Origin of the sequence: Pseudonocardia zijingensis (assembly GCF_042657305.1) — a bacterium.
GTDB classification, from domain to species: Bacteria; Actinomycetota; Actinomycetes; order Mycobacteriales; family Pseudonocardiaceae; genus Pseudonocardia; species Pseudonocardia zijingensis.
In genome coordinates, this window is sequence record NZ_JBHSKO010000021.1 from 1 (window position 1) to 55,722 (window position 55,722).

Annotated in this window: 56 protein-coding genes; 41 read left to right on the forward strand and 15 right to left on the reverse strand. The window is 73.0% G+C overall.

Annotation, left to right across the window (positions count from 1 at the left end; genetic code table 11):
- Positions 1-123 precede the first annotated feature (123 nt).
- From ACFPL3_RS30580 to ACFPL3_RS30590, 3 genes are read right to left on the reverse strand one after another with little or no spacing between them, the layout of a single operon-like run.
- The gene (locus tag ACFPL3_RS30580) at positions 124-897 is read right to left on the reverse strand and encodes an N-acyl homoserine lactonase family protein (protein WP_343944440.1); all 774 of its coding nucleotides are present in this window, start codon (positions 895-897) and stop codon (positions 124-126) included.
- A gap of 10 nt (positions 898-907) precedes the next feature.
- A complete protein-coding gene (locus ACFPL3_RS30585) occupies positions 908-1,591 on the reverse strand; it encodes a GntR family transcriptional regulator (RefSeq protein WP_343944439.1) in 684 nt (227 codons plus the stop codon).
- Between the two features lie 47 nt (positions 1,592-1,638).
- Positions 1,639-2,775 carry a serine hydrolase domain-containing protein gene (locus ACFPL3_RS30590; RefSeq protein WP_343944438.1) on the reverse strand — a complete coding sequence of 379 codons (1,137 nt, stop codon included), beginning with the start codon at positions 2,773-2,775 and terminating at the stop codon, positions 1,639-1,641.
- Positions 2,776-2,878: 103 nt separating this feature from the next.
- On the opposite strand from ACFPL3_RS30590, the gene ACFPL3_RS30595 reads away from it, so the two are divergent.
- The 11 genes from ACFPL3_RS30595 (at position 2,879) to ACFPL3_RS30645 (ending at position 14,280) form a co-directional block, all read left to right on the forward strand.
- Complete coding sequence (locus ACFPL3_RS30595; protein ID WP_343944437.1) at positions 2,879-3,313, forward strand: carboxymuconolactone decarboxylase family protein; 435 nt, start codon at positions 2,879-2,881, stop codon at positions 3,311-3,313.
- A gap of 5 nt (positions 3,314-3,318) precedes the next feature.
- Positions 3,319-4,215, forward strand: coding sequence for an NAD(P)-dependent oxidoreductase (locus ACFPL3_RS30600; RefSeq protein WP_343944436.1), 897 nt, complete (start codon positions 3,319-3,321; stop codon positions 4,213-4,215).
- A gap of 58 nt (positions 4,216-4,273) precedes the next feature.
- On the forward strand, positions 4,274-4,669 hold the full coding sequence (locus ACFPL3_RS30605) for an AraC family ligand binding domain-containing protein (protein WP_379589793.1): 396 nt from the start codon (positions 4,274-4,276) through the stop codon (positions 4,667-4,669).
- Positions 4,666-5,895, forward strand: coding sequence for an ABC transporter substrate-binding protein (locus ACFPL3_RS30610; RefSeq protein WP_343944434.1), 1,230 nt, complete (start codon positions 4,666-4,668; stop codon positions 5,893-5,895). The genes ACFPL3_RS30605 and ACFPL3_RS30610 overlap by 4 nt, the downstream gene beginning before the upstream one ends.
- Positions 5,896-5,919: 24 nt before the next feature.
- Entirely contained in the window at positions 5,920-7,245 is a 1,326-nt protein-coding gene (locus ACFPL3_RS30615; protein WP_343944433.1) for an MFS transporter, read from the forward strand.
- A 35-nt stretch (positions 7,246-7,280) separates the two neighbouring features.
- Positions 7,281-7,712 (forward strand): nuclear transport factor 2 family protein, encoded by a 432-nt coding sequence (locus tag ACFPL3_RS30620; protein WP_343944432.1) that lies wholly within the window; start codon positions 7,281-7,283, stop codon positions 7,710-7,712.
- On the forward strand, positions 7,709-9,208 hold the full coding sequence (locus ACFPL3_RS30625) for an aldehyde dehydrogenase (protein WP_343944431.1): 1,500 nt from the start codon (positions 7,709-7,711) through the stop codon (positions 9,206-9,208). Before ACFPL3_RS30620 ends, ACFPL3_RS30625 begins: the two co-directional genes overlap by 4 nt.
- A 5-nt stretch (positions 9,209-9,213) precedes the next feature.
- Complete coding sequence (locus ACFPL3_RS30630) at positions 9,214-10,056, forward strand: N-acyl homoserine lactonase family protein (protein ID WP_343944430.1); 843 nt, start codon at positions 9,214-9,216, stop codon at positions 10,054-10,056.
- The gene (locus tag ACFPL3_RS30635; RefSeq protein WP_343944429.1) at positions 10,053-12,110 is read left to right on the forward strand and encodes an FAD-dependent oxidoreductase; all 2,058 of its coding nucleotides are present in this window, start codon (positions 10,053-10,055) and stop codon (positions 12,108-12,110) included. The genes ACFPL3_RS30630 and ACFPL3_RS30635 overlap by 4 nt, the downstream gene beginning before the upstream one ends.
- Positions 12,111-12,259: 149 nt before the next feature.
- Positions 12,260-13,504 carry an MFS transporter gene (locus ACFPL3_RS30640; protein WP_343944428.1) on the forward strand — a complete coding sequence of 415 codons (1,245 nt, stop codon included), beginning with the start codon at positions 12,260-12,262 and terminating at the stop codon, positions 13,502-13,504.
- Entirely contained in the window at positions 13,504-14,280 is a 777-nt protein-coding gene (locus tag ACFPL3_RS30645; RefSeq protein ID WP_343944427.1) for an SDR family NAD(P)-dependent oxidoreductase, read from the forward strand. Before ACFPL3_RS30640 ends, ACFPL3_RS30645 begins: the two co-directional genes overlap by 1 nt.
- A gap of 11 nt (positions 14,281-14,291) precedes the next feature.
- Here ACFPL3_RS30645 and ACFPL3_RS30650 read toward each other — a convergent pair whose 3' ends face one another.
- The 3 genes from ACFPL3_RS30650 to ACFPL3_RS30660 are packed head-to-tail and all read right to left on the reverse strand — an operon-like array spanning position 14,292 to position 17,272.
- Positions 14,292-15,509 carry a cytochrome P450 gene (locus ACFPL3_RS30650; protein ID WP_343944426.1) on the reverse strand — a complete coding sequence of 406 codons (1,218 nt, stop codon included), beginning with the start codon at positions 15,507-15,509 and terminating at the stop codon, positions 14,292-14,294.
- 8 nt (positions 15,510-15,517) lie between these two features.
- Positions 15,518-16,477 carry a PDR/VanB family oxidoreductase gene (locus ACFPL3_RS30655; RefSeq protein WP_343944425.1) on the reverse strand — a complete coding sequence of 320 codons (960 nt, stop codon included), beginning with the start codon at positions 16,475-16,477 and terminating at the stop codon, positions 15,518-15,520.
- Between the two features lie 48 nt (positions 16,478-16,525).
- The gene (locus tag ACFPL3_RS30660; RefSeq protein WP_343944424.1) at positions 16,526-17,272 is read right to left on the reverse strand and encodes an IclR family transcriptional regulator; all 747 of its coding nucleotides are present in this window, start codon (positions 17,270-17,272) and stop codon (positions 16,526-16,528) included.
- Positions 17,273-17,301: 29 nt separating this feature from the next.
- Between ACFPL3_RS30660 and ACFPL3_RS30665 the strand changes: the two genes are divergently transcribed.
- The 17 genes from ACFPL3_RS30665 to hypF all read left to right on the forward strand — a co-directional run bounded on the left by ACFPL3_RS30665 (position 17,302) and on the right by hypF (position 32,234).
- Positions 17,302-18,012 carry a DUF3592 domain-containing protein gene (locus ACFPL3_RS30665; protein ID WP_343944423.1) on the forward strand — a complete coding sequence of 237 codons (711 nt, stop codon included), beginning with the start codon at positions 17,302-17,304 and terminating at the stop codon, positions 18,010-18,012.
- A gap of 227 nt (positions 18,013-18,239) precedes the next feature.
- On the forward strand, positions 18,240-18,569 hold the full coding sequence (locus ACFPL3_RS30670; protein WP_343944422.1) for a hydrogenase maturation nickel metallochaperone HypA/HybF: 330 nt from the start codon (positions 18,240-18,242) through the stop codon (positions 18,567-18,569).
- Between the two features lie 2 nt (positions 18,570-18,571).
- Entirely contained in the window at positions 18,572-19,360 is a 789-nt protein-coding gene (gene hypB, locus ACFPL3_RS30675; RefSeq protein ID WP_379589798.1) for a hydrogenase nickel incorporation protein HypB, read from the forward strand.
- A 133-nt stretch (positions 19,361-19,493) separates the two neighbouring features.
- Entirely contained in the window at positions 19,494-20,927 is a 1,434-nt protein-coding gene (locus ACFPL3_RS30680) for a hypothetical protein (protein WP_343944420.1), read from the forward strand.
- Complete coding sequence (locus tag ACFPL3_RS30685; protein ID WP_343944419.1) at positions 20,924-21,478, forward strand: hydrogenase maturation protease; 555 nt, start codon at positions 20,924-20,926, stop codon at positions 21,476-21,478. Before ACFPL3_RS30680 ends, ACFPL3_RS30685 begins: the two co-directional genes overlap by 4 nt.
- 103 nt (positions 21,479-21,581) lie before the next feature.
- Positions 21,582-22,571: an NADH-quinone oxidoreductase subunit B family protein gene (locus ACFPL3_RS30690; RefSeq protein ID WP_343944441.1), complete on the forward strand. Its 990-nt coding sequence runs from the start codon at positions 21,582-21,584 to the stop codon at positions 22,569-22,571.
- A gap of 105 nt (positions 22,572-22,676) precedes the next feature.
- Entirely contained in the window at positions 22,677-24,419 is a 1,743-nt protein-coding gene (locus ACFPL3_RS30695) for a nickel-dependent hydrogenase large subunit (protein WP_379589854.1), read from the forward strand.
- Positions 24,412-24,945, forward strand: a complete 534-nt coding sequence (locus ACFPL3_RS30700; protein ID WP_343944417.1) for a NifU family protein — start codon at positions 24,412-24,414, stop codon at positions 24,943-24,945. Before ACFPL3_RS30695 ends, ACFPL3_RS30700 begins: the two co-directional genes overlap by 8 nt.
- Positions 24,942-25,538 (forward strand): DUF5947 family protein, encoded by a 597-nt coding sequence (locus tag ACFPL3_RS30705; RefSeq protein WP_343944416.1) that lies wholly within the window; start codon positions 24,942-24,944, stop codon positions 25,536-25,538. The genes ACFPL3_RS30700 and ACFPL3_RS30705 overlap by 4 nt, the downstream gene beginning before the upstream one ends.
- Positions 25,539-25,548: 10 nt before the next feature.
- Complete coding sequence (locus ACFPL3_RS30710) at positions 25,549-25,749, forward strand: hypothetical protein (RefSeq protein ID WP_343944415.1); 201 nt, start codon at positions 25,549-25,551, stop codon at positions 25,747-25,749.
- 141 nt (positions 25,750-25,890) lie between these two features.
- On the forward strand, positions 25,891-26,157 hold the full coding sequence (locus ACFPL3_RS30715; protein ID WP_343944414.1) for a HypC/HybG/HupF family hydrogenase formation chaperone: 267 nt from the start codon (positions 25,891-25,893) through the stop codon (positions 26,155-26,157).
- Positions 26,158-26,174: 17 nt separating this feature from the next.
- Positions 26,175-27,302, forward strand: coding sequence for a hydrogenase formation protein HypD (gene hypD, locus ACFPL3_RS30720; protein WP_343944413.1), 1,128 nt, complete (start codon positions 26,175-26,177; stop codon positions 27,300-27,302).
- A complete protein-coding gene (gene hypE, locus ACFPL3_RS30725; protein WP_343944412.1) occupies positions 27,299-28,447 on the forward strand; it encodes a hydrogenase expression/formation protein HypE in 1,149 nt (382 codons plus the stop codon). Before hypD ends, hypE begins: the two co-directional genes overlap by 4 nt.
- Positions 28,448-28,463: 16 nt before the next feature.
- Positions 28,464-29,018, forward strand: coding sequence for a phosphoheptose isomerase (locus tag ACFPL3_RS30730; RefSeq protein WP_343944411.1), 555 nt, complete (start codon positions 28,464-28,466; stop codon positions 29,016-29,018).
- Positions 29,015-29,239, forward strand: a complete 225-nt coding sequence (locus ACFPL3_RS30735; RefSeq protein WP_343944410.1) for a HypC/HybG/HupF family hydrogenase formation chaperone — start codon at positions 29,015-29,017, stop codon at positions 29,237-29,239. Before ACFPL3_RS30730 ends, ACFPL3_RS30735 begins: the two co-directional genes overlap by 4 nt.
- Positions 29,239-29,892: a D-sedoheptulose-7-phosphate isomerase gene (locus tag ACFPL3_RS30740; RefSeq protein WP_343944409.1), complete on the forward strand. Its 654-nt coding sequence runs from the start codon at positions 29,239-29,241 to the stop codon at positions 29,890-29,892. Before ACFPL3_RS30735 ends, ACFPL3_RS30740 begins: the two co-directional genes overlap by 1 nt.
- Complete coding sequence (hypF, locus tag ACFPL3_RS30745; protein WP_343944408.1) at positions 29,889-32,234, forward strand: carbamoyltransferase HypF; 2,346 nt, start codon at positions 29,889-29,891, stop codon at positions 32,232-32,234. Before ACFPL3_RS30740 ends, hypF begins: the two co-directional genes overlap by 4 nt.
- On the opposite strand, the gene ACFPL3_RS30750 is transcribed toward hypF, so the two are convergent.
- A complete protein-coding gene (locus ACFPL3_RS30750) occupies positions 32,224-32,928 on the reverse strand; it encodes a sulfite exporter TauE/SafE family protein (RefSeq protein ID WP_343944407.1) in 705 nt (234 codons plus the stop codon). The two genes, hypF and ACFPL3_RS30750, sit on opposite strands and share 11 nt — an antisense overlap.
- Before the next feature lie 26 nt (positions 32,929-32,954).
- On the reverse strand, positions 32,955-33,827 hold the full coding sequence (locus tag ACFPL3_RS30755) for a hypothetical protein (protein WP_343944406.1): 873 nt from the start codon (positions 33,825-33,827) through the stop codon (positions 32,955-32,957).
- A 92-nt stretch (positions 33,828-33,919) separates the two neighbouring features.
- Here ACFPL3_RS30755 and ACFPL3_RS30760 point away from each other — a divergent pair, with 92 nt between their 5' ends.
- From ACFPL3_RS30760 to ACFPL3_RS30810, 11 genes are read left to right on the forward strand one after another with little or no spacing between them, the layout of a single operon-like run.
- Positions 33,920-34,714, forward strand: a complete 795-nt coding sequence (locus tag ACFPL3_RS30760) for a DeoR/GlpR family DNA-binding transcription regulator (RefSeq protein ID WP_343944405.1) — start codon at positions 33,920-33,922, stop codon at positions 34,712-34,714.
- Positions 34,715-34,770: 56 nt separating this feature from the next.
- A complete protein-coding gene (locus ACFPL3_RS30765) occupies positions 34,771-35,931 on the forward strand; it encodes a mandelate racemase/muconate lactonizing enzyme family protein (protein WP_343944404.1) in 1,161 nt (386 codons plus the stop codon).
- Complete coding sequence (locus ACFPL3_RS30770; protein WP_379589808.1) at positions 35,928-37,409, forward strand: aldehyde dehydrogenase family protein; 1,482 nt, start codon at positions 35,928-35,930, stop codon at positions 37,407-37,409. The genes ACFPL3_RS30765 and ACFPL3_RS30770 overlap by 4 nt, the downstream gene beginning before the upstream one ends.
- Positions 37,409-38,569, forward strand: a complete 1,161-nt coding sequence (locus tag ACFPL3_RS30775) for a 6-phosphofructokinase (protein ID WP_343942674.1) — start codon at positions 37,409-37,411, stop codon at positions 38,567-38,569. The genes ACFPL3_RS30770 and ACFPL3_RS30775 overlap by 1 nt, the downstream gene beginning before the upstream one ends.
- Complete coding sequence (locus ACFPL3_RS30780; protein WP_343942654.1) at positions 38,566-39,861, forward strand: ABC transporter substrate-binding protein; 1,296 nt, start codon at positions 38,566-38,568, stop codon at positions 39,859-39,861. Before ACFPL3_RS30775 ends, ACFPL3_RS30780 begins: the two co-directional genes overlap by 4 nt.
- Positions 39,862-39,866: 5 nt before the next feature.
- Positions 39,867-40,820 carry a carbohydrate ABC transporter permease gene (locus ACFPL3_RS30785; protein ID WP_343942655.1) on the forward strand — a complete coding sequence of 318 codons (954 nt, stop codon included), beginning with the start codon at positions 39,867-39,869 and terminating at the stop codon, positions 40,818-40,820.
- On the forward strand, positions 40,810-41,649 hold the full coding sequence (locus ACFPL3_RS30790) for a carbohydrate ABC transporter permease (RefSeq protein WP_343942656.1): 840 nt from the start codon (positions 40,810-40,812) through the stop codon (positions 41,647-41,649). The genes ACFPL3_RS30785 and ACFPL3_RS30790 overlap by 11 nt, the downstream gene beginning before the upstream one ends.
- Complete coding sequence (locus ACFPL3_RS30795; RefSeq protein ID WP_343942657.1) at positions 41,646-42,653, forward strand: alcohol dehydrogenase catalytic domain-containing protein; 1,008 nt, start codon at positions 41,646-41,648, stop codon at positions 42,651-42,653. The genes ACFPL3_RS30790 and ACFPL3_RS30795 overlap by 4 nt, the downstream gene beginning before the upstream one ends.
- Positions 42,650-43,558, forward strand: a complete 909-nt coding sequence (locus tag ACFPL3_RS30800; protein ID WP_343942658.1) for a 2-deoxy-5-keto-D-gluconate 6-phosphate aldolase domain-containing protein — start codon at positions 42,650-42,652, stop codon at positions 43,556-43,558. Before ACFPL3_RS30795 ends, ACFPL3_RS30800 begins: the two co-directional genes overlap by 4 nt.
- A complete protein-coding gene (locus ACFPL3_RS30805) occupies positions 43,555-44,220 on the forward strand; it encodes a GntR family transcriptional regulator (protein ID WP_343942659.1) in 666 nt (221 codons plus the stop codon). Before ACFPL3_RS30800 ends, ACFPL3_RS30805 begins: the two co-directional genes overlap by 4 nt.
- Entirely contained in the window at positions 44,213-45,283 is a 1,071-nt protein-coding gene (locus tag ACFPL3_RS30810; RefSeq protein WP_343942675.1) for an alcohol dehydrogenase catalytic domain-containing protein, read from the forward strand. Before ACFPL3_RS30805 ends, ACFPL3_RS30810 begins: the two co-directional genes overlap by 8 nt.
- Before the next feature lie 3 nt (positions 45,284-45,286).
- Here the strand turns inward: ACFPL3_RS30810 and ACFPL3_RS30815 are convergent, their stop codons facing one another.
- From ACFPL3_RS30815 to oxc, 3 genes are all read right to left on the reverse strand, one after another.
- Entirely contained in the window at positions 45,287-45,433 is a 147-nt protein-coding gene (locus ACFPL3_RS30815; protein ID WP_343942660.1) for a hypothetical protein, read from the reverse strand.
- 74 nt (positions 45,434-45,507) lie between these two features.
- On the reverse strand, positions 45,508-46,431 hold the full coding sequence (locus ACFPL3_RS30820; protein WP_343942661.1) for a DUF5996 family protein: 924 nt from the start codon (positions 46,429-46,431) through the stop codon (positions 45,508-45,510).
- Between the two features lie 310 nt (positions 46,432-46,741).
- A complete protein-coding gene (gene oxc / locus ACFPL3_RS30825) occupies positions 46,742-48,463 on the reverse strand; it encodes an oxalyl-CoA decarboxylase (RefSeq protein WP_343942662.1) in 1,722 nt (573 codons plus the stop codon).
- 249 nt (positions 48,464-48,712) lie between these two features.
- Here oxc and ACFPL3_RS30830 point away from each other — a divergent pair, with 249 nt between their 5' ends.
- Together ACFPL3_RS30830 and ACFPL3_RS30835 are read left to right on the forward strand one after the other, a co-directional pair.
- Positions 48,713-49,393 (forward strand): nitroreductase family protein, encoded by a 681-nt coding sequence (locus ACFPL3_RS30830; RefSeq protein ID WP_343942663.1) that lies wholly within the window; start codon positions 48,713-48,715, stop codon positions 49,391-49,393.
- Entirely contained in the window at positions 49,393-50,958 is a 1,566-nt protein-coding gene (locus ACFPL3_RS30835; RefSeq protein ID WP_343942664.1) for an acyl--CoA ligase family protein, read from the forward strand. Before ACFPL3_RS30830 ends, ACFPL3_RS30835 begins: the two co-directional genes overlap by 1 nt.
- A gap of 16 nt (positions 50,959-50,974) precedes the next feature.
- Here ACFPL3_RS30835 and ACFPL3_RS30840 read toward each other — a convergent pair whose 3' ends face one another.
- The 4 genes from ACFPL3_RS30840 to ACFPL3_RS30855 form a co-directional block, all read right to left on the reverse strand.
- Entirely contained in the window at positions 50,975-51,295 is a 321-nt protein-coding gene (locus ACFPL3_RS30840; protein WP_343942665.1) for a TetR-type transcription factor C-terminal domain-containing protein, read from the reverse strand.
- A 337-nt stretch (positions 51,296-51,632) separates the two neighbouring features.
- The gene (locus ACFPL3_RS30845; RefSeq protein WP_343942666.1) at positions 51,633-52,157 is read right to left on the reverse strand and encodes a hypothetical protein; all 525 of its coding nucleotides are present in this window, start codon (positions 52,155-52,157) and stop codon (positions 51,633-51,635) included.
- A 50-nt stretch (positions 52,158-52,207) separates the two neighbouring features.
- Entirely contained in the window at positions 52,208-53,413 is a 1,206-nt protein-coding gene (locus ACFPL3_RS30850; RefSeq protein WP_343942667.1) for a serine hydrolase domain-containing protein, read from the reverse strand.
- Positions 53,410-55,674 (reverse strand): FUSC family protein, encoded by a 2,265-nt coding sequence (locus ACFPL3_RS30855; RefSeq protein WP_343942668.1) that lies wholly within the window; start codon positions 55,672-55,674, stop codon positions 53,410-53,412. Before ACFPL3_RS30855 ends, ACFPL3_RS30850 begins: the two co-directional genes overlap by 4 nt.
- Positions 55,675-55,722 lie beyond the last annotated feature (48 nt).

The following is a 55,722-nucleotide window of genomic DNA, read 5'->3' on the forward strand; positions in this document are numbered from 1 at the left end:
CGGACCCCGCCCACGTCAACGACCACCACAAACACGATCAACCACGGCGGCACACGCCACCGCGGTGACCCCCCACGCCCTCACCACACCAAGACTGGACTTGACCTCGTCCTCATAGGCTGCTCAGGCGAGCCGCACCACGTCCGGGTTCGTGCCCTGCGCGCCATGGCGCACCGCCGGGTCGTGCCCCGGTACGACCAGCTCGTCGCGGGTGGCGAGGCGCTCGCAGGTGCGGAACCCCTCGAGCATCTCGGCCACATCCACCACGAGGGGGAACGGGTTGCCGGTGGTGCGGTTCTCGGTGAAGTGCAGCGCGTCGCTCGCCAGCACCAGCCAGCCGGCGTCCGTCCGCACGCGCACCACCTGCAGACCGCCGGTGTGGCCGCCGATCCGGTGCAGCTCGACGCCGTCCGCGAGATCGGCGCGGCCGTCGTGGAGGCGCACCCGTCCGGCGTGCACGAGCCGGACGACCTCGCTCACGTCGGCGGGCTCGAACGGCTGCGCGAGCAGGGGATGCGCCATCGGCGGCCCGGTCGCGTACGACTGCTCCGAGCGCTGGACGTGGAACGTCGCGCCGGGGAACCAGCCCGTGCCGCCCGCGTGGTCGTAGTGCAGGTGGGTGAGCACGACGTCGGCGACGTCCGCGGCGGTGACGCCCACCTCGGCCAGCAGGTCCGGCACCGTGTGCAGGAACGTGCGCCCGCGGGCGGCGGCGACCTGCGGCGTGCAGCCCGTGTCGACCACGATCGTCCGTCCGCCGCCGCGGACCAGCCACACGTAGTAGTCCAGTGGCATCGGCTCGTCGTCGGCGCCCTGCGAGTGCAGGAAGTTCTCGCGCCGGGACCGGTCCGGCAGCGTGGCGTAGCGCAGGGCGTACACCTCGTACGTCGCGCTCATGGGCGGTCCGTCATGGCGCCGCTTCCGAGTTCTGCTCCCGCAGGACGGCCAGCGCGGCGACCGCGGCGTTCTCGATGTGCGTCGTGCACGCGACCCACGCGGCGTCCTCGTCGCGGGCCTCGAGCGCCTTGACGAGGTCGCGGATCTCCTGGATGGAGGCCTGCGCGCGCTCGGGGTTCGACAGCGACGTGGCGCGCAGCTGGGAGGCCTTCGTGTGGACGGTGCGCAGCATGGCGGTGACCTGCTTGTTGCCCGCACCCTCGAGCAGCACGCGGTAGAACTCGTTCTTCGCCTCGAGGAAGGGGCGCGCCTCGAACTTCGCGTAGATCTTCTCCAGCTCCTTGACCGTCCTCTTGAGCTCCCGCAGTTGCGCATCGGTCGCGCGGCGCACGAACAGGCGCGCCGCAAGACCCTCGAGCATGGTGCGGACCTGGTAGATGTCCTCGGCGTCCTCGATCCCGACGACGGTGACGAGAGGTCCCTTGTTCGGGATGATCGTGACGAGTCCCTCGTTCTCGAGCTGGCTCAGTGCCTCGCGGACGGAGGGACGCGAGACGCCGAGGCGCTCGACCAGCTCCCTCTCGACGAGCCGTTCACCCGGCGCGAGCCGTCCATCGGCGATGGCGTCGCGCAAGCTCTCGACCACGCGCTCGCGCAGGCTGGGAGTGGCTTTCACGCGCAGGGAGTCGTCCATGTCGCCATTCTCCCTGTCGGCGTCCGGTCGTGAGGTCAGATTCCCCGTCACAGGCAGGAGTAGAGGGCGTCGAGCAGGCGGCGGGCGCGCGGTCCGTTGTCGCGGTGCGGGTGCATCTGGTTCATCCCGTATGAGAAGCCGATCCGTGCGTCGGGATCGGCGAGGCCCGTGGAGCCGCCGGCGCCGACGTGGCCGAAGGCGTTCGGGCTCGGCCCCATGTAGGCGTCCGGGCTGTTGAGGGTGAACCCGAGCCCCATCCGGTAGTCGTGGCCGAGCACGGGCTCCCGCTCGGCCCACTGCGCGGTGGTGGCGACGTCCAGTCGCTCGCCTGCGATCAGCTTCTGGTCCGGACGGGCCAGCTCGCCGTAGAGGCGGGCGACGGCACGGGCGTTGCCGTGCCCGTTGACCCCGGGGATCTCCGCGAGCCGGAACTGCTCGCTGTTGTACCCGTCGTCCCGGGCCGGGTCGAACTGCGCCCACGCGCGCACCAGCAGCTCGCTGGGCCCGTCCGCGTCCTTGCCCGGCTCGTTGTAGCCCGCCCAGCGCAGGAAGCGCGCGCACCGGTGGTGGTGGGGGAGCGAGAGCCCGACGTGATAGTCGAGGTCCAGCGGCCCGGTGACGAGCTCGCGCAGCACCCGGCCGTAGGTCTTCCCGGTGACGCGCCGGACCAGCTCGCCGACGAGGAACGACATCGTCACGGTGTGGTAAGCGGGGTGGGTCCCGGGTTCGTGCAGCGGGGCCTGCGCCTCGATCGCCCCGATCATGGCGTTCCAGTCGTAGACCGCCCCCGGCCACAGCGGCTCGTCGAGGACCTCGAGACCGGCGGTGTGGGCGAGGACGTGCCGGACGAGTACGGTCTCCTTGCCGTTCGCGGCGAGCTCCGGCCAGTAGCCCGCGGCCGGGCGGTCCAGGTCCAGCAGGTCGCGCTCGACGAGCATGTGGACGACCAGCGCGGCCACGCCCTTGGCCACCGACATCATGTTCACGATCGTGTCGGCCTGCCAGGCGGGGCCGCCGTGATCGGTCGAGCCGCCCCACAGGTCCACCACGAGCCGCCCGTCGACCACCACGGCGCAGGAGGCCCCGACCTCGTCCCCGCGGGCGAAGTTCTCGGCGAAGGCCTCGGCGACCGGGTCGAAGGCGGCATCGCAGTGCCCGGCGACGGTGCTCGAACTGCTGGTCATCCGCGACCTCCACGATTGTTCGTTGCCTGATTGCCTGACAATAAGTTAATCTGCCGCGGCCTCAGGGTCAACCAGCGGCAACAGGTGACGACGGAGGAAGAGCATGGGAGAGCGGGACAGCACGGGCGGGAGCCCGACGGTCGACGGCCTCTACGAGCGCGGCCTGGAGATCCGGCGCAGCGTGCTCGGAGCGGACTACGTCGACTCCTCCGTCGCAGGCGCCGACGACTTCCTCGGCGCCTTCCAGCGGATCACGACCGAGTGGTGCTGGGGGTACGCGTGGTCGCGCGACGGTCTCGACCACCGCACTCGCAGCATGTTGAACATCGCCATGCTCACCGCGCTGGGCCGGATCCCGGAGATCCGGCTGCACGTCCGCGGCGCGCTCACCAACGGCGTCACGGTGGAGGAGATCAAGGAGATCCTCCTGCACGCCACCGTCTACTGCGGCATCCCGGCGGGCCTCGACGCGTTCAAGGCCGCCCACGGCGTGCTCGCGGAAGCGGGCGTCCTCCCGTCGAACGGTGCGGGGGAGTGAGAGCGGTGCGCATCGGTTTCGTCGGGCTCGGCAGCATGGGCGCCCCGATGGCGGAGCGGCTGGCCGTCGCCGGGCACCGGCTCGTGGTGGTGGACGCGGACCCCGCGGCGGCCGAGCGCGTCGCCGCCGCGACGGGCGCGCGCCTCGGGAAGACGCCGCGCGAAGCGGGCGAGGCGTGCGACCTGCTGATCACGATGTTGCCCGACAGCGCGGTCGTCGAGGAGGTGCTCTTCGGCTCCGACGGGGCGGTCGCGGCCATGCCTGCCCGCTCGGTGGTCGTGGAGATGAGCTCCGGCGTTCCGTCGGCCACGGTCGCGATGGCGGCGCGAACCGCGGAGCTCTGGATCGACATGATCGACGCGCCGGTCTCCGGGGGCGTGCCGCGCGCGCGGACGGGCGAGCTGACCATCATGGTGGGCGGGCCCGAGTCCGTGCTCGAGCGCGTGCGGCCGGTGCTGGACGTCCTGGGTGCCGGCGTGCGCCACACCGGGGACGTCGGGTCGGCGCACGCGATGAAGGCACTCAACAACCTGGCCTCCGCGGGTGGCTTCCTGATCGGGCTCGAGGTGCTGCTGATCGGCAAGCGCTTCGGGCTCGCTCCCGAGACGGTCGTCGAGGTGCTCGACTCCTCCACCGGCATGACCAACTCGACGCGCCGGAAGTTCCGCCAGTTCGTCCTCTCCGGCACCTACGACTCCGGCTTCGGCCTCGATCTCATGGTCAAGGATCTCGCCATCGCGATGGGGATCGCGCGCGACACGTCCACGTCGGCGCCGTTCTCGGCGCTGTGCGCGGAGCTGTGGACGGCAGCGGCGCGAGTGACCGGCCCCGGCCACGACCACACCGAGATGGCGCGCTTCAGCGAGCTGCTCGCCGGCGACACCCTCGTCCGGGCGGACTGACCGCCCCGCTCTCCGCTCCCCATCCATCCCGATCCAGTTCTGGAGGATCGCCATGCACATGATCCGTGCCCGTTCCGGTCGTCCCACCGTCCCGCGCACCGACACACTCACCGGCGCCGTGTTCGCCGACCCGGCCTCGACGCCGGGGGAGGAACCGTTCGTCAACGACGTCGTCTTCACGCCGGGCGCACGGACGTACTGGCACCGGCACGGCGGCGGGCAGCTCATCGTCGTGAGCCACGGGCGGGGCTGGGTCGTCCGCGCCGACGGCTACGGCGGGCCGGTCGAGGCCGGGCAGAGCGTGTGGACCGCGCCGGGGGAGCTGCACTGGCACGGCGCCGGGCCCGAGAGCTTCTGGGTCCAGCGGGCGTACTCGTTCGGCACCACGGCCGAGTGGTTCGCTGAGGTCTCCGACGAGGAGTACGCGCGCGCGGTGCAGGAGGCCCGGTGGTGAGCGCCGGCCACGCTCGGGTCGCAACCGCCCTTCTCGCTGCCACCGCGGTGGCGTTGACGGGGTGTGCCTCGTCGGTCGCGGCCGGGAACGCCCCCGGGATCTCGGGCGACGTGGTGCGCATCGGCTTCATCACCGACATGTCCGGCCCGTACGTCGGGATCGACGGCCCGGCCGGTGCGGAGATGGTCCGGAAGGCCGTCGCCGAGAAGGGCGGCGCCGTGGGCGGTGCGCCGGTCGAGGTGATCGTCGCCGATCACCGGAACAAGGCCGACGTCGCGGCCGCCGAGGCCACCGAGTTCTTCGACCGCCAGGGTGTCGACGTCCTCATCGGAGGCGTCAACTCCGGGAGCAGCCTGGCCATGGCGGCCGTCGCCCGCGAACGGCGCAAGCCCTTCGTCGCGGTCGGTGCCGGCGACTCCTCGCACACCGGCGAGCAGTGCTCCCCATACACCGTGCACTACGCCTACAGCACCACCGCGTGGGGGAGGATCGCCGGCCGCGCCGGTGGCGACGACGCCTCCTGGTACTTCCTCACTGCGGACTACGCCTTCGGCCGGCAGATGCACGACGCCGCCGCGCGGTACGTGACGTCCGCGGGCCGCACCGTCGCGGGCGCGGCCCACCACCCCCGTGGGGCCCCGGACCTGACGCCCCTCGTCCAGCAGGCCCACGCGAGCGGAGCTGAGGTCATCGGGCTGGCGAGCGGGCACGACGATCTGGCCCGGGCCCTCACCGCGGTGAACACGCTCGGGCTGCGCGACAGCGTGGCGGTCGTCGGGATGCACCTGTTCATCACGGAACTGGACGAGATCGGCCTCGAACACGCGCAAGGGATGTACGTCCCGGCCGGCTGGTTCTGGACCCGTGATGCGGAGACACGCGCGTGGAGCGAGCGGTTCTTCGCGGAGTTCGGGCGGATGCCGACGTCGTTGCAGGCGGCCGACTACTCGGCGGCGCTGCAGTACCTGAACGCGGTCGAGGGTGCCGGGAGCGACGATGCCGATGCGGTGCTCGCGCGGCTGAGGAACACGCGCATCAACGACGTCTACACGAAGAACGGGTACATCCGCGGCGACGGCCACATGGTCCACGACATGTACCTGCTCCAGGTCAAGGAGCCGGGGGAGTCCGCCGAGCCGTGGGACTACTACCGCCTCGTGGAAACGGTCGAGGGCGAGGCGGCATGGCCCACGAAGGGCGAGTCGGCCTGCCCCCTCTGGAAATGACCTACTGCTCAGAGAGGAGCAGCTGTGATCGAGGACACGGTCGAATCATCCAGCAAGGAATCGACGAGACGGCAGGCGCGGCGTGCGGGAGTCGGTGCCTTCGCGGGCACCACACTCGAATGGTTCGACTTCTTCATCTTCGGGTCGGCGTCCGCCCTCGTCTTCGGCGAGGTCTTCTTCTCCGGGGCGCCACCGGCCATCGGCACGCTGGCGGCCTTCGGGACCTTCTGGGTCGGCTTCCTCGCACGGCCCCTCGGCGGGCTGGTCTTCGGGCACTTCGGTGACCGGTACGGCCGCAAGTCCGCCCTGATCGTCACCCTCATGATGATGGGCGGTGCCACCGTCCTGATCGGCCTGCTCCCCGGCTACGCCCAGATCGGCGCCGCCGCGCCGATCCTGCTGGTGGTGCTGCGCATGATCCAGGGCGTCGCGGTCGGCGGCGAATGGGGCGGCGCGGTCCTCATCGCCACCGAGTACGCCCCGCCCGGGAAGCGCCTGATCTACGGGGCGTTCGCGCAACAGGGCTCGCCGACCGGGAACCTGCTGGCCACCCTGGCCTTCCTCGCTGTCGCCCAGCTGCCGGACGAGGACTTCGTCTCCTGGGGCTGGAGGGTTCCGTTCATTGCCTCCGCGGCGTTGATGATCGTCGGGCTCTTCATCCGCCTCCGCCTCGCCGAGACGCCGGAGATGGCGAAGGTCCTCGAGCAGAACAGGGCGACGGGACTACCGGCCAAGGTCGCTCTGACCCGCTACCCGACGCTGATCACGCTGGGCGTCTGCGCCGGGGTCGCCGCGGTGGCCTTGAGCTACATCAAGAGCACGTTCGCGCTGTCGTGGGTCACCAGCGACGGGGTGGACCTGTTCGACCGATCGACCTTCCTGACGATGCTCACGATCGCGCTGTTCGTGCAGGTGGTCGGCCAGCCGTTCGGCGCGGTCCTCGGCAGCCGGGTGAGGCTGCGCACCGCCGTCTACTGGATGCTCGTGCCCGAGCTGGTCCTCTTCCCGGCGATGTTCCTGCTGCTCCAGACCGGCTCGTTCTGGCTGGCTGCGCTGGGAATGGCGCTCGCGACCCTGCCGCACGCCATGTACTACGCGGTGCTGGCCGGAGTGCTCTCGTCCGCGTTCCCCACCGAGATCCGCTACACCGGCATCTCGCTGTGCTACCAGCTGTGCTCGACGCTCTTCTCCGGAACCGCGCCGTTCTTCTGCCAGTTCCTGTTCGCCACCACCGGGAACATCTGGGCGGTGATCGGACTCGGCATCGCCTACGTCGTGATCACGATTCTCGCCGTCATCCCCCTGCTGAAGCGCATCCACGCGGCCGGGCCGACCGACACCGCCATGTGACCAGCCCAGAATCGAAAACCTCAAGGAGTTGCGCCATGCCGCTGTCAGTGCAGGACAGGTTGGAGATCCAGGAGCTCTACGCCCGCTACTCCCACGCGGTCGACGCGATGGACGGCGCCGCGTGGGTGACGTGCTGGACGCGCGACGGCGAGTTCGTCCCCTCGGTGGGACCGACCGCAGGCACGCCCTACCGCGGGCACGACGAGATCCGCGCGTTCGCCGACACCCGGCCCGACGAGTACCCGCAGGCCCGGATCTGGACCACCAACTACGTGTTCGAGGAGAAGGACGGCTACGTCGAGGGCACCTGCTACGGCATGACCGTCGACGTCAGCGGCCCGGCCCCGGTGATCACCGCCCACTACGTCTACCACGACGAGATCGTCAAGGAGGACGACGGCGGGTGGCGGTTCCGGCAGCGCCATCCGGCGCTCGACGTCGAGGCGAAGAGGGAGTGGGCAGCATGATCGTCACGCACGACGGGGCGCCGCGCGAGTACCCCAACCTGATCGACGGCAAGGAGACCCCGGCCGCCGACGGGCAGACCTTCACCTCGACGAACCCGACCACCGGCCGCGAGTGGGGGACGTTCGCCCTCTCCGGCCCCGCCGATGTCGACGCCGCCGTGCGGGCGGCCGACCGGGCCTTCCACGGGCCGTGGGCCGCCATGTCGCCGACCCAGCGGGGACGGTTGCTCTCGCGGTGGGGCGCGCTCATCGCGGAGAACGCCGAGTTCGTCGGGCGGCTGGAGAGCATCCAGAACGGCAAGGTCCTCGCCGAGATGCGCACCCAGGCGATCGTCTCGGAGGACTGGCTGCACTACTACGGCGGCCTGGCCGACAAGGTCGAGGGCAGCGTCGTGCCGCTCGCACGCAGCAGCGTGCTCAACTACACCCTGCGCGAGCCGCTCGGGGTCGTGGCCGTGGTCCTGCCGTGGAACTCCCCGACCTTCATGACGGTCATGGCCGCCGCCCCTGCACTCGCGGCGGGCAACACCGTGGTGATCAAGCCGTCCGAGATCACCTCCGCGTCGGCGGTCGAGCTCGCGACCCTGGCACTGGCCGCCGGGCTGCCGGAGGGGGTGGTCAACGTCATGACCGGCCTGCGGGAGTGCGGAGAGGCGCTCATCGACCACCCGCAGGTGCGGAAGGTCTCCTTCATCGGGAGCGTGCCGGCCGGCCGGGCGATCGGCGCCCGGGCCGGCGGGCGGCTCATCACCTCCACGCTCGAACTGGGCGGCAAGAGCCCCAACATCGTGTTCGCCGACGCTGACCTCGACCTCGCCGAGAACGGCCTGCTCACCGGGATCTTCGCGGCCGCGGGGCAGACCTGCGTGGCCGGCTCGCGGGCCTACGTCCACGAGTCGGTCTACGACGAGCTGGTCGGCCGGATCGTCGACCGCGCGGGCTCCATCGAGCTCGGCGACCCGCTGCTCGAGCGCACGCAGATGGGCCCGGTCGCCACGAGCGCGCAGCTGGCGAAGGACGAGGCGCTGGTGGAGAAGGCCGTCGCCGAGGGCGCGGAGGTGCTCCACGGCGGAGCCCGCGTCACGGTGCCGGACCACCCCGACGGGTTCTTCTACGCCCCGACGATCCTGCACCGGGCGGCCGCGGCGCACACGATCATGCGTGAGGAGGTCTTCGGCCCGGTGCTCGCGGTCACCCCGTTCCGCGACGACGCCGAGGTCGTCGCCCTCGCCAACGACAGCGACTTCGGCCTCGCGGCCGGCGTGTGGACCCGGGACGTCCGCCGGGCCCACACGATGGCAAGGGCCCTCCAGGCGGGCACCGTGTGGATCAACACCTACCGGGCGCTGGCGTACAACTCGCCGTTCGGCGGCTACAAGGACAGCGGGACCGGCCGCAACAACGGGCTGGAGGCCATCCACCAGTACCTGCAGACGAAGAGCGTCTGGTGCGAGCTCGGCACCGACATCCCCGACCCCTTCGTGATCAGGGTGTAACGGCGATGTCCGAACCCCCCTCGCTCCCCGCGCAGCCGTGGGAGGTCTACGCGATCCGATTCAGCCGGCTGCACCGCCGTCGCCGGGACGCCCTGCTGCTGTGCCCACCGGCCACGGCCGACGACCCGATCGACATGGACTACTCGATGTGGGTCGCGCGCAGCGGGCAGGAGACGATCGTGATCGACACCGGCTACTCGCCCGAGCTGGGCGAGCGGCTCGGCCGGACCTTCCTGTGCGACCCGGTCGAGGTGGTCCGTGACCTCGGGGTCGAGCCGGGGTCCGTCGAGGATGTCGTGCTCACCCACTTCCACTACGACCACGCCGGGAACCTCGATGCCTTCCCCGCGGCAACCATCCACGTGCACGAGGCGGAGTTGCCCGCCGCCGCATGGCACGTCGGAGAACCGGCGCTCGCCTTCGCCTACGCGACCGAGCACGTGGCGGCCGCGCAGGCCGCCGCGGCCGAGGGACGACTGCACCTGCTCACCGGCAGCACCACGCTGCGGCCCGGCATCGAGTTGCACCAGATGGGCGGACACACCCCGGGCAGCATGGCCGTGCAGATCTGGACGGCGCGGGGGTGGCTGCTCCTCGCGGGGGATGCGAGCCACATCGCCGCCAACGCGCGGGAGCGGCGCCCGTACCCGCTCTTCTCCGACCTGCGCCGCACGTTCGAGGACTACGACGCCCTCAACCGGCTCGCCCCCGATCCCGACCTGCTCGTGCCGGGGCACGAGGCATCGGTGATCGACCGGTACCCGCCGGCCCGCCCCGACCTGGCCGGCCGGGTCGCCCGCCTGGACCTGCCGCCGGTCGACGGGCCGAGCCCGGCGAGCCCGCGATGAGCGAGCACCGCGACCCGGTCGAGTACGACGTCGTCGTGCTCGGGGGCAACCCCGGGGGCTGCGCCGCGGCCGTGACCGCGGCCCGCGCCGGAGCCCGGGTGCTCGTCCTGGAGTCCACCGCGACGCTCGGCGGGCACAATGCCAACGGCGTGTTCGCCTTCGACGCCTCTGACCCCAGAACGCTCGGCGGGGTCGCCCTCGAGATCCAGGACATCATCCGGAAGCACTACGCGGATGCCGGCGTCGACGATCCGTTGTTCGCCAGGCGCGCGGACCAGGTGTGGGAGAGCCACGTCAACGCCACGGCCTGGGCCACCCTGACCGGGGGCACCCGGAACCTCTCGGTGATCACCGGGGCGGTGCCGGTCGGGGCCACCCGCGAGGGCAGGCTCGTCACCGAGATCCGGTGGCAGCGTGCCGCGAACCCGAGCGGCGACGTCGACCCGGACGACACCGTGGTCCACGTCGTGCGCGCCCGGATCGTCGTCGACGCGAGTTACGAGGGCGACCTGCTGGAGTGGGCGTCGATCCCGTACGACATCGGGCGCGAGGCACGCAGCGCCGCCGAACCGCACGCGGGCATCCTCTACACGTCCGACCGCGACCCGGGGCCGGACGGCGTCCTCGCGCACTCGGTGCTGCCCGGGAGCACCGGGGCCGCCGACGACACGATCATGGCTTTCGCCGCCCGGCTGCACTGCCGCTGGTACGACGACCCGGCACCGGACGCGGCCCACCGCGTGCCGGCCCCGCCGGGGTACGACCCGGCCCGGTTCTCCTGGAAACCGCAGGGGAGGGGGCCGGGCGGCGAGCCGATCTGGTTCGCCGGGATCTACGTGGTGGTCGGGAACCGGGTCCTGCTGAACCGGCCGGTGGGTGGCAACGAGCTGTCGGGCCCCGCCCGCGACTACGTGCTGGCGCATCCACGCGAGCGCGGGCGGTACCGGCAGCTGTTCGTCGACCACGCGCTCGCATTCCTGCACTTCGTGCAGACCGACGGAGGGTGCCCGCAGCTGGGGCTCACCGACGACTTCGCCGACAACGGCGGCATCCCGTACCGCGTCTACGTGCGCGAAGGGCGTCGCCTCGTCGGGCGCGACCGGATGACCGAGTCGGACGTCTCGCCCTACATCACGGGCGACGACCACCGCCCCCCGCTGCGGCCCGACTCCGTCGCGATCGGTGACTGGCCGCTCGAGTCACGCGCCTGCCGCGACGGGATCGAGCCCGGGCGCACCTTCCCGGAGGGGTGGCTGTTCAACCGGACGGCGCAGGCGCCCTACCAGGTGCCCTACGGCTGCCTGCTGCCGCGCGATGTGGACAACGTGGTGGTCTGTGGCCCCGTCAGCGCCACGCACCTGGCGGCCGGGGCCGTGCGCGTGGAGTCGACCAGGATCCACCTGGGGACGGCGGCCGGCGTGGCGGCGGCCCTCGCGACCGCGCTGGGGGTGCTGCCCGTCGAGGTGCCGCTCGGCCGGGTCCAGCGCGAGCTGCTGAGGAGCCGGGTGCAGCTGACGTACTTCGGCGACGTCGGCTACGACCACGAGCACTTCGAGGCCGTCCAGTGGGCCGCGCTGCACGGTGTCGTCCCCCGGGTGGACGACTGGCTGTTCCTCCCCGACCAGCCGGTGACCTGGGCGGAGCTGGCCGAGTTCACCGTGCGCTGCCTCGGGCTGCCGGTCAGCGTGACCGGCGAGCACTTCGAGCACGTCCGCCGCCGCGATCCGGCGTTCCGCTGGCTCGAGTCGCTCTACGACTTCTCGACGCGGGCCGGGGTCGACCTGTTCGGCCTGCGGCGGCTCGGCGCCGAACAACCGGTTCCGGACCTCCTGCGGCTGTACCCCGGCCCGCGGCTGCTCCCGCAGCGGGCCTCCGGGCAGCCCACCGCCACGGAGGCGGTGCAGCTGTTGAGGCAGGTCGCGCGGGTCCTCGGCGCCGTTGCCGACCTTCCGGACGCGGCGCCGTCGGGCGCGATGTCGCGGTCGCAGCTCTGCGCGCTCCTTCTGGCGATCTCGGACGCCGTGGCGGAGGCAGTACCGGCGGCCGGGGCGTAACGCGCATTCCCGCGTCGTTCGTTCCCGGGCTTTCAGGTTCTCGACAAACGTCACCCGGCTCGTGCCGTGCCGGTGACGTCGGCGCTATTCGGAGGTGCAAGGTGGCAGAGACGACGAGTGCCCAAACTTCACAGAAGCACCGGCTGCCGATGCGACGATTGTTCGCGGCGAGCGTCGGAAATGCGCTCGAATGGTACGACTGGACGGTCTTCGGGTTGTTCAGCATCTACTTCGCCGGGCAGTTCTTCCCGCCCGGGCACGAGGAACTGGCGTTCATCAACACGTTCGCCGCGTACGCGCTGGCGTTCTTCTTCCGCCCGGTGGGCGGCGTCATCATCGGTCGCTTCTCCGACGTCAGGGGCCGCCGCCCGGCGCTGCTGCTGACGATCGTTCTGATGGCGGCCGGGTCGGCCGGGATCGGGCTGCTGCCCACCTACGAGCAGATCGGCTGGTTCGCCCCCGTCCTGCTGCTGCTCGCGCGCATCGCCCAAGGGCTCGCGGTGGGCGGGGAGGTCTCGAACGCCTCCACCTACCTCAGCGAGATGGCCCCGCCCGACTACCGCGGGCGCTACGCCTCCTTCTTCCAGAGCTCCACCGCGTCGGCGGTGCTGCTGGCGTCGCTGACCGCGTACTTCCTGTCCCGCGCGCTCCCCGCCGAGGTGATGTCGGCATGGGGCTGGCGGGTCCCGTTCGTCGTGGGCGGGGTGCTCGGGATGATCGGCATCTGGTTGCGGCGCAGCCTCGCCGAGACCGAGGTCTTCGAGCAGAAGAAGGACGTGGCCCCGCGCGTGCGGCGTCCGCTGCTGACCACGTTGCGCCGCCACCCCGGAGCGGTGCTGCAGGTGTTCGCCGTGACGATGCTGTCGACGCTGGTCTACTACACCTACTTCGCCGCGTTGACGCCGTTCGCCACCAGGACGCGCGGTGCGGCGCCCGAGGACGTGTTCCTGGCCCTGTCGATCGCCACGGCCGTGTTCGTCGCCCTGCAGTACCCGACCGCGGCGCTGTCGGACCGCATCGGGCGCAAGCCCGTCCTGCTCGGGTCGGCGGCGGCGACCGCGCTGGTCACCGTGCCGTTGTCCACACTGGTGCGGCCGGGGTTCGGCTCCCTGCTCATCGCCTTCGTGAGCGGGCTCGCGATCTACAGCTTCGTCACGTCGATCCTGCCCGCGGTGGTGAGCGAGCTGTTCCCGACCGAGCTGCGCGGGCTGGGCGTCGGGGCCTGGTACAACATGACCGTCGCCCTGTTCGGCGGTACCGCGCCCCTCCTGATGAGCGTGTTCGCGGCAGCCGGGGCCACCGACATCTTCTTCTGGTACGTCACCGCCGGTGCCGTCCTGGCCTTCTTCGTCATCCGGCGGCTGCCCGAGACCCGCGGGACGACCCTCACGTGATGGCCCAGGCGATGAGGGACACCGCGGGGTTCGCCGCCCGCACCGTGATCGTCACCGGTGCGGCCGGCGGGATCGGCTCCGCCACGGCGCTGCGGTTCGCCGGCGCGGGCGCCCGGCTCGTGCTGGCCGATCTCGCGGTGGACGCGCTCGAGCCGATGGTCGCGGCGGTCGAGGAGCGGGGAGCGAAGGCGGTGGCCGTCGGTGCCGACGTCTCCCGGCCGGCCGACTGCGAGCGGCTCGTGGACGCGGCCGTGACGGCGTTCGGGTCGCTCGACGTCCTGGTCAACAACGCCGGGGTCGCGGTGCTCACCGAGCTGGCCACGACCACCGACGCGGACTGGCAGCGCATGGTCGAGACCAACCTGAGCGGCTGCTTCCACATGATGCGCGCGGCGCTGCGGGCGATGGCGGACCACCGCGACGGGCGCATCGTCAACCTCGCGTCCAGCGCGGGCGTGCGCGGGATCAGCCTCCGCGGCGCCTACGGGGCGACGAAGGGCGGCGTGGTGCAGCTGACCAGGGCCGCCGCTGTCGAGGTGGGCCACCGCGGCATCACCGTCAACGCGGTGGCCCCCGGCCCGGTCGAGACGCCGCTCGTGCGCTCGCACTCCCCGCAGACCCGGGCCGCCTGGCACCGGCTGATGGTGATCAAGCGCTACGCCGATCAGTCCGAGATCGCGGCCGCGATCACCTTCCTCGCCTCGGCGGAAGCGGGGTTCATCACCGGTCAGGTGCTGAACGTCGACGGCGGGTTCACAGCGGGAGCGGAGCTCTGAGCCGGCAGGAATCAGGCCCACAGTCGCAACGGGAGCGACGCCCACGCCCGCAGGGTGTTGTTGTGGTGACGCCGGGCCGGTCCGGCGGGTTCGATCCGGGTGACCCGCCGGGAGAGGGCGGTGAGCAGCACCTCCGCCTCGAGCCGGGCCACGTGCTGGCCGACGCACTGGTGGATCCCCATGCCGAACCCGACGTGCCCGGACGGGTCGCGGGCCAGGTCGAAGGCGTCCGGGTCCGTCCAGCGGCGGGGGTCGCGGTTCGCCGCTGCCAGGAACATGAGGATCTTGCGCCCTTCCGGCACGACGACGCCGTCGGCGACGGTGACGTCCGTGGTGGCCGTGCGGAAGAACGTCTGCACCGGCGACTCCCAGCGCACGGCCTCGTCGAACGCCACCCGCGCGAGCCGGGGGTCTGCCCGCAGCCGATCCCACTGCTGCGGGTGCGTGGCGAACGCGTGCAGCACGGCGCCCAGCCCGTGGACGGTGGTGTCGACGCCTGCGGTGAGCAGGGAGCGGACCACGAGCGGCGCCTGCTCGTAGGTGATCTCGCCGCGGTCGGCCGCCTCCCAGATCCGGGCGCCGAACCCGTCGGGGGCGAGCTCCTCGCGCGCGCACCGGGCGTTCACCCACGCCGACAGCTCCGCCACCCGGGGCGCGCCCTTGGCGACGAGGTCGTTGCTCGGACCGAACGCGTTGAACGCGTGGTCGCCGTAGGGCAGCAGGTTCTCCCTGCCTTCGGGGGGCAGGCCGACGGCGTCCGGGAACACGCGCAACGGGAACGCCTCGGCGAGCGCGGGGACGACGTCGAGCTCGGTGTCCGCGCCGGTGAGGACTTGCTCCACCAGGTCGTCTGCCGCAGCAGCCCACTGTTCGCGCAGCCTGCGCAGCGCCCGCGCGCCCAGGATCGTCGACAGCACCCGCCGCGGTGCGTCGTGCCGCGGCGGGTCGGCCTCGAGCAGCAGGCTCGGCGGGCGCCAGGGCTTCTCGTGACGGAAGTTCGACAGGCCCACCCCGGCCCCGGACTCGAACCCCTGCCAGTTGGTCAGGGCCGCGTGCACCTGCTCGTAGCGGGCGAACGCGTAGACGTCGTACCGCGTGAGGTACGCGACCGGCCCGGCCTCGCGCAGCCGCGTGTGCAGGGGGAGCGGGTCCTCGAGGACGTCGGGTGAGAACGGGTCGGCGTCGACGGCGGGCACCCCGGGCGGGGCGGTCGCGGGGGCGGTGGTCACGGAGCCTCCTAGAGGTCGAGCACGAGCCGGTCGTCGCAGGAGCGCGACACGCACGGGAACATGCAGTCGTTCGCGGCGCGCTCGTGGTCGGAGAGGAGCGAATCGCGGTGGTCGGGGCGGCCGGCCAGCACAGTGGTCTCGCAGGTGCCGCAGATCCCCTGCGCGCAGGACGACAGCACGTCGACGCCCGCGGCGCGCACGGCGTCCAGCACCGAGACGCCCGGCGGCACGTCGACGACCACGCCTGCGCGGGCCAGCTCCACCGCGAACGGTCCGGACCGGGCCGGTGCGGCCTGCTCCTGCGCGACGAACCGCTCCAGGTGCAGCGTGTGCGGCGGCCAGTCGGCGCAGGCCCGCTCCGCCGCGGCGAGCAGGGGTTCCGGGCCGCAGCAGTACACCTTGACGCCCTCGCGCGGCGTGCCGAGGAAGGCCGCGAGGTCGAGCAGGCCGTGCTCGTCCTGCGGGACGAGCCGCACGCGGTCGGGGTGGGCGGCGAGCTCGTCGCGGAACGCCATCGACGCGCGGGTGCGCCCGCCGTGGAGCAGCCGCCAGTCGGCGCCGAGGAGCTCGGCCTGGTGGATCATCGGCAGGAGCGGGGTGATGCCGATCCCGCCTGCCACGAACAGGTAGGACGCCGACGGGACGAGCGGGAAGTTGTTGCGCGGCCCTCCGACGCCGACCACGTCCCCGGGCGCGAGCACGTCGTGCACGTACGCCGAACCGCCGCGGCCGGCGGGTTCGCGCAGGACGCCGACGCGGTAGGTGTGGGCGTCGAACCGGTCGCCGCAGAGCGAGTACTGGCGGGTGCACCCGTCCGGGAGGACGAGGTCGATGTGCGCGCCCGGCGTCCAGTCCGGCAGCCGGCGCCGGTCCGGGCGGGCGAGCGTCAGCGCGACGACGCCGTCGGCCGCGACCTCCTTGGAGACGACCTCGAGCGAGACGACGTCGGCCGCGACAGCATCGTTCACACCGGCAGGATCCGTGGGCACCGGAACGGGGCGATACGGCGTTCTCAATCAATGAGAGACGAGCCCGCGCCCGATCCCCCGAGCCGCCGCCAGCAGGGCAGGGACGTGGACGTAGGCGTTGCCGTCGTTGGGCACCACAGCGCCGATCGCCGCGACCACGGCGCCGGAGCCGTCCCGCACGGGCACCGCCACCCCGGTGGCGTCGACGTGGATGAACCCCGGGCACAGGGCGTAGCCCTGCCTGCGGATGTCGGCGAGCGTGGCGCGCACCTGCTGCGGCCGGGTGGGGGTGTGCGGGGTGAGGCGCTGCAGCGGCGAGGCGAGCACGCGTTCCTGCTGATCGACGGGGGCGTGCGCGAGCAGCACGAGCCCGGAGGAGGAGGCGTGCAGCGACAGCCGCCCGGCGATTCGCGTGTAGTTGACCACCGCGTTCGGGGCCGACATCCGCTCGACGAACAGCACCTCGTCGCCGTCGAGGACCCCCAGTTGCACGTGTTGGCCGATCACGGCGTGCAGGTCCTCGAGGAACGGCATCGCCGCCTCCCGCAGCGACAGGGTGGGGGAGGCCCGCTGCGCCAGCTCCCACATCCGCACGCCGACGCGGACCGCCCCGCCGCTGCGCACCAGCAGGCCGTGCGCGGCGAGCTCGGCGACGAGCCGCGAGGCCGTGGCGACGGGCAGCGCGGAGCGCCGGGCGATCTCGGTGACCGAGAGCGCCTGCTCGTCGGTGGTGAACGCCTCCAGCACCCGCACCACGCGGGCCACCACCGATTCCCCCGTCCGCACGCGCGGCATCGGGCGAGTCTGCTGCATGATCCCGTGCCATGACCAGGGGACGGCTCTTCACGATCGTCGGGGGCATCTTCGGATCCATCGGGGTGCTGCTGCTCGGCATCGGGACCGCGCTCGCCGTCTCCACGGCGACCTTCCAGGCGTCGGCCGAGCGGACCGAGGGCACCGTGGCGGCGCTGACCGAACGGACGTCCACGAGCAACAGCGGCCGCCGCAGCACCGCGTGGTACCCGACCGTCGAGTACACCGTGGACGGGCGCCGGTACTCGTTCGAGAGCTCCGGCGGCACGAACCCGCCGTCGTACGACGAGGGCGACACCGTTCCCGTGGCCTACGACCCGTCCGATCCGTCGGAGGCGCAGATCGCGTCCTTCTGGTCGGCGTACCTCGCGCCGATCATCCTCGGCGGCATCGGGATCGTCTTCGCCCCGCTCGGCACCGTCCTCTTCGTCAAGGGCCGGAAGGTCCAGCGGCAGCGCAAGTGGCTGTTGGAGAAGGGCCGCGAGGTCTGGGCGGAGATCGCCGACGTGGGCGTCGACTTCAGCATGCGGATCAACGGGCGCCACCCCTACGTCGTGCACGCCACGTGGCACGACGGCGGTACCGGCCGCACCCACGTCGCCACCAGCGAGCACCTCCGTGAGGACCCGGGGCCCGGCCTGCTCGGCCGCACCCACGTCCGGGTGCTCTACGACCCGGCCGACCCCGACCGCAACCTGATGGACCTCGACGCCCTTCGGTGACGGACCGAATCCCTGCATGACCCCAACCGCCGGAGGGTGCCGGCGGTCGGGACAAGGGGGCGTGCGAAGGGGGATGCTCGGCAGACGAGCTGGACCGGCGACCTGGGAGGCCTCGCCGTTCCGCCTGCGGAGGACCTGCTCGCCGGGTTCGGGCCTGGGCCGAGCTGACACCTCGCGTTGGCGGTGCGTCCGGCCTACTGTCGGACACCCGTGCCGAGGAGCCGCCGATGCACGAGCTGGCGATCACGCAGAGCGTCGTGGACACGATTCTCGAGCGCACGGAGAACGCGCGGGTGACGGCGGTGCACCTCGTCATCGGCAAGGTCTCGGGTGTGGTGCCCGATGCCGTCCGGTTCTGCTTCGAGCTGGTGGCTGCGGGGTCGCCGGTGGAGGGCGCGCGGCTGGACATCGAGGAGCCGGCCGGGCGGGCGAGGTGCCGGGCGTGCGCCGCGGAGTTCGCGTGCGACGGGCTCGTCGTGCTGTGCCCGTGCGGCAGCGCGGAGATCGATGTGCTGGGCGGGGACGAGCTGCTGATCCGCTCGGTGGAGGTGGAGTGACGATGTGCACGACGTGCGGGTGCGGCGACCCGGCGGGAACCCGGTACACCGCCTTGCGGCACGACCATTCCCACGACCATTCCCACGGCCACCACCATCCCCACGACCGGGGCGCCGGCGCGCGCACCGTTCCGCTCGAGGAGCGGGTGCTGGCTCGCAACGACCAGCTCGCCGCGGCCAACCGGCGGCTGCTCGCCGAGCGCGGCGTGCATGCGGTCAACCTGATGAGCTCGCCGGGGTCGGGCAAGACCACGCTGCTCGAGCGGACCATCCGCGAGCTCGGGGACAGCGTGCCGGTCGCGGTGGTCGAGGGCGACCAGGAGACGCTGCTCGACGCGGAGCGCATCCGGGCGACGGGCCGCCCCGTCGTGCAGATCAACACCGGCGAGGGCTGCCACCTGGACGCCGCGATGCTGGAGCGCGGGCTGCGCGAGCTCGACCTCGCCCCGCGGTCGCTGGTGTTCGTCGAGAACGTCGGCAACCTCGTGTGCCCGGCGCTGTTCGACCTCGGCGAGAGCACGCGGGTGGTCGTCATGTCGGTCACCGAGGGCGAGGACAAGCCGCTCAAGTACCCGCACATGTTCCGGACGGCCGACCTCGTGCTGCTGAACAAGATCGACCTGCTCCCGCACGTCGAGTTCGACGTCGCCCGGTGCGCGCAGCAGATCCGGCGGATCAACCCGGGCGCCGACGTCCTGCACGTCTCCGCGACACGGGGCGCCGGCCTGCCCGAATGGTGCGCGTGGTTGCGGAAGCGGGCCATAACGATCTATTGCGAACCCGAGATTTGACTGTTTCCCCTGGCGGCGTACCCTCGATCGGGCAATGTGACGATCATCACACGCCGGTGGCGGTCCGTGCGCCGCCGCCTGGACGGGGGGCGACTGTGGGCCACCGAGACGGCGACGCGCACCGGCGCCGGTGATGACGGACCGGCCGGAGTCATCCGCCCCGACGTTCGCCGCGGCCCGCGCCGTGGCCGACGCCGTCCTCTACGAGGGCTACCTCCTCTACCCGTACCGGCGCTCCTCACCCAAGAACCGGGTGCGCTGGCAGTTCGGGGTCCTCACGCCGCGGGCGTGGACCGCCGCGCGGGAGCCCGGTCCGGAGAGCGTCGCGGGCTCCGCCGACGCCTGGCGCCAGCAGACCGAATGCCTCCTGGAGACCGGTCGATCCGCCGTCCTGCACGTCCGGCTGCGGTTCCTGCAGCTGCAGCACCGGTCGGTGCAGGAGCCGGACGGTGACGGGGGCTTCCGGGAGGTCGACGCGCTCGACGCCGGCGGGCAGCGCCACCTGACCTTCGACGAGGCCGTTCCGCGGGACATCGACCTCGACCTCCCGCTCGCCGCCCTCGCCGAACCGCACGTCCGGGAGTTCGGCATCCCCGGCGGAGAGGAGACGGAGTCGCTCGGTGACGCCGGCAGGGTGGTGCGCACGCGCTGGCCGCTGGCGGTGCGGGTGCGGCTGTCGCTCACCGACGCGACGGCCCCGTTCCCGCTGCGCCGGCTGCGGCTGGTCACCGAGAACGCCGGTGGTGACGACGTCGGATCCGACGTCGCGCGCGCCGAGGTGCTGCGCCGGAGCCTGGTCGCCGCGCACACGCTGCTGGGCGTGCGCGACGGGGTGTTCCACAGCCTGCTCGATCCACCCGCGTGGGCCGCCGCCGCGGCGCGGGAGTGCACGAACCTGCACACGTTCCCGGTGCTGGCCGGCGAGGCGGGCGCGTGCGACGTGGTGCTGTCGTCACCGATCCTCATGTACGACCACCCCCAGGTGGCACCCGAGAGCCCGGGCGACCTGTTCGACGCCACCGAGATCGACGAGATCCTGTCGCTGCGCACGCTGACGCTCACCGACGAGGAGAAGCGCGAGGCGAGGGCCACGGATCCGCGCGCCGCCGCGATCGTCGACCGGGTCGACGGGCTCCCGCCCGAGATGATGGAGCGCCTGCACGGCGCGATCCGCTCGCTGTGCCCGGTGAGCGCCACGGCCGCCAGGGGCGATGTCCCGATGAGCGAGCCGCCCGCCTTCCCGACGCCGACGGTGCCTTGGTGGGATCCCGGCGCCGACGCCTCGGTGTCCCCGGAGACCGACGCGGTCCTCGTCGCCGGTGTCCCGGTCGCCAGAGGCAGCCTGGTGCGCCTGCACCCGCGTCCGCACGGCACCGACGCGCACGACCGGTTCCTCGACGGCCTGCTGGCGCGCGTGCAGGCCGTCCTGCTCGACGTCGACGACGCCCGGCACGTCGCGGTCACCCTGGAGGACGACCCCGGCGCCGAGATCAAGCAGTGGTACCGCCGCTACTACTACTTCACGCCCGAGGAGATCGACCCGGTGGGCGACGGGGCGCCGTCGTGACCGCGGAGCGCCACGTCCTCGTGGCCGGTATCGGCAACGTCTTCCTCGGTGACGACGGGTTCGGCGTCGAGGTCGTGCGCCGGATCGACCCGGAGTGGCTGCCGGACGGGGTGGTCGTCGCCGACTACGGGATCCGCGGGATGCATCTGGCCTACGAGCTGCTCGACGGACGCGTCGACACGCTGGTGCTGGTCGACGCGGTCCCACTCGACGGGCCGGCGGGCACGGTGGCGCTGCTGGAGGTCGACCCGGCCGGGCGCCGCGCGGCGCGCGCCGACGGTGCCGCCGCCGTGGCCGACGCGCACGGGATGGATCCCGAATCGGTGCTGCGGCTGCTGCACGACCTGGGCGGATCGGTCGACCGGGTGCTGGTCGTCGGGTGCCGGCCCGCCGTGCTCGACGAACGCATGGAGCTGTCGGACGCCGTGGCGGGCGCTGTCGACGAGGCGGTCGCGCTGGTCCTCGACACCGTCGGCGACCTGGTACGCGGGCGCGACCGCGCGCTCGGCGCCACGTCCGGCTCCGCGACCCGATGCGAGGGAGGTCACTGACATGAGCGTCGACCAGGGATCCCAGCACGTGGCCCAGGGGCGGGGCGGGGCGGAGCAGCGGCCCGGAGTCGACGAGGTCGACATCCTCTGGATCTCCGAGGGGATGAGTTGCGACGGCGACTCGGTGGCGGTGACGGCGGCGGCCCAGCCCGCGATCGAGGACGTCGTGCTCGGCCTCGTTCCCGGCCTGCCGAAGGTCAACCTGCACAACAAGGTGCTGTCGCCGACGCTCGGCGGTGAGGAGTTCCTCGCGCCGTTCCGCGCCGCGGCGCGCGGGGCGGCCGAGCGGCCGTTCATCCTGGTGATCGAGGGGTCCATCCCGAACCAGAACATCATCGAGGGCGACGGCTACTGGACCTCGTTCGGCAACGACGAGCAGACGGGCGAGCCGCTCACGCTCAACTGGTGGCTCGACCAGCTCGCCCCCAAGGCGTGGGCCGTCGTCGCGGTCGGCACGTGCGCCACGTACGGCGGCATCCACGCGATGGCCGGCAACCCCACCGGCAGCATGGGCCTGGCCGACTACCTGGGCTGGGACTACCGGTCGACCGCGGGCCTGCCCGTCGTCAACATCCCTGGTTGCCCGGTCCAGCCGGACAACTTCATGGAGACCCTCACCTGGGTGCTCTTCCACGCCGCGGGCGCGGCACCGCCGCCGCCGCTGGACGAGATGCTGCGCCCGCAGTGGATCTTCGGGCGGACCGTGCACGAGGGCTGCGACCGGGCGGCCTACTACGAGCAGGCCGACTTCGCGAAGGACTACAACTCGCCGAAGTGCCAGGTGAAGGTGGGCTGCTGGGGCCCCGTCGTCAACTGCAACGTGCCCAAGCGGGGCTGGATGGGTGGCATCGGCGGCTGCCCGAACGTCGGCGGCATATGCATCGGCTGCACCATGCCCGGCTTCCCGGACAAGTTCATGCCGTTCATGGACGAGCCGCCGGGCGGCAGCCTGTCCTCGGTGCTCATCAAGCCTTACGGCGCGTTCATCCGGCGTATGCGCGGCATCACGAACGCGGTCGTGAACAAGGAACCGAAGTGGCGCCACAACCGGGACGCACTGACCACCGGGTACGACCCGCACTACCGCCCGTAGTGCGCATTCCCCGACGTCTCTCCCACCACGAAAAGAGATCTCGACATGACGGCAACCGAAGCGCGGGCCGGCGGCGCGAAGGGTAAGCGTCCGCAGATCGTGGACATGGCATGGGACCCGATCACCCGGATCGTCGGGAACCTCGGCATCTACACGAAGATCGATTTCGCGAACCGGCTGGTCACCGAGTGCCACAGCACGTCGTCGCTGTTCCGGGGCTACTCGGTGTTCATGAAGGGCAAGGACCCGCGCGACGCCGGCTTCATCACCAGCCGGATCTGCGGGATCTGCGGGGACAACCACACCACCTGCTCGGACTACGCGCAGCAGATGGCCTACGGGATCAAGCCCCCGCCGCTCGCCGAGAACGTGGTGAACCTCGGTGAGGCCGCGGAGTACATCTTCGACCACACGATCTTCCAGGACAACCTGGTGTTCGTGGACTACTGCGAGGCGATGGTCAAGGACACCAACCCGGGTGTGCTGGCCGCGGCGGAGAGGACCGAGGCGCCCCGGGCGAACGTGCACGGCTTCCGCACCATCGCCGACATCATGCGGGCGTTCAACCCGTTCGAGGGCTCGGTCTACAAGGAGGCCCTGAAGGTCAGCCGCGTGACGCGCGAGATGTTCTGCCTCATGGAGGGGCGCCACGTGCACCCCTCGACGCTCTACCCGGGCGGTGTGGGCACCCAGCCGACGCCCACGCTCTACACCGACTACCTGTCCCGGCTGCTGGGCGTGCTCGACTTCGTCAAGAAGTCCGTCGCCATGAACGACGACGTGTTCGACTTCTGGTACGAGGCGCTCCCCGGCTACGAGGAGGTCGGCCGAAGGCGCGTGCTGCTCGGCTGCTGGGGTGCGTGGCAGGACTACAACGCCTGCGACTACCGCTACGCGTCGATGAACGAGTGGGGCAAGGCGATGTACGTGACCCCCAGCGTCATCGTCGACGGCGAGGTGGTCACCAACAACCTGATCGACATCAACCTCGGCCTCCGGATCCTGCTCGGCAGCTCCTACTACGACGACTGGGTGGGCGAGGAGCCCTTCGTCACCCACGACCCGCTCGGCAACCCGGTCGACATGCGCCACCCGTGGAACCAGACCACGGTGCCGGTGCCGGGCAAGCGGGACTTCGCCGACAAGTACAGCTGGGTGATGAGCCCGCGCTGGCTCGACCCGAAGAGCGGCGAGCACCTCGCGCTGGACACCGGCGGCGGCGCCTTCGCGCGGATGTACGCCGTCGCGCTCAACGGCATGGTGAACACCGACTACATCCGGTCGGACGGGCGCAGCGTGCGGATCTCGTTGCCGCGCAGCGACCAGCTGCCCGAGATGACGCTGGAGTGGACCATCCCGCAGTGGTCGAACGCGATCGAGCGCAACCGGGCCAGGGCTTACTTCGTCGCGTACGCAGCGGCGATGGCCGTGCAGTTCGTGAACGACGGGCTCGAACTGGTCCGCGCAGGCGACACCCGGATCTTCACCGACTTCGAGGTGCCCGACGAGGCGATCGGCTGCGGGTTCCACGAGGCCGTGCGGGGCGTGCTGTCGCACCACCTGGTGATCAAGGATGGGAAGATCGCGAACTACCACCCGTACCCGCCGACGCCGTGGAACGGCAGCCCGCGCGACACCTACGGCACGCCCGGCCCGTACGAGGACGCCGTGCAGGACATGCCGATCTTCGAGGAGAACGGCCAGGACGACTTCCGGGGCGTCGACATCATGCGCGCGGTGCGCAGCTTCGACCCCTGCCTGCCCTGTGGCGTGCACATGTACCTCGGCAACGGCAAGAAGATCGACAAGGTGCACGCGCCGATGTGGGGTGCCGCGAGCCATGGCTGAGGGTGCGGGCGGGCCCCCGTCCGACGCCGCCGTGCGCGAGCGGCTCGCCCGCCTCGACGGGCTGCTGGCGCAGGTCGAGGCCACCCCCGGCCCGGCGGGTGAGGTAGCGCTGGAGGCCGTGTCGGCGCTGGCCGACGTCTACGGCGAGGCGTTGGCCCGGGTAACCGCCTACGCCTCGGGCGCGCCCGCCGTGCTGGAGGCCGTGACCGGCGACGAGCTGCTCGCGCACCTGCTCGTGCTGCACGGGATCCACCCCGATCCGGTCGAGAGCCGTGCGGCGCGGGCCGTCGACGGCCTGCGGCCCGTGCTGCAGGAACACGGCGGTGACGTCGAGCTGACCGGCATCGACGAGCACGGGGTGGCGAGCGTGCGGCTGACGACGAAGGGGTGCGGGTCGGCGGGCGTGGAGGAGGCGGTGCGAGACGGCGTGCTCGCCATGGCTCCGGAGCTGACGGACGTCCGGCGGGCGCCCGAGCCGCGCACGCCCACCTTCGTCCCGCTCGACTCCCTGATGAGCCGGCCGTGAGCTCCACGACGGCCGCGCTGGCGCGGATCATCCGGCGGGGGCGCGGCGAGCGGGCCGGTCCCGTCGAACGCTGCGACCTGTGCCGCGAACCGGTGGCGCCGGGACACCGCCACCTGCTCGACACCGCGCGACACGAGGTGCGGTGCGCCTGCCGCGCCTGCGCGCTGTTGTTCTCCCCGGGCGGGGCGAGCGAGGGGCACTACCGGCTGGTGCCCCGGCGGCGGCTGCGGCTGTCGTCGGTGCCGACCGACGCGCTGGGCGTCCCGGTCGGGCTCGCGTTCTTCGTGCGGGGTGCCGACGGGGCGGTCGTGGCGCACTACCCCAGCCCGGCGGGCGCTACGCAGTGGGAGGTCGACGAGCAGGCGTGGTGCGACGTCGTCGGAGCCCGCCCCGAGCTCGGCGGGCTCGAGGCCGACGTGGAGGCACTGCTGGTCAACACCGCTCGCGGGGCCTCCCACCACTGGCTCGTGCCGATCGACGACTGCTTCCGCCTGGTCGCCGTGGTGCGCCGGGAGTGGAAGGGCCTGTCGGGAGGCAGCACGGTGTGGCCGGAGATCGAGAGGTTCTTCGACGAGCTGACCGAGCGGCACTGAGGAGGACGAGATGGGCCGGATACGCGTCGGGAAGCCGGACGTGCGACCCGACACCCCGTCGCACGTCGAGGGGACCAACCAGGGCAACGCGGGCGGCAGACAGCCCGGTCACCACGAGGACGGCACGGCCGACGCCCGCCGTTCGACGGGAATCCACTGGAAGAAACACAACGCGATCCTGGACGTCATGCCGAACATTTCTCCGGGCTAGGAGGGAGGTGCCAGATGAGCAGGAAACTTCTCCTGCTGCTCGTACTGGGAGCCGTGGTCGCGCTGATCCTGACCGAGCTGCCGGGCATCAAGCGGGAGATCAAGATCCTCAAGATGTGAGATCGGGAAGGAGCGGCGGCACATGTGCCTCGGGATCCCGGGCGAGATCGTCGAAGTGCTGCACGACCAGCCCGATCTCGCCATGGTCGATGTCGTCGGCGTCAAACGCGGCGTCAACATCGGTCTGCTGGACGACGTGACCGCTGGGGACTGGGTCCTCGTCCACGTCGGCTTCGCCATCTCGAAGATCGACGAGGGCGAGGCAGCCGCCACGTTGGAGCTGCTCAGAGGCCTGGGTCAGGCCTATACCGACGAGCTCGACGCGCTCGCGCAGAGCGACATCACCTGACGAGAGGGGCCGGTCGGATGCGGTTCGTCGACGAGTTCCGCGATGCCGGGACGGCGCGCGCGCTGGCGGCGAGGATCGCCGAGCTGTGCGAGCCCGGCCGGCACTACAAGTTCATGGAGGTCTGCGGGGGGCACACGCACACGATCTACAAGCACGGCCTCGAGGACTACCTGCCCGACGCCGTCTCGCTGGTGCACGGGCCGGGGTGCCCGGTGTGCGTGATCCCGATGGGCCGGGTGGACGACGCCATCGCGATCGCCGAGCACGACGACGTCATCCTGACCTCGTTCGGGGACATGATGCGCGTGCCCGGCGGCCGCGGCTCGTTCTTCGACTCGAAGGCCGCGGGCGCCGACATCCGGATGGTGTACTCGCCGCTGGACGCATTGAAGATCGCCCGGAAGAACCCCGGCAAGCGCGTGGTGTTCATGGCGATCGGCTTCGAGACCACGGCACCGTCCACGGCGATGACGGTGCTGCGGGCGGCGGCGGAAGGCATCGACAACTTCTCGATCTTCTGCAACCACGTGACGATCCTCCCGGCGATCAAGGCGATCCTGGACTCGCCCGACCTGCGGCTGGACGGCTTCCTCGGACCGGGCCACGTGTCCACGGTGATCGGGTGCCGGCCGTACGAGTGGATCGCCCGCGACGAGGGCAAGCCGCTCGTCTGCTCGGGCTTCGAGCCGCTCGACATCCTGCAGTCCGTCCACCAGCTGATGCTGCAGCTGCGCGAGGGCCGCTGCGAGATCGAGAACCAGTACGGGCGCGTGGTGCCGTGGGACGGCAATGCGCGGGCGCTGCAGGTGATCGGGGAGGTCATGCGGCTGCGCCCGCACTTCGAGTGGCGCGGCCTCGGCTTCATCTCGCACTCCGCACTCCAGGTGCGTGACGAGTACGCGCGCTTCGACGCCGAGCGGATCTTCGACGTTCCCGGGGTGCGGGTGGCGGACCCGAAGGCGTGCCAGTGCGGCGAGGTGCTCAAGGGCGTGCTCAAGCCGTGGGAGTGCAAGGTCTTCGGCACCGCGTGCACGCCGGAGACGCCGATCGGCACGTGCATGGTGTCCAGCGAGGGCGCGTGCGCCGCCTACTACAACTTCGGCCGGTTCAGCCGGGAACGGGTCAAGGAGGCGACCCGCGCATGATGCAGGATCTCGGTACGGGCCGCGCGAACTGGGCGGAGGAGGCCGTCGCCGCTCACGCCGGCGCCGAGCACCTCACCCGCGAGGAGCAGGTGCTGGAGCGCATCGCCAAGGCCCGGGCCCGCAAGGCGAAGATCAAGGACGAGCGGATCACCCTGTCGCACGGCGCGGGCGGCAAGGCCACGCAGACGCTGATCGAGGCGGTGTTCCTCGAGGCGTTCCGCAACCCGGTGCTGGAGCGGCTGGAGGACGGCGCGACGCTCTCCACCGACGCCGGGCGGCTGGCGTTCACCACCGACTCCTACGTGGTGTCGCCGCTGTTCTTCCCCGGAGGCGACATCGGTGATCTGGCGGTCAACGGCACGGTCAACGACCTCGCCATGTGCGGGGCCCGGCCGCTGCACCTGTCCTGCGGGTTCATCCTCGAGGAGGGCTTCGGTGTCGCCGACCTGCAACGGATCGTCGCGTCCATGGCCGCGGCCGCGCATCGGGCGGGCGTGCAGATCGTCACCGGCGACACCAAGGTCGTCGAGCGGGGCAAGGCCGACGGCTGCTACGTGAACACCGCGGGCGTCGGGCTGCTGGACCGGGAGATCACCCTGTCGGCCGCGGCCGCGCGGCCCGGCGACGCCGTGCTCGTCTCCGGCCCGATCGGCGACCACGGCGTCACCGTGATGCTGGCGAGGGGCGAGCTCGACATCTCGGCGGACATCACCTCCGACACGGCCCCGTTGCACGAGATCACCGCCGGCCTGCTCGACGCGGCGGGGGAGGGCGTGCGGGTGCTGCGCGACGCGACCCGCGGTGGGGTGGCGACCATCTGCAACGAGGTCGCTGCCGCCTCGAACGTGGCGGTGGTGCTCGACGAGAGCGCGGTGCCGGTGCGCCCGGTCGTCACCGGTGCGGCGGAGCTGCTCGGCATCGATCCGCTGTACGTGGCCTGCGAGGGCCGCTTCGTCACCGTCGTCGCGCCGGAGCACGCCGATGCGGCGCTCGCGGCACTGCGCGCGCACCCGCTCGGCGCCGGTGCCGCGGTGATCGGGACGGTCAAGGACGACCCGCCGGGTCTCGTGCTGCTGCGCACGGCGTTCGGCGGCACCCGGATCGTGGACCTGCTGGTGGGCGACCCGCTGCCACGGATCTGCTGAGCGGAGGGGAGGCCGCATGACCGCACGGTTGGCCACCGCGGACGCCGCGGAGCTGTTCGCCCGGCGCGACGCGCCGATCGCCGGCCTGGCCGAGGATGCCGGTGCGCTGGCCGAGGCCTGCTGGGCGATGGCCCGCAGGTTCCACCAGGGCGGGCGGCTGCTCGCGTTCGGCACGGGGTGCTCGGCCGCCGACGCCGCGCACGTCGTGGTGGAGTTCGTGCACCCGGTGATCATCGGGAAGCGGGCGCTGCCCGCGCTGGGGTTGTCGGGCCGGCCGGACTTCCGCACCGAGCTCGAGCTGTTCGGTGAGCACGAGGACATCGCGCTGGGGATCGCCTCGGACCCCGACGACCGGGTCTCCGACGGGCTCGCCACCGCCCGGGACCGCGGCATGCTCACCCTGGCGCTGGTCGGCGGCGCCGACGGGGTGGCGCTCCCGCCCGGCCTGGACCACGTCATCGCCCTGCGCTCCGGCGACCCACGGGTCGTGCGGGAGGGCCACGTGACCGCCTACCACGTGCTCTGGGAGCTGGTGCACGTCTTCCTCGACGCACCGGAGGTGTTGGCGTGATCCACGACGAGCGTCCCGGCGAGGTCTGCATCACGTGCTCGGACTCCGCCGTCGCGGTCACCGTCACCGCGCTGCTCGGCGACGGCCTCGCGCTGGTGGACACGGGCGCCGGGCCGGGCACCGAGGAGGAGGTCAGCATTGCGCTGGTGGACGCCGGCGTCGGCGATGTCGTGCTCGTGCACGCCGGTGAGGCCATCGCGCGAGTGGAAGGGACGCCGTGATGAGCATCGAGTCGCTGTACCCGTTCCTGCACACCGGTACGGCCCGGAAGGAGGCGCTGCTCGCCGACGTGGCGCGGTCCACGGCGGAGAAGGTGGCCGAGATCGGCCGGCTGCGCCGGGAGGTCCTCGCGGCCTACGACGAGCAGCTCGTGGCCTGCGCCACGGCGATGGCGGAGCGGTTCGACCGCGGCGGCCGGCTGTTGGCGTTCGGCAACGGCGGTTCCAGCACGGACGCCGCCGGGATCGTCGCGCTGTGCAGCGACCCCGGGCCCGGGCGGCGTCCGCTGCCGGCGATCGCGCTGACCGCCGACGTCGCCACGCTGTCGGCCCTGGCCAACGACGTGGGCTTCGAGGTCGTCTTCGCCCGGCCCATCGCGGCCGCGGGCCGTCCCGAGGACATCGCGCTAGGCCTGTCCACCAGCGGTGGATCGGCGAACGTGCTGCGCGGGCTCGCCACGGCGCACGAGCGAGGGCTGCTCACGGTCGGGCTGGCCGGCTACTCCGGCGGCGCGATGGCCGAGGCCGCCGGGCGCGGGGAGATCGACCACCTGTTCGTCATGCCCTCGGCGTCGGTGCACCGCATCCAGGAGGCGCAGACCACCACGTACCACGTGCTGTGGGAGCTGGTGCAGCGCGCGCTCGCCGACCCGTGACCGGCACGCTCTCGACGTCCGTGCGGCGCCGGTTCGTCGTGCGCGGCCTGGTGCAGGGCGTCGGCTTCCGCCCGTTCGTCCACACCCTTGCCACCGGGCTGGGGCTGGCCGGCTCGGTGCGCAACGACACCGGTGGCGTCGTCATCGAGGTCGAGGGCCCGGCCGCCGGGCTCGACCGGTTCGCGCACCGCCTGCGGACGGACGCGCCCCCGCTCGCGCAGATCGCCGAGGTCGCGGCCACCGACCTGCCACCGACCGGGGCGAGCGGGTTCGTCATCGACCACTCCCGCAGCTCGGGCGGCGGACGCACCGCCGCGGCGCCGGACGTCGCCACCTGCGCCGACTGCCTGCGCGAGCTCGTCGCCCCCACGGACCGCCGCTACCGGCACCCGTTCATCACCTGCACCAACTGCGGGCCGCGGTTCACGATCATCACCGATCTGCCCTACGACCGGCCCGTGACGACGATGGCGCGCTTCCCGATGTGCGCCGACTGCGCCCGCGAGTACGCCGACCCGGCGGACCGGCGCTTCCACGCCCAGCCGATCGCCTGCCCGGCCTGCGGTCCGCGCCTGGAGTTCCTGGGACCCGCGGGGCGGCGCGCGACGGGCGAGGACGCACTCGCCGCCGCGCGTGGGTTGCTCGCCGACGGCGGCGTCGTCGCCGTGAAGGGCCTGGGCGGCTATCACCTCGCGTGCGCCGCCACGGACGAGCACGCGGTGGCGACGCTGCGGCGGCGCAAGCGCCGCGGGGACAAGCCGTTCGCGGTGATGGTCGCCGACCTCGCCGCCGCCCGCGACATGGCCGAGATCGACGACCTCGAGGCGGCGCTGCTCACCGGCCCGGCGCGGCCCATCGTGCTGGTCGCGCGGCGGGCGGACGTGCTGGCCCCGGTCGCCGCGGCCGTGGCGCCGGGGAACCCCGACCTCGGGCTGTTGTTGCCCTACACGCCGGTGCACCACTTGCTGCTGGGCCTGCCCGGCGACCCGCCCGGCCCGGGGCCGCTGGTGATGACGTCGGGCAACCTCGGCGGGGAGCCCATCGCCTTCGACGACGCGGACGCGCTCGAGCGCCTCGCGCCGCTGGTCGACGGCTGGCTGCGGCACGACCGCCCGATCCACGTCCCCTGCGACGACTCGGTGGTCCGGGTCGTGGACGGCGCCGAGCTGCCGGTGCGCCGCTCGCGGGGCCACGCGCCGCTGCCGGTGGCGCTGCCCGTCGAGGTGCCGCCCACCCTGGCGGTCGGCGCGGACCTCAAGAACACCTGCGGTCTCGGCTCCGGCCGGTCGGCCTGGCTCAGCGGGCACATCGGCGACATGGACGACCTGGCCACGCTCACCGCCTTCGCGACCGCCGAGCGGCACCTCGAACACCTGACCGGGGTGACCCCGCGCTACCTCGTCGCCGACGCCCACCCGGGCTACCGCTCCCGCGCTTGGGCGGAGCGGCACGCCGAGGGCCGCCCGCTCACCACGGTGCAGCACCACCACGCCCACGTCGCCTCGGCCATGGCGGAGCACGGCCTGGACGGGTCGCGCCCGGTCGTGGGGATCTCGTTCGACGGCACCGGCTACGGCACCGACGGGGCCGTGTGGGGCGGCGAGGTCCTCGTGGCCGACTACGCCGGGTTCCGCCGGTTCGCGCACCTGGCCTACGTGCCGTTGCCCGGTGGCGACGCCGCGGTGCGGCGGCCGTACCGGATGGCGCTGGCGCACATCCGCGCCGCCGGAGTGGCGTGGGAAGACGACCTGCCCCCGGTCGCGGCGTGCCCGCAGGCCGAGCGCGACGTGCTGGCGCACCAGCTCGACAGCGGACTGGGCTGCACCCCGACGTCCAGCATGGGCCGCCTCTTCGACGCGGTGAGCGCGCTGCTGGGCATCCGCCAGGTGGTGGACTTCGAGGCCCAGGCGGCGATCGAACTCGAGAACCGCTCGCGCGGCGCGAGCCCCGGCGACCGCGCGTACGCGTTCGCCGTGCAGGACAGGGCTCCCGGCGAACCGTTGATCGCCGACCCGGCGCCGGTGATCCGGGCCGTCGTGGCCGACCTGCGAGCCGGCGTGCCCGCCGGGACCGCGGGTGCCCGTTTCCACGCCGCCGTCGAGGCGCTGGTCCTGGTCCTGGCCGGCCGGGCCCGCCGGGAGCTCGGCCTGCGTGACGTCGCGCTCACCGGCGGCGTCTTCCAGAACGCGCTGCTGCTTGCCTCGACGAGCCGGGCGCTGCGGGACGCCGGGTTCACCGTGCTGCGCCACCGGCAGGTCCCTCCCGGCGACGGCGGGCTGGCACTGGGCCAGCTACTCGTCGCGGCTGCCATGCCGGCCACGCGCGCCACCGTCACCAGGTGAGAACGCCTTTGACCACCGATACGAGACCGCCGGCGACTGCCAGCGCCAGCACGAGGGTGCGGCCGGCCCGCTCGCTGACGAGCCGGCTGGTCCACCGGCCGGCGAGCGTGCCGGCGAGGACGGCGGCGACGCAGCCGAGGACGAGCGTCCCGGGCAGGTGCGCGTCGTGCTTCGCGACGAGCGACAGCGCGTTGGCGACGATGCCGACCACCTGCACGGTGGGCACGAAACTGGTGTGCGGCTGCCGCGTGCTCGCGCCGTAGACGGCCAGTGCCGGCCCGCCGACGCCGGCGGTGACGTTGCTGAACCCGGAGGCGAAGCCCGCCGCGAGGCTCCCGGCCGGCCGGGCGAGCCCGGGTATGCGGAACCCGGCGGCGACGAGGAGGGCCGCCGCGGTGGCGAGCCCGCCGACGACGACGAGCAGTGCCGGGTCGGGCAGGGCCCGGGCGAGCGCCGCACCGGGTGCGATGGCCAGGGCGACGCCCGCGCTGAGCAGCACCGCCGTGCGCAGGTCGACGGTCCGCCAAGTGGCGGCCAGGACGAGGCAGGCCGTGAGGAGCGACAGCAGGTTCGCCAGGGCAACACCCTCGTAGGGGCTCAGCACGAGAACGAGGAAGGGGCCCGACACGAGGGCGAACCCGAGCCCGGTGCTGCGTTGCAGCGTCGCTCCGGTGACGACGGCGGCGACCGCCACGGCCAGGTCCACGGGGGCGGCGCCGGTCAGCGACCGACGGTGTCGTCCACGACCCGGACGAGGCGCTGCAGGGCCGGCACGGCGACCCGCTGGAGGTCCTCCTCGAGCCGGGGACTGCCGACCACGGACGCCCAGACCGCGCGCCCGGCGAGGAACCCGGACGCGCCGGCCTCGCAGGCGAGCCGCACGGCGTCGGGGAACCGCTCGGCCGCCACGCCGGAGGAGAGCACCACCCAGGCGCCGTCGACGAGGTCGTCGATGCGCCGGCAGCCCTCCCGGACCTCGCTGTCACCGCCCCGGCCGTGCGTGGGAACCTCCGTCTTGTAGACGTCGGCCCCGAGGGAGCCGAGCTCGTGCGCCGCGGCGAGGATGCCGGTGTCGGCATCGAAGTCGCCGCCCGCGAGGGGTGCCCGGGACACCGGCTCGATGATGCTGACGAGGTCGCGGAGGCGGCAGCGGGCGACGAAGTCCTCGACCATCGCCACCCGGCGGTCGCGGTCCCCGTCGGGGCGCCAGACCACCAGGAGCTTGAGCGCGACGGCGCCCTGACGGGCGAGCGCGTCGAGGTCGAGGGACTCGTCGATGACGGCGTCGTGGACGAACTCGGTCTCGCCCGGCACGAAGTGGTCGGCCGCCGCGATGAGCGCGCACGCCGGGTCGACGGCGTCGGCGGCGAGGACGGCATCCCAGCCGAACTGCGGGTCGACGAGCACGGCCGACGCGTCGGGGGTGAGCGCCCGCGCGGCCGCGACCTTGAAGGCGGTGACGTCCTCGTCGGGCACGGGAGCGCCGGTCCGCTCCGCGATCATCGCGCGCAGCGCCTCCCGCTGGTCGACGGCCAGCATGGCGAGGCCGCCGGAGGGGCGGGCGAGGCGCTTCAGGGCGGGGCGAGCGGTCATGCGGGACCCTCCACACGGTGACGGCGCGAACGGATGGTTGTTAGAAAAGTATCATCCAGTGTGCGATCTGCGTGCTGGCTACCATCTGTGGCGTGACCGACACGACGAGCCCGGCCCTGCGCTACGACGCCGCGCCGCGCCGCCGCGAGGCCATCCTGGAGCGGCTGCGGGCCAGCGGGCACGTCTCGGTCTCCGAGGTGAGCCAGGCGCTCGGGGTGTCGGAGATGACCGTGCGTCGCGACCTGCGCCGGCTGGCCGCCACCGGCGAGGCCACGCTCGTGCACGGCGGGGCGAGCCTGCCCGCCGGGTCGCACGGCCGTCCGGTCTTCGTCGCGAGGGCGCAGGTCAACGCCGAGGGCAAGCGCCGGATCGGCGCCGCGGCCGCGCGGATGGTCGCGGCCGACGACACCGTCGGGATCGACTCGGGCACCACGGCGGTGGAGGTGGCGCACGCGCTGCCGGAGGACTTCGCGGGTTGCGTGGTCACGAACTCGGTGCCGGTGCTGGCGGCCATGGTGACGCGCCGTGACACCCGCGTGATCGGGATCGGCGGCGAGATGTCGCACGACAACCACGCCCTCATCGGTCCCAGCGCTGCCCGCTTCGTGCGCGACCTGCGCCTGCGCCTGCTCGTCCTCGGCGCCACCAGCATCGACGCCCGCGGCGTCTACGTCCGCTCCGAGCTCGAACTGGGCGTCAAGCAGGCGCTGCTCGACGCCGCCGAGGACGTCGTGCTGGTCTGCGACGCCTCCAAGGAGGGTGCTCCCGGCACCGTCCGCGTCTGCGACCTCGAGCGCATCGACACGGTGGTGACCGACGCCCCGCTGAGCGCCGCGCTCACCCGGCGCCTGCACGAGGCGGGCACCCGCGTCGTCGTCGCTCGCTGACGCGCACGTTCCACGCCCCTTGACAGCATCAGTCGGCTCCACTCAGACTGCATGCAATGTTCAGTTCCGAACAAACGCTTCCGGCGCCACCGCTGCCCGCGTCGCCCGTCTCCGCCGTCCGGCTGCGGGTGTTCCGCAGCCCGGTCCGCGACGGGGTGGCGATGTCCTTCGCACCCATGGGCCATCGCGTGATGGCGGTGGTCGAGGTGCAGCTCGCGGACGGCAGCCGCGGTGTCGGCGAGACGTGGGCGAACTACCCGTCCTGGGCCTGGCGCGAGCGGGCGGCCACCGTCGCGGAGGGAATCGCGCCCCTGCTCGAGGGCCGGACGTTCGCGACGCCGGTCGAGGCGCACGAGCTGCTCATGGCCGCACTGCGGCCGTTGGGTCGGCAGTGGGGTGCGCCGGGGCCGGTGCACCAGGCCGTCAGCGGCCTCGACACCGCACTGTGGGACCTGGCCGCCCGGCACGCGGGCATGCCGCTCGCGGTGCTGCTCGCCGGTCCCGGGCGGCCGGCCGAGCTCCCCGTCTACGCCTCCAGCCTCGGCCCGGACGACGTCGCCGCCACCGCCGAACGCTGCCTGGCCGCCGGGCACACGGCGGTGAAGGTCAAGCTCGGCTTCGGGCGCGACCGGGACCTGGACAACGTCCGCACGGCCCGCCGCGTCCTCGGCGACGGTGTGCGGCTCTACGGCGACGCGAACCAGGCCTGGTCGCTGGAGGAGGCCCTCGCCGTGGTGCCCGCACTGCGGGACGAGGGCGTCGAGTGGCTGGAGGAGCCGCTGGCGGGCGACGACCCGGGCGAGCTCGCGACGCTGCGCCGCCGGGGCGGGCTCGCGCTGGCCACGGGCGAGAACCTCTACGGCGTCGCCGCGTTCGCGCCCTACCTGGAGCGGGGCTCCGTGGACATCGTCCAGCCCGACCTGTCGAAGGTCGGCGGGCCGACCGAGTACCTCAAGGTCGCCGCGCTCGCCGCGCCGACGGGCACCACGGTCAACCCGCACCTCTACAACGGCGCGGTCGCCACCGCGGCCACCCTGCAGGTCGCCGCCGCCGTGGCGGCCACCACGGCGGTCGAGTGGGACGTGCGCGGAAACCGGCTGCGCGAGGCCGTCGACCACCTGCTGACCGACCGCGGGACCGTCCGCGTCCCGGACCGCCCCGGACTCGGCGTCGACCTCGACCTCGACGCCATCGCCGACCTGGAGGAGACCCCGTGACCACCGTGGTGAGCAGCACCGACGCGATCGTCGACGAGGTTCTGGCCGATCCGACGGCGGTCCTCGTCGACGGCCGCCGCCGCGCGACGCTGTCGCGCCGGGCCCTCGTCGCACCGGTCGACGGCCTGCCCTGGACGGAGATCGCGGTCGGCGGGCCGCGGGAGGCCGGCGAGGCCGCGGAGGTGGCGGCGCGGGCCCTCCCGGCGTGGTCCGCGACGCCTGCCGCCGAGCGCGCCGCCGCGCTGCGCGCGGTCGCCGGCGACCTCGACACCGCGTCCACGGCCGAGGGCTGGGCCCGGCTCGTCAGCCGGGAGACCGGGAAGCGGCTCGCCGAGGCCCGCGGCGAGCTGGCGCTGTCGGCCGTCTACTTCCGCGTGATGGCCGATCTCCTCGAGGAGCAGCAGGAGCTGGTGCTGCAAGCCGTGCCCGGGGCCGTGCACCACGTCGAGCCGCGCCCGCTCGGCGTGGCGGCGGTGCTGACGCCGTGGAACTTCCCGGTGTCCATTCCGGCCCGCAAGATCGCCCCCGCGCTCGCCGCCGGGTGCCCGGTGCTCTTCAAGCCCTCCGAGGTGGCGCCGCTGTCGTCGATGGTCCTCGCCACCCTGCTCGACCGGCACCTGCCGGCGGGCACGATCAACACGGTGCTCGGCGAGCCGGCCGACGTCGTGGACCCGTGGCTCGCCCACGGGGAAGTGCAGGTCGTGTCCTTCACCGGCTCCACCCGGGTCGGCCGGCTCGTCGCCGCCGCGGCGGCCCCCCGCTTCCTGCGCACCGTGCTCGAGCTCGGTGGTTGCGCGCCCTTCATCGTGCTCCCCGACGCCGACGTCGAGCACGCGGTGCAGACGCTGCTGGTGGCGAAGTACCGCAACAACGGCCAGTCCTGCATCGCCGCGAACCAGGTGTTCGTCGCCCGCGAGGTGGCGGGCGACTTCGTCGACGCGTTCGTCACCGCCACCGAGCGGCTCGTCGTCGGCGACCCGCTCGACGCCGCCACCGACGTCGGCCCGCTCGCCCCCGCGGGCGACCCGGCCCGGCTGGCCGCGCTCGTCGACGACGCCGTCGCCGCCGGGGCGCGGGTGGCCGGCACCCGGGCGTCCGTGCCGGACAACGGCCACTGGTTCGCCCCGGCCGTCCTCGTCGACGTCCCCGCCGCCGCGGCGGCGTCCCGCGACGAGGTGTTCGGGCCGGTCGCGGCCCTGAGCACCTACGACGACCTCGACGACGCCGTCGCTCAGCACCGTGCCACCGGCTACGGGCTGGCCGGCTACGTCTGCGGCACCGACGTCGAGGCCGCGCGCGAGGTCTCCCGGCGGCTGCGGGCGGGGATCGTCGGCATCAACACCGGCACGCCCAACTACCCGGGAGCGCCCTTCGGCGGGCTCGGGCTCTCCGGTACCGGTTACGAGGGCGGCCCCCAGGGCCTCGAGGCCTTCCAGACGTGGCGCACCACCGCGGTCGTCGGTGGGGCGGCGTCGTGATGCGGCTCGTCATCGGGCAGACCGGAGCACCCACCGCGGTCGTCAACCGCAGCGTCGCCGGCTTCCTCTCCCGGGCCGCGGGGCACGAGGTGCTCCTCGCCCGCGGGGGTCCGGACGCCCTGGTGCGCGCGAAGCTCGACCCGCTGCCGCCCGGCGGGATCCCGGCCGACGAGGTCGGACGCGGGGGCTCGTGGCTCGGTGGTGGACGCCGGGCCACCACGCCCGAGGACGTCGACGCCATCGTCTCCGGCCTCGCCGCGCGTACCGTCGACGGGCTCTGCCTCGTCGGCGGCAACGGCACCATGGCGTTGCTCGACGCCGTCGCCCGGCGCGCCGCCGAGCGCGGGCTGCCGCTGCGCACCGCCGGCGTGCCGAAGACGATCGACAACGACCTCGACGGCGTCGACCACGCCCCGGGCTACGCGTCCGCGGCCCGGTACGTGTCGACCGTGGTGCAGGACATCGCACGCGACCACCGCGCGATGGCGGGCATCGAGCCGGTGCGCATCGTCGAGACGATGGGCCGGGCCACCGGCTGGCTCGCGCTCGCCGCGACGCTGCCTGTGCCGGGCGACGACGAGCACGTCGTGCACCGCGTGTACCCGCCCGAGCTCGGCTTCGACGTGGAGGAGTTCCTCGCCGACGTCGCGGGCCTCGTGGAGCGGCGGGGCCGCGCGCTCGTGGTCGTCAGCGAGGGCACGGCCGCCGATCTCACCGCCGCGCCCGTCCACGCGGCCAACCACACCACGCTGCTGGTGGGCGGGGTCGCGCGCCGCCTCGCCGAGCTCGTCACCACCCGGCTCGGCCTGCCCGCCCGCGGCGAGGTGCTCGGCGTGGCCCAGCGCTGCGCGTCGCACCTGGTGAGCACGACCGACGCCGTCGAGGCGGCCGAGGTCGGCGAGCTGGCGGCGCGCACGCTGCTCGACCCGTCCGCGCCGACGGCGACGATGGTCGGCCTGCAGCGCCTTCCCGGGCCCGGCTACCGCGCGCACCACCCGCTCGTCCCGCTCGCCGACGTGGCGTCGCGGGTGCGCACCGTTCCGGAGCGCTGGCGCACGCGCGACCCGGCCCGGCTCGGGGACTTCCACGCCTGGCTCGCGCCCCTCGTCACCACCCCCCAGGCAGCCTGCACTGCCGCAACCGCCCTGGAGGCGATATGAGAACCCGGATCCGCGTCCTCGGCGGTGTGCTCGCCGCCGCCGCGCTCGCCCTGCCCGCCTGCGGGAACCCCACCGATGCCGCTTCCGGTGGCGGCGACGCGATCAACCTGGTGATGTCGAACCACCCGTGGCAGCGCGGGATCGAGCCCCTCATCGACCGGTTCGAGCAGGAGTCCGGCATCACGGTGAACGTGCAGACGTTCGCCGAGCAGCAGACGCGCGACAAGATCCAGCTCAACCTGCAGTCCCGCAGCGCGGCGATGGACGTCTACATGACCCTGCCGTCGCGCGAGGGACCGGTCTTCGCGTCGTCCGGCTACTACGAGCCCCTCGACGACTACCTCGCGAAGGCACCCGCGGAGTACGAGGCCGCCGACTTCTCCCGCGGCGCCATCGACGGCATGAAGGTCGACGGCACCACGTACGCGCTGCCGATCAACGTCGAGGGCCCGGTGCTGTACTACCGGACGGACCTGTTCGAGCAGTGGGACCTCACCCCGCCGAAGACGGTTGACGAGCTCATGGCCACGGCCGCGGCGATCAAGGACCGCGCGGCGGACGTCACGCCGATCACGCTGCGTGGCTCGTCGGCGGCGCTGCCCTTCACCTTCGGGCCCTTCTTCCACGGCACCGGCCTGGAGTGGACCGACGAGCAGGGCGCGCCGACCTTCGACGACCCGCGGGCGGCCGAGGCGATCGACCAGTACGCCACGCTGGCCCGCGAGTACGGACCGCCCGGCGTGATCAACTACTCCTTCACCGAGTCCTCCACGCTCTTCGCGCAGGGCAAGGCCGCGATGGAGGTGGAGTCGAGCAACGAGCTCAACAGCGTCGTCGACCCGGGCAGCTCCACGGTCGCCGACCACGTCGGCGTCGTCCCGGTGCCCGCGGGCAGCGCCGGTCCGGCGCCCACCGTGCTGTCCTGGGGCATCGCCATGTCGCCGTTCTCGCAGAACAAGGACGCCGCGTGGCGGTTCATGCAGTGGGCCACCAGCCCCGAGACGCAGCTGGAGCTGGCGAAGGCCGACATCGCGCCGCCGCGGAAGTCCGTCGCCGAGGACCCGGCCTACGTCGAGGCGCGCAACACCCCGACGCACCAGCAGTGGCGCGCCGCCGTGGCCGACCTGCAGGAGAACGGCGACGTCGAGGTGGGGCCCGTCGGGGCGAACGCACCCGCCATGCGCAAGACCATCGGCGACGCCGTCGGCAAGGTCATCCTCGGGGAGGCGACCCCGGAGCAGGCCGCCGCGGAGATCCAGACCGGGCTCGCGTCCCAGCTGGCGGGCGGATGACCGCCGTGACCACGCGCACGCGAGAAGCCGCGCCGCCCGCCGTCCCACCACCGGCTACCTCGCAGTCCCGGCGTCACCGGGGCGGCGGGGCGACCCCCGTGGCCCGCGGCGTCTGGCCGCTGCTGGTGCCGGCGATGGCCGTCACCCTGGCCCTCGTCGTGCTCCCCGTCCTCTACACCGTCTGGTTGTCGCTGTCCGACCGCCGCCGGGACGGGACCAACGCCGGTTTCGTCGGCCTGGACAACTTCGCCCGCATGGCGCAGTCACCGGAGTTCTGGAACTCGGTGCGGGTCACGCTCGTGCTGTTCGTCGTCTGCCTGCTCGTGGAGACCGTGCTCGGCATCGCGCTCGGCTACCTGCTGAGCATCGACGTGCCCGGGCGCAAGCTCTTCCAGGGCCTCATGCTCATCCCGGCCATCACCGCGTCCGTGGCGGTGGCCCTGGTCTGGATGCTCGTCTACGACCCCACCCTGGGCGCGGCGAACCAGATCCTCACCGCCGTCGGGCTCGACCCAGTGGTGTGGCTCGGCGACCCCGACATCGCCCTCTGGTCGATCGCGATCGTCGACGTCTGGCAGTGGACGCCGTTCATGGCGCTGATCATCGCCGCGGGCATCCGCTCGCTGCCGGCCGAGCCGTTCGAGGCGGCGTCCATCGACGGGGCGTCGGGGTGGGCCAAGGCGCGCCACGTCGGGTTGCCGCTGCTCATGCCCGTGATCTCGGTGGCGATGCTGCTGCGCACGGTGGACCTCGTGCGGTTCTTCGACACCGTCTACATCATGACCCAGGGCGGACCGGTGGACGCCACCAACACCCTCAACGTCTACGGCTACCGCGCCGCCTTCATCGACCAGGAGGCGAGCTACGCGGCCGCGCTCCAGCTCAGCCTGCTGCTGCTCGTCGTGATCATGGCGGGCGCGTTCACCCTCTGGCGCAGGAGGAGGAGCATTGAGCACTGATGCCGTCGCATCGAGCCGGCGGCGGCTCGTGCAGGTCTACGCGCTGTACCTGCTCGCCGCGCTGGTGTTCTTCGGGCCCGTCCTGTTCATGCTGTGGTCGGCGTTCCGGCGCAACGTCGACATCACCGGATCGATCTTCGACGTCGCCACGCCACTGACGCTGGAGAACTTCACCAACCTGTTCGACCGGTTCGTCTTCTACTACTACATCCGCAACAGCTTCATCGTCGCCGGCGGGTCGACCCTGCTCGGGCTCGCGCTCGGCGTGCCGGCGGCCTACGTCATCGTGCGGCGGGGCGCGGCGAGCATCGGCTTCCTCATGCTGCTCGCCCGGATGGCGCCCGGCGTGCTCTTCGTGCTGCCCCTGTTCATCCTGTCGGTGCAGATCGGTGCGCCGTCGGACAACGGGCTGAACTTCGCCCTGCTGATCGCGGCGCACCTGATCATCACCCTGCCGCTGTGCATCTGGCTGCTGGTGCCGTTCTTCGAGGACATCCCCATCAGCCTGGAAGAGGCGGCGATGCTGGACGGCTGCACGGTGTGGCAGCGCTTCCGGCACGTCGTCGTGCCGCTGGTCCTGCCCGGGCTCTCGGTCGCCGTGACGCTCTCGTTCGTCTTCTCCTGGAACTACTTCCTCTTCGCCCTCGCCCTGGCGAACGCCGACACGCTGCCCCTGCCCGTGATCGCGTTCAACTTCATCGGGCAGGGCTCCAGCGACTACGGAGGTCTCATGGCGGCCAGCACGCTCATCTCGCTGCCTGCGCTCCTGCTCACCGTCTTCGCGCAGCGCTGGCTCGTGCGCGGGCTCACCGGCGGGGCGGTCAAGTGACGGTCCCGGCAGGGCGGCACGCGGCCCGGTTCCGCGGCGAGGCGGTCATCGACTTCGTCGACGACGACCTGCGCGAGGTCGCACCGGGCGAGGTGCGGTTGCGCGTCGACGTCTGCGCGCTCTGCGGGTCCGACAAGCGGCTCCTCGCGAGCGGGTCCGCGGTCGTTCCCGGGCACGAGATCGCCGGGACGGTCGTGGCGACGGGCGAGGGCACCTCGCTGCCCGCCGGCACCCGCTGCATCGTCTACATCCCGGTCTTCTGCGGCGCGTGCGACCAGTGCGTGCGCGGGCAGACCAACCGGTGCCTGCAGCTGCGCGAGCTCATCGGGTGGCAGCGCGACGGTGGGTTCGCCGACGTCGTCGACGTCCCCGAGCGGTGCGCGCTGCCGGTGCCCGCCGACATCGGCCAGGACGTCGCGGTGCTCGGCCTGGACACCGTGGGCACGGCCGCGCACGGCCTCCGGCTCGCCCTGCGCACGCAGGACGGGCCCCCGCGACGCCTGCTCGTCGTCGGGTGCGGCCCGCTCGGCCTCGGCGTCGTGGCCGTGGCCCGCGCCATGGGCGTCGAGGCCGTCGACGCCTACGACCCGCACCCCGGACGGCTCGCGCTCGCCGGGCGCCTCGGCGCGGGCACCCGGGTCGACCTGGAGTCGGAGAACCAGTACGACGTCACGGTCGAGGTCAGCGGCGCCGCTCCCGCCCGGGCGCTCGCCCAGCGTGTCGTCGTGCCCGGTGGCGCCGTCCTCGCGCTGGGGGAGTCGAACGACCCCTACACGATGCTGGCGACGCCGCGGTGGCGACGCACCGACTGCTTCACCGTGCGGTCGTTCTACTTCCCGCTCGCGGAGGTGGAGGGCAACTGGGACCTCCTGCGCCGCTGCGGCCCGGCGCTGCGCGACGTCCTCGCGCACCCGCTCACCCTGCCCGAACTCGCCGAGGCCTTCGAGAAGTTCGTGGCCGGCGACCTGCTGAAGCCCTACATCGTCACGGGAGCCCCGGCATGAACGCACCGCACCTGTTCGTCCTCGCCGTCGACCAGCGGCCGTGGCTCACCCAGGCACTGTGGGGCCACACCGGCACCGCGACCCCGGACCAGCGGGCCGCGGCCACCCGCGCCAAGCACGTTGTGCTCGACGGGCTCCTCGCCGCCGTGGACGCAGGCGTCCCGCGCGAGACCGCGGGCCTGCTCGTCGACGACGAGCTCGGGCCGGGGGTCGCCGAACGGGCGCGGGCGGCGGGTGTCACCGTCAGCGTGCCGCTCGAGCGGGCGGGCCTCGACGTGTACGAGGACGCGCCCGCCGACGTCGCCGCCTACCTCGCCCATCACACCCCGGACCTCGCCAAGGTGCTCGTCCGCTACAACCCCGAGGGCGACGCCGACGCCAACGCGCTGCAGCGCAGACGCCTCGCGGCCACCGCGCGCGCGGTGCACGAGGCGGGCTCGCGGTTCCTGTTCGAGCTGCTGGTCCCGCCCACCCCGCAGCAGCGCGACGCGGACGGCTGGGCCGAGGAGATCCGGCCCGGTCTGACCCTGCGGGCCATGGAGGAGATCGTCGCCGACGTTCCCGTCGACGTCTGGAAGCTGGAGAGCCTCGGTCCGGAGCAGGCCTACGCCGACGCCGTGGCGCTCGCCGCGACGCACGACGCCACGTGCCTGCTGCTCGGCGCGGGCGCCCCGGCCGACCGCGTCGACGACTGGCTCACCCGCGCGGCCCGCAGCGGGTTCGCGGGATTCGCGGTGGGCCGCAGCATCTGGTGGGACGCCGTGCGCGGGCTGCTGGCAGGCGAGACCGACCACGCTGCTGCCGTGGCCACGGTGGCCGCCCGGTACCGCCACTTCGTCGACGTCTTCCGCGAGGCGTCCCCGCACGACGAGCCCCTCACGGCCACCGGGAGGTCGTCGGCGTGACCGAGCAGGCCGGGGAATCGCTGCTCCTCGACGGCAGCGAGCGTGTGGGGGAGCGGGTGCACCGGCTCCTGCGCGACCGCATCCTCACCGGCGCGCTGCCCCCGGGGTCGCGGCTGTCGGTGCCTGCGATCGCCCGCGAGCTCGGCGTGAGCCGCAGCCCCTTGCGGGACGCGGTCCTGCAGCTCGTCCGGGAAGGTCTCGCCGAGGAGACTCTCAACCGGGGCGCGGTGGTGCGGCTGATGAGCCGCGAGGACCTCATCAGCCTCTACGACGCGCGCGAGGCCCTGGAGGGCATGGCGGCCCGCCTCGCCACCGCGGGCTTCACGCCGTCGGTGCGGCGCAGGCTGCGCGACCTGCTCGCCGAGCACGACGAGATCGCCGCCGCCGGGGACTTCACGCGCCACATCGAGGTCGACGCCGCCTTCCACCGCGAGATCCGCCGGATCGCGGGCAGCCCGGTGCTCGCCCGGATGCTCGAGGAGATCCAGGGCCAGGTGATGGTCGCGATGCGCTCCACGAGCGTCAGCGGCGGGATGGTCCAGGCCGTCGCCGACCACCGGCGGATCTTCGAGGCCATGGCGTCCGGCGACCCGGACGCAGGCGAGGCGGCGGCCCGCCACCACATCGCCCGGCTGAGGGAGCTGCTGCGTGCCGATGCCTGACGCCCGGGTCCGAACCCGGTCGCTGCGCTTCCACGGCCCCGGTGACGTCCGGCTCGGCGAGGGCCCGGAGCGCGCCCTCGCCCCCGACGAGGTCCGGATCCGGCCGCTCGCCGTCGGCGTCTGCGGGACGGACGCCCACATCGTCGCGGGCTCGTTCCCCGCGGAGCCGGGCGTGGTGCTCGGCCACGAGGTCTGCGGCCGCGTCGTCGAGATCGGTGCAGGACTCGACGACGCGAACGCTCCCCGCGTCGGTGACCTCGTCACGGTCGAGCCGCACCGCTACTGCACCGCGTGCACGTGGTGCCGCGCAGGCCAGGAGCACCTGTGCGCGGGCAAGCGCGGCTACGGCGTCCGCCTGGACGGCGGCATGGCCGAGTCCATGGTGGTGCCGGCGCGCATCGCCTACGTCCTGCCGCCGGGCACCGTCCCGTGGGTCGGCGCCCTCTGCGAGCCGGTGGCCTGCTGCGTCCACGCGGTCGACCGCCTCGCCGTCGTGGCCGGGGAGGCCCTGCTCGTGCTGGGCTCCGGCCCGGCAGGCGCCGTCCTCATCGCGCTGGGCCGCCTGCTCGGCGCAACCCCGATCGTCGCAGCGGACACGCGCGAGGGCCGCCGCGACCTGGCGCTGCGCATGGGCGCCGACGTGGCGATCGACCCGCGCGACCCCGACCAGCTGCGCGCGGCAGTCGACCGCACCGGCGGCGAGGGCTACCCGGCCGTCGTCGACGCCGTGGGCTCGGCCGCCGTGCTCGAGCAGGCGATCGCGCTGGCACGCCGCGGCGGCCGGGTGCTGGAGTTCGGCGTCGCCTCTCCCGACGACGTCGCCGCCGTGCGCCCGCACGACCTCTTCAGCCGCGAGCTCACACTCCTGGGCTCGGTCATCAACCCGTGGACCCACCAGCGGGCCGTCGCGCTGCTGCCCCGGCTGGGTCTGCACCGCCTCACGACCGCCTTCTACGGCCTCGACGAGTTCGGCGAGGCGCTCGCCGCGCAGCGCCGCGGCGACGTCGACAAGGTCTTCGTGGCTCCGGCGGGGGAAGCGGCTGCGCGTGGGCCGGAGGTGTGATCGCTACGAGTCGGCGGGCGAGCGCGGGACCACGTCGACGCGGATGGCGTTGGCCCAGGGGTCCTGGAGGCTGACGGTCCGGCCGTCGTCCCGGACGGGTGCCGTCCAGGCGGCCCCGGCGTGCTCGCACACCACCTCGGGCGCTCGCACACCGACTGCAATCGGTGTGCGAGCCCCACAACCGATGTGTGAGCGACGGTGTGGGCCGGCGCCACGACGATCGCTCAATTCCACCGGTGGGGATCGTCCTCCAGCGCGGCGCGGTCCCAGGCGCCGAGGTCCGCGGCGGCGGCGTAGGTGGTGTGGAGGAACTCGGCGACGGCGCGGTCCGGGTCGGGCGCGGTGCGGGCGGCCTCGTAGGGCAGCAGGAACTGCTGGAACTTCTCGCTGAAGTACGCGCCGTCGGGGCCGACGGGTTGGTCGGCGAAGCCGTCCGGTGCGGGGTAGGCGTAGGAGTAGAAGGCGCCTTCGTCGCCGCCGCCGGGCCAGAACCCGCAGCTGGACAGTTCCCGGGAGTAGCCCTCGACCATCACCCAGTCCCCGCAGTTGGGCACCCCGCCGGGGTGTGGGGGAGCGGGCCTGCCGGAGAAGCGCGTGCAGGCGAGGTCGAACGAGCCCCAGAAGAAGTGGACCGGGCTGACCTTGCCGACGAAGTGCGACCGGAACTCCCCGATGATCCGGTTGGCCTGCAGCAGCTGCCGCCAGAACAGGGTGGCGGCCTCGCCGTCGTAGGAGGCGTGGTCGTGGTCGTCGGGGAAGGGGATGGCCGGGTCGACCTCGTTGGGGCGCGGCCGGATCGGTGCCTCGATCCCGAGCCGGTCCAGCTCGGCCATGAGCCGCGCGTAGAACTCGGCGACCGGCATCGCGCGCAGCGGGAGGCCGCCGGTGCCGCCGTCGCTGCTGCGGATCTCGAGCTGCCGGCCGAGGAAGTCGAACTCGATCTCGAAGGCGCCCGCCCCGTACGGGATGGCCGACGTCGTCAAACCGCGGGGGCTGACGTACAGGGGCACCTGCCACCAGTGGTTGAGCAGCGGGGCGTGGGCCATGCGGATCTTGCCGACGATCTGGGTCCACATGTGCAGGGTGTCGCGGGTGGGGGTCCAGTCCGCCACCCGCAGGCTCGGCCAGGCCGTCGTCGGGCTGCTCATCGGTACTCCGGCGGTGCGGGTGGGGTGGCTCACCTTCCGAGTGTGCGCCGCCGCGGGCTCCCGGCGCATCGGCCGGTCAATCGGTCGATCAGGGTTCGCCGCCCCCGCCTGCGGCTTGATCGGCGGATTGGCACGTTTCCCGACGCCAGGTGTCGGGTTTCGCACCATGGCGGTGATCATGGGCCTTGGTGCCGCGAGTTCCGCTGAACCCGCCCGCCCTCGTGCAGGTCCCGTCCCCACGCCGTCGCCTGCCCCGCGGTGCCTGCTGTGCCGGCCGAGCACCGCAGGCAGGCCGACGTGTCCGCCCGGCTCACCGCTTCGCGCCGAGCCCCTTCGGGTTGAGGTGCTTGATGTTGCCGGACTCGGTGCCGTCGGCCGGGTCGATGATGCAGTCGATCAGCGCGGGCTTGCCTTCCGCGAGCGCCTTGCGCAGCATCTCGTCGACCTGGTCGGGGGTGGTGGCCTGGTAGCCCTTGCCGCCGAACGCCTCCATCAGCCGGTCGTGGCGCGCACTCAGGTACGTGGGCGCCGGGTCACCCGACGGGGACGCCTCGTCACCGCGGTACACGCCGCTGTTGTTGAGCACCACGGTGATCACCGGCAGGTCGTACCGGGCGATGACCTCGGTCTCCATCCCCGAGAAGCCGAACGCCGAGTCGCCCTCGATGGCGATCACCGGCTGCCCCGTCTCCACCGCGGCCGCGATGGCGTAGCCCATGCCGATGCCCATCACGCCCCAGGTGCCGGAGTCCAGGCGGTGGCGCGGCACGGACATCGGGATGGTGTTGCGTGCGAGGTCGAGGGCGTTGGCGCCCTCGTTCACGAGGTACACCTCCGGGTGCTCCGCGTACACGTCGCGGATGGCCTGCAGCGCGCCCAGGAACGTCATCGGCTGCGCGGTCTTCGCCGCCTCCAACCGCTTGGCCATCTTCGCCACGTTCGCGGCGGACTTCTCGCCCAGCGCCTCGCGCCACGCCGTCGGCACCGCGATCTGCCCGGGCTTCGTCCGCTCCGCCAGCGCGTCCATCACCGAGCCGATGTCGCCGACCAGCGGGGCGGCGATCGGCTGGTTGGAGTCCATCTCGTTGGCCGCGATGTCGACCTGGATGAACTTCGCGTCCGGGCTCCACTGCGGTGCGTCACCGTGTCCCAGCAACCAGTTCAGCCGGGCCCCGACCAGCATCACGACGTCGGCCTGCTTCAACGCCAGCGAGCGGGCGGTGGCCGCCGACTGGGGGTGGTCGTCGGGCAGCAGTCCCTTGGCCATCGACATGGGGATGTAGGGGATGCCGCTCGACTCCACGAACTGCCGGATCGAGTCGTCGGCCCGGGCGTACGCCGCGCCCTTGCCCAGCACGATCAGCGGGCGCTGGGCGCCGGCCAGCAGGTCGACGGCGCGGTCGACGGCCGCGGTGTCCGGGATCTGCTTCGGCGCGGGGTCGACCACCTCCCAGAGCGAGCTGTCGCCCTTCTCCTTGTCGATGATCTCGCCGAGCACCGCGGCCGGGATGTCCAGGTACACCCCACCGGGCCGGCCGCTCACGGCGGTGCGGATCGCCCGCGCGATGCCGCGCCCGATGTCCTCGGCCCGCGACACCCGGTAGGCCGCCTTGCAGAGCTGCCGGGCGACCGCCAGCTGGTCCATCTCCTCGTAGTCACCGCGCTGCAGGTCGACGATGTGGCGCTCGCTGGACCCGGAGATCTGCACCATCGGGAAGCAGTTGGTGGTGGCGTTGGCCAGCCCGACCAGGCCGTTGAGGAAGCCCGGCGCGGAGACCGTGAGGCAGATTCCCGCCTTCTGGGTCAGGAACCCCGCCGCCGCGGCCGCGTGCGCCGCGTCGCTCTCGTGCCGGAACCCGATGTAGCGGATCCCGGACGCCTGCGCCAGCCGCGCCAGGTCCGTGATGGGGATGCCGACGACACCGTAGATCGTCTCGACCCCGTTCAGCTTCAGCGCGTCGACGACCAGGTGGATCCCGTCCGTCAGGGCGGGCTCGTCGTCGGGTCCCGCTTCGGCTGCCGTGTCGGTCATGGCTCGAGTCCTCCTGGGTGTCGGTTCCGCTCTCTGCCGCTGCAACATGACGCGGCATGATTGTATGCAGTACACAGTGTTCGAGGAGAGGGTCAAGGCCGAGATTTTTTGGACACGCCCGCGAGCAGCGGCGATGCACCCACGCCACGAGCGGTCCCGCGGGGTCGCGGGTTGCGGTGCCCGCGGACGAGGATGGGTTCTCGTCCCTCGTCGTGACGGCCGGGACGCACCCGGGATCGGAGGAGATGCGTGACGGCGGAATCGAGCGAGGCACCGGAGCGGGCGCTGGACGTCCTGGGCGCCCTGCACTCCACCCCGGCGCGGCGCTACCTCGCGCCCGACCCGATCCCCGAGAGCGTGCTGTGGGCGATCCTCGACGCCGCGATCCGCGGGCCGTCGGGCGGCAACGCCCAGGGCTGGGGCTGGGTCGTGGTCACCGACGACGAGATCAAGCAGCGGGTGGCCGCCTGGTACCGGGAGAACTGGGAGGCTGCCTACGGCAGGCGTCGGGAGGAGTTCCTCTCCGGCGCCCCGACCGGCGGCCTGAGCAGGCGGGGGTTCCTCGGGGCCGACCACCTGGCCCGCCACATCCAGGAGGCGCCCGTCTGGGTGTTCGCCGTGCTGCGCGACGCGGCCGGGTCGACGAACCCGCGGACCGGCTCGTCGATCTACGGTGCGGTGCAGCAGCTGTGCCTCGCCGCGCGCGCGTACGGGATCGGCACCTCGCTCACCACGCTGTACGGCGGGCACGAGGACGAGCTGCGTGAGCTGCTCGGCCTGCCCGCCGACGCGCTGACGATGGCGCTGGTGCCCATGGGCTACCCGGCGAAGGGGCGCTGGGCGCAGCCGAAGCGGCGGCCCGTCGAGGAGGTCGTGCACTGGAACCGCTGGGGCGTGCAGCGCTCCCGCGGCGCGGAGGGAGGAGCCTGATGGCAGGCGAGCTCGATGCCCTGTCGTTCGAGCCGCTCACGCCGGTGTCCTACCTGGACCGGGCGGCGGCCGCGCACGGCGACCGGGTGGCGGTGGTCGACGGGGATCGCAGGTGGACCTACGCCGGGCTGCACGAGCGCTGCCGGCGGCTCGCCGGTGGCCTGGTGGGGCCCGCGCGGGGCAGGCCGGTGGCGGTGCTGGCACCGAACACGCACGTGCTGCTGGAGGCGAGCTTCGGGGTGCCGTGGGCGGGGGTGCCGCTGGTGGCGATCAACACCCGGCTGGCCGCTGCCGAGGTGGCCTACATCCTCGAGCATTCCGAGGCCGCGGTGCTGGTGCACGACCCGGCCTTCGACGAGCTGGTGGACGCCGCGCTGGCCGGGTTGCCGGACCCGCCGGAGCGCATCCGGGCGGGGGAGGAGTACGAGGCGCTGCTGGCCGGCGCCGAGCCCACCGCGATCCGGCCGACCGACGAGCGCGGGCTGCTGTCGATCAACTACACGTCGGGTACGACCGGGCGGCCGAAGGGCGTGATGTACCACCACCGCGGCGCCTACCTGCAGGCTCTGGCGATGGTGGCGCACACCGGCCTGTCCCCGTCGGCGGTGCACCTGTGGACGCTGCCGATGTTCCACTGCAACGGCTGGTGCTTCCCGTGGGCGGTCACCGCGGCGGCGGCCACCCACGTGTGCCTGCCGAAGGTCGATCCCGAGGAGGTGTGGCGGCTGATCCGCGCGGAGGGCGTGACCCACCTCGAGGGCGCTCCCACGGTGCTGTCGATGCTCGCCTACGCCCCGCAGGCCGGGCGCCTGGACCGCACGGTGAAGGTGGCCACCGGTGGTGCGCCGCCGTCGCCCGCGATCCTGCGCCGGATGGGCGAGCTCGGCTTCGACGTCACGCACCTCTACGGGCTCACCGAGACGTTCGGCCCGGCGATGATCTGCGACTGGCGCCCGGAGTGGAACGACCTGGACCCGGCAGCGCAGGCGCGGCTGAAGGCCCGCCAGGGCGTCGGGAACATGATCGCCTGCACCGCGCGGGTGATCGCCGACGACAGCAGCGACGTGCCCGCCGACGGCGCGACGATCGGGCAGATCGCGCTGCGCGGCAACAACGTGATGCTCGGCTACTTCAAGGACCCGGACGCCACCCGGGCCGCGGCGCCGGACGGCTGGTTCCGCACCGGCGACCTGGGAGTGCTGCACCCGGACGGGTACGTGGAGCTGCGCGACCGGAGCAAGGACGTGATCATCTCCGGCGGCGAGAACATCGCCTCGGTCGAGGTGGAGCAGGTGCTCGCCGACCACCCCGCGGTGCTGGAGGCCGCCGTGATCGCGGTGCCGGACGAGAAGTGGGGCGAGGTGCCGGCGGCGTACGTGACGCTGCAGGAGGGCGCGTCGGCCACCGAGGAGGAGATCGTGGAGTTCGTCCGCGGCCGCCTGGCCCGGTTCAAGGCGCCCAAGCACGTCGTGTTCGGCGAGCTGCCCAAGACCTCCACGGGGAAGATCCAGAAGTACGTGCTGCGCGAGAAGGCGTGGGCGGGCCGGGAACGGCGCATCCAGTGAGCGGCGCGCCGTCGGCTCAGGACGCGCCCACGATCCGCAGCGCGAACTCGGTGTGCTGCCAGGCCACCTCGTTCTCCGACAGCTCGCCGTCCTCGCGGTACCAGGCCGAGACGCCCATCCCGAGGTCGAGCACGGCGTACGAGGCCAGCCGCACGGATCCGACCGAGAACCGGCCCGCGTCGACCCCCTCGCTGATGAGTGTCCGGAAGCCGAGTTCGTACTCTGCGCGCTGGGCGAGCACCGTGGCGCGGTGCGGTTCGACGAGGCTGCGGATCTCGCCGTTGCCGACGAACGCCTCGAGGCGGTGTCGGGCGTGGAAGCGCACGTGCGCGTCCACGGCGCGCGGAACCGCTCGACCGGACTGTGCACCGGTTTGACCGGATGGCGGCTAACGCGGTGTAGCTACATACGAGGACCCCGGTCAAGGGCGCCTTCGGCGTCGCTGCGCGAGCGCTTCGCGCCCCTGACTCGCGAGCCTCTGCGGCCCCTACGGCAGGCTCCGCGGGCAGGCCGGGGGCCTGCCTGACCTGGCGCGCGGCGCCACCAGGAGGCTGTCCCCCCAGGAGACGGCGGATCTCGCCCCCCGGGGCGCAGAATTGCCACCTGCGGGCCCATGATCAGAGAGCTGGCGCATTCACGGGTCGATTTCGCCCGATAATGCGCCAAAGCCCTGATCATGCCCGCGGGACCGGACTCCGGTGGCGCCGCGCGGGGGTGCGATGCCGACGAGGCGGGCGCTCTCGTCCCACAGCCGGTCGCAGCGCGCGACGTCGGTGGTGTGCGGTGCCGTGGTGACGGCCGTGCGCTCGACGCCAGCAGGCGACGCCGAAGACGGCCGACCCGAAGATCAGCGCGGGCACCCACAGCACCCGTGAGGTGGCCGGGCCGCTGTCGCCCGCGAGGCGCTCGGCCGCCTGGATCGCGCCCTGCCGTTGCCGCTCGTCGAGCAGCACCACCGCGGACGCCACCGCCGCGGCGGCCCGGCAGCCCCGGCCCTCGGCGGTCCGCTCGGCGAGCGCCGCGGACGTCCGGGACGTGCGCGGCAGCCGGAAGAACGCCGCCAGCACGGCCAGCAGCGCGACGCCGACGCTCGTGGCCAGCCAGTCCCACTCGCCCTCACCCCGAAGGTGAGGGCCACGGTCGCGGCGAGCGCCGTGCCCAGCAGTGCCGCCCGGTCGACGTCGCCGAGGGTGGACCACGGCGCGTCCGCGTCACCGGGCACCGGCCGGCCGACGCTCACGACGACGGGTCAGCTGCCGGTGCCGTACAGCTCGCCGATGATCGTCCTGGCCATCTCGGCCGCGGGGTCGCGTCCGTCCGGGGACGGGGCGAGCGACGTCCAGACCACCACCGTCGTCCTGCGTTCCGGGTCGTACCCGGCGAAGGTGTTGAACCCGGGCAGCTCGCCGGTGTGCCCGTAGAACGGCCCGAACCGGGCGAGCGCGAGGCCGTAGCCGGGCCCGTCGGGAGCCGCGGGGTCGATCGGCTGGATGCTGTTCAGCCGTGCCTCCTGCAGCGCCGGGCTGAGCAGCCCGCCGCCGACCAGTGCCTCGACGTAGCGGGCGAGGTCGTCGGTGGTGGAGATGCCCGCCCCGGCGGCCCACGCCCACGACGGGTTGGTGTTGGTGACGTCGAGCGGGGCCAGCGTGCCGTCGCGGGCGGCCTCCTGCTTCTCCGGCGACAGCACGTTCGACTCGGCGGTCTCGACGTTCGTGCCGTAGGTGTAGCCCTGCGGGTGCGGGTCGGGCAGCAATGCGGACGTCCGGGCGGGGAAGGACGACCCGGTCATGCCGAGCGGGTTGAGGATCCGACCCTGGATCTCGGTCTCGAGCGGGTTGCCGGTGACCTGCTCGACGATGCGTCCCAGCAGGGCGGTGTTGGTGTTGGAGTAGTAGAAGCCGGCGCCGGGCGGGAACTGCGGCGGCATCGCCAGGCCGATCGCGATCAGCTCGTCGGGCGAGAACACCGTCGCGGGCGCGGTGTCCATGGTGCGGCTCAGCTCGATCGAGGTCGTGTAGTTGCCGAGGCCGCTGCGCATCGTGAGCAGCTGCTCGATCGTGATGTTCTGGCCGTTCGGCACGTCCGGCCGGTAGGTCGCGACCGGATCCTCCAGCCGGAGCGCGCCCTCGTCGACGAGCTGGAGCACCACCGTGCCGGTCCAGGTCTTGGTGACGCTGCCGATGCGGATGTGGTCCTCGGCCCGCACCGGTTCGGTTCCGCGGAACGTCCGGGTGCCGATCGCGGTGGTCCAGTCCCCGAGGTCGGGGGACCGCACCTGGGCGACCAGGCCGGTCACGAGCATGTCCCGGGCGAGGCGTTCGAGCTCCGGCTGCAACGTCTCCGCGTAGGCGGGCAGGCTCGCGCCGGACGGGGGAGGTGGGGCGGGTGGCGCGGCGCACGCGGCCGTCACCAGCACGGCCGCAGCGGACAGGGCGGCGATGACGCGCGAGATCATGACCGGTCCTCCCGCGGTGCGCTCGACCTGCGGACGCTAGCGCCGCCGGCGTCCGGCGGTGTACCGGCGAACGGACGCTCTCGGCCCGGCGAACTGACGGCCACGTGGAGCCGGTGCACGTCGTCCGCGAGGCCGTGCACCCAGCCCCACACGTCCACCACCCGCAGCGCGTCGGAGGGCGCGCGCCCGTAGTCGGCGACGGGCGGGTGCGGGGAGAGCCGCGCGTGCACGGGGCCGCTCTCGTCGGGAGGTGCCGCGCCCGCGGTGGCCAGTGCGGCGGCCGTGACCTGCAGGTCGTGCGCCACCACGGTGGCCGCGTCGATCAAGGCGGCACCGACCGCGGGCCACGGCAGCGGGTCCGGTTCCGGGTAGCGGCCCCGCAGCAGGTCGGCGTCGTCGACCAGCCGGTGGCTGACCCCGAGCACCGCCAGCCAGTCGACCTCCCGGCCGACCGAGGCGGGCGCTCCCTCCGAGCGGAACTGGGCGTGCGTCGCGTCCAGCAGGGCCAGCAGCTTCGGCAGGTCCGCGCGTTGCCGCGCCGGTTCCCCGGTGAGCAGCCGCGCCGTGGCGACGACGCCGTCGGCGCCCGCCCGCAGCAGGGCCGCCGCACTGCGGCGCACCTCGCCCGCGCCGCCGCGGGGCCACACCGCCGCGCCGATGAGCGCGCCGATCAGCCCACCGAGGATGACGTCGATCATGCGGGTCTCGGCGAGGTGCCACGACGAGGGCGCGAGCTGGGCGAACACCACCGCGATCACGACCGTGAACCCGGCCTGCCCGGCCGCGGGGCCGAGCAGCGGCCCGGCCGCGAAGCCCACGATCATGATCAACGGCAGGAACCAGGCGTAGATCTCGGTGCGATCGCCCACCGCGACGAGCAGGACACCCGCGAGGACGGCGCCGACGGTCACGCCCGCGAACGCGGGGCCCAGCGCCGCGCGGCTGGCCACGAGGGACGTGCGCATCAGGGTCAGCGTCGCCAGCATCACCCAGAAGCCGTGGGTGATGTCCGGCAGCCCGGCGATGACCCGGGCCGCGGCGAGCCCCACCGCGAGCCGCACCGCGTTCTGGAAGTAGACAGAACGCGGGGTCAGGTGCACCCGCAGCCTGCGCAGCCACCGCTTCACCGGCGAGTAGTGCAGGTAGGCGAACGTGACCGGCGCGATCCCGCCCAACGGCTCGGGATCCGCGATGCCCAGGGCGGCCCGGGTGCCCACCACGACCGACCGCGTCGACTGCGCGACCATCACGGCCTCCGCGCCGACGCGCAGATGCCGCCGCGAGATGCCGTCCCGCGCGGCCAGGATCGCGGCACGCCTGCTCAGGAACCCGGCCAGCGCGGCGTCGAGCGGTGCGATCGCGGGCGCGGGCCCCGTGCCGCGCAGCGCGGGCGCGCACGCCTCGAGCGCGTCACCCGCGGCCCCGACGAGGCGGGCCACCGCGTCCCTCGCCTGCGGGCCGAGCGCGGGGTCGTCGAGCAGGGCGACGAGGTCGGTGAGCCGCGCCGTGACCGACTGGAGCGCGATCGCGGCGACGCCGAGGCTGCGGTCGCGAACGCCCGGTCCGACGGGCCGTTCGGCGCGCGGCACGGTGTCGAGCCGCAAGGCCTCGACGGCATCCAGCGCGGCGGCGACACCCGGGCCGAGCCGGGCCCGCACCTCGGCGTCGCCGGTCGATGCGGCGACGGCGGCCGCGTACCGGCCCACCGGCTCCGTCGCGCAGGCGAGGCGGTCGGCGAAACCCCGGGGTGCCGCGGCGGGCCACAGAACCCGGTCGGCCGCCGCGAGCAAAACGATCCCGATCACGACCCCGGCCAGGCGGTCCGGCAGCGAGCCCGGGTCGTAGGGCGGGAAGCAGGGGAGGATGTAGAACAGCTGCAGGCCGTTGGCCAGCCCGGCGATCCGCGGACCGCCCACCGTCGAGAACGCCACCGCGAAGCCGACGAGCAGCATCCCCGCCGCGGCGGCCCAGACGTCGACCGCGAGGACCGTGCCGAGCGTGACGAGCACCAGCCCCACCGGCAGCGCGCCGAGCAGCAACCGGGTGCGCTCGGACGGGGCCCCGTCCACGTCGGACAGGAGGCCGAGGGCGATCGTCCCGAACAGCGCGTAGAGCGCGACGACGGACTCGCCGAGCAGGTAGTGGCACAGGTAGAAGCCGACGCACGCGGCCACGGTGACGCGCGCGGCGCGGCGCAGCGCGGCGAACCGCGGGTCGTGGCGGCGCAACCACGGCCGCACCCCGGTGCTGACGGCAGGCATGGCCATCACCCCCGTCGTGGAGCGAGGCACACCACGGTGGCGCAGCGG

What these genes read in the sequence shown, in the direction of transcription:
- ACFPL3_RS30670 (WP_343944422.1), top strand. Translation starts at nt 18,240, where the DNA reads ATGCACGAGCTGGCGATCACGCAGAGCGTCGTGGACACGATTCTCGAG.
- ACFPL3_RS30625 (WP_343944431.1), top strand. Translation starts at nt 7,709, where the DNA reads ATGATCGTCACGCACGACGGGGCGCCGCGCGAGTACCCCAACCTGATC.
- ACFPL3_RS30855 (WP_343942668.1), bottom strand. Translation starts at nt 55,674, where the DNA reads ATGCCTGCCGTCAGCACCGGGGTGCGGCCGTGGTTGCGCCGCCACGAC.
- ACFPL3_RS30700 (WP_343944417.1), top strand. Translation starts at nt 24,412, where the DNA reads ATGGCTGAGGGTGCGGGCGGGCCCCCGTCCGACGCCGCCGTGCGCGAG.
- ACFPL3_RS30605 (WP_379589793.1), top strand. Translation starts at nt 4,274, where the DNA reads ATGATCCGTGCCCGTTCCGGTCGTCCCACCGTCCCGCGCACCGACACA.
- ACFPL3_RS30620 (WP_343944432.1), top strand. Translation starts at nt 7,281, where the DNA reads ATGCCGCTGTCAGTGCAGGACAGGTTGGAGATCCAGGAGCTCTACGCC.
- ACFPL3_RS30590 (WP_343944438.1), bottom strand. Translation starts at nt 2,775, where the DNA reads ATGACCAGCAGTTCGAGCACCGTCGCCGGGCACTGCGATGCCGCCTTC.
- ACFPL3_RS30690 (WP_343944441.1), top strand. Translation starts at nt 21,582, where the DNA reads ATGAGTTGCGACGGCGACTCGGTGGCGGTGACGGCGGCGGCCCAGCCC.
- ACFPL3_RS30810 (WP_343942675.1), top strand. Translation starts at nt 44,213, where the DNA reads ATGCCTGACGCCCGGGTCCGAACCCGGTCGCTGCGCTTCCACGGCCCC.
- ACFPL3_RS30645 (WP_343944427.1), top strand. Translation starts at nt 13,504, where the DNA reads ATGGCCCAGGCGATGAGGGACACCGCGGGGTTCGCCGCCCGCACCGTG.
- ACFPL3_RS30835 (WP_343942664.1), top strand. Translation starts at nt 49,393, where the DNA reads ATGGCAGGCGAGCTCGATGCCCTGTCGTTCGAGCCGCTCACGCCGGTG.
- ACFPL3_RS30730 (WP_343944411.1), top strand. Translation starts at nt 28,464, where the DNA reads ATGACCGCACGGTTGGCCACCGCGGACGCCGCGGAGCTGTTCGCCCGG.
- ACFPL3_RS30740 (WP_343944409.1), top strand. Translation starts at nt 29,239, where the DNA reads ATGAGCATCGAGTCGCTGTACCCGTTCCTGCACACCGGTACGGCCCGG.
- ACFPL3_RS30585 (WP_343944439.1), bottom strand. Translation starts at nt 1,591, where the DNA reads ATGGACGACTCCCTGCGCGTGAAAGCCACTCCCAGCCTGCGCGAGCGC.
- ACFPL3_RS30800 (WP_343942658.1), top strand. Translation starts at nt 42,650, where the DNA reads ATGAACGCACCGCACCTGTTCGTCCTCGCCGTCGACCAGCGGCCGTGG.
- ACFPL3_RS30580 (WP_343944440.1), bottom strand. Translation starts at nt 897, where the DNA reads ATGAGCGCGACGTACGAGGTGTACGCCCTGCGCTACGCCACGCTGCCG.
- ACFPL3_RS30715 (WP_343944414.1), top strand. Translation starts at nt 25,891, where the DNA reads ATGTGCCTCGGGATCCCGGGCGAGATCGTCGAAGTGCTGCACGACCAG.
- hypD (WP_343944413.1), top strand. Translation starts at nt 26,175, where the DNA reads ATGCGGTTCGTCGACGAGTTCCGCGATGCCGGGACGGCGCGCGCGCTG.
- ACFPL3_RS30695 (WP_379589854.1), top strand. Translation starts at nt 22,677, where the DNA reads ATGGCATGGGACCCGATCACCCGGATCGTCGGGAACCTCGGCATCTAC.
- ACFPL3_RS30680 (WP_343944420.1), top strand. Translation starts at nt 19,494, where the DNA reads ATGACGGACCGGCCGGAGTCATCCGCCCCGACGTTCGCCGCGGCCCGC.
- ACFPL3_RS30780 (WP_343942654.1), top strand. Translation starts at nt 38,566, where the DNA reads ATGAGAACCCGGATCCGCGTCCTCGGCGGTGTGCTCGCCGCCGCCGCG.
- ACFPL3_RS30775 (WP_343942674.1), top strand. Translation starts at nt 37,409, where the DNA reads ATGCGGCTCGTCATCGGGCAGACCGGAGCACCCACCGCGGTCGTCAAC.
- ACFPL3_RS30635 (WP_343944429.1), top strand. Translation starts at nt 10,053, where the DNA reads ATGAGCGAGCACCGCGACCCGGTCGAGTACGACGTCGTCGTGCTCGGG.
- hypE (WP_343944412.1), top strand. Translation starts at nt 27,299, where the DNA reads ATGATGCAGGATCTCGGTACGGGCCGCGCGAACTGGGCGGAGGAGGCC.
- ACFPL3_RS30820 (WP_343942661.1), bottom strand. Translation starts at nt 46,431, where the DNA reads ATGAGCAGCCCGACGACGGCCTGGCCGAGCCTGCGGGTGGCGGACTGG.
- oxc (WP_343942662.1), bottom strand. Translation starts at nt 48,463, where the DNA reads ATGACCGACACGGCAGCCGAAGCGGGACCCGACGACGAGCCCGCCCTG.
- ACFPL3_RS30755 (WP_343944406.1), bottom strand. Translation starts at nt 33,827, where the DNA reads ATGACCGCTCGCCCCGCCCTGAAGCGCCTCGCCCGCCCCTCCGGCGGC.
- ACFPL3_RS30850 (WP_343942667.1), bottom strand. Translation starts at nt 53,413, where the DNA reads ATGATCTCGCGCGTCATCGCCGCCCTGTCCGCTGCGGCCGTGCTGGTG.
- hypB (WP_379589798.1), top strand. Translation starts at nt 18,572, where the DNA reads ATGTGCACGACGTGCGGGTGCGGCGACCCGGCGGGAACCCGGTACACC.
- ACFPL3_RS30640 (WP_343944428.1), top strand. Translation starts at nt 12,260, where the DNA reads ATGCGACGATTGTTCGCGGCGAGCGTCGGAAATGCGCTCGAATGGTAC.
- ACFPL3_RS30630 (WP_343944430.1), top strand. Translation starts at nt 9,214, where the DNA reads ATGTCCGAACCCCCCTCGCTCCCCGCGCAGCCGTGGGAGGTCTACGCG.
- ACFPL3_RS30765 (WP_343944404.1), top strand. Translation starts at nt 34,771, where the DNA reads ATGTTCAGTTCCGAACAAACGCTTCCGGCGCCACCGCTGCCCGCGTCG.
- ACFPL3_RS30595 (WP_343944437.1), top strand. Translation starts at nt 2,879, where the DNA reads ATGGGAGAGCGGGACAGCACGGGCGGGAGCCCGACGGTCGACGGCCTC.
- ACFPL3_RS30710 (WP_343944415.1), top strand. Translation starts at nt 25,549, where the DNA reads ATGGGCCGGATACGCGTCGGGAAGCCGGACGTGCGACCCGACACCCCG.
- ACFPL3_RS30660 (WP_343944424.1), bottom strand. Translation starts at nt 17,272, where the DNA reads ATGCCGCGCGTGCGGACGGGGGAATCGGTGGTGGCCCGCGTGGTGCGG.
- ACFPL3_RS30665 (WP_343944423.1), top strand. Translation starts at nt 17,302, where the DNA reads ATGACCAGGGGACGGCTCTTCACGATCGTCGGGGGCATCTTCGGATCC.